Raw genomic sequence first — 57,671 nt, forward strand, 5'->3', positions numbered from 1 at the left:
TCGTACGCAAGATGCCAGTGCGACCAAACCGCAAGCGGCGCAATAATTTAATCGGTGTAGTCGTTAACACTGGTTATTTTTAACATCTATTTAGTTGCACAAAGTGGATTTAACCTATGCGCATTAAACGGCGATTTAAAGCGGACGCGGAGCTCGACATTACCTCCTTTATGAATCTGATGATCATATTGGTGCCGGTATTGCTAATGGGCATGGTGCTCGCGCGCACAACGGTGCTCGATCTGAAGTTGCCAGACATGGCCGACTCCAGTATTCCCCAAACCGAAGAGCCTCCGCAGCAATTGGAATTAATTATTCGCGCGGATAAATTTGAAGTGAATTATCCGGCGGGTATTAAATTAAAGTGGGTAGAGAAGACATCTGACGGCGAATACGATTTCAAATTGCTCGCCGGTGTATTGCAAGAGACCAAACGTTTGCTGGAAGACAAAGGCATCCAGAAAAAAGATATTTATATCCTCTCCGAAAAAGATACGGATTACCAAACCCTGGTCACCACTATGGATACCGTGCGCTCATTCAAAGCGGTGGTGGCAGCGAATCTAGTGGATGCGGAATTGTTTCCGGAAATTTCATTGGGTGATGCGCCGCCTCCCGGCGCATCGACTGGTGCGGTGGCGAGTCCGGCAGGAGGTGCGCAATGAAGCAATCGCTGCGTGCCAAACGTATGGCCAAGCATCATCGCCGTTTGAATCAGGTTCCAAGTCTTAACCTGGTATCGCTAATGGATATCTTCACCATCCTGGTATTTTTCCTGTTGGTAAATTCCGGCGATGTAGAAGTGTTGCAGACTGACAAAAGCATCAAATTACCTGCGTCTTTTTCCGAGCAAGTGCCGGAAAATAATTTGGTGGTATTGGTGAGTGCAACGGATGTCATTGTCGGTGGGCGATCTGTAGGTAGTGTTGCCGACCTTGTTGCAGCAACCGGAAATAATTTTGCACCCCTGGAGCAGGAGCTAAAATATCTCGCACAAAAAGCGGGACCGCTGAAAGTGGAAGATCAGTTGACTGGTCGCCCGGTAACGATTATGGCGGATCAAAAAGTTCCCTACCAAATTTTGAAAAAAGTCATGGCCACCTGTGCGGCAGCTGAGTATCGCGATATTTCCCTGGCGGTAACCAAAAAAGAACTGCCCGCGAATGGGGGAGGTTGATATGGCCAGCCTCACTCTGAATCTGGAGCTGCCCTGGAGTTCATCAATCGATGACGATAGGCGCTTCAATAAAATTTTATCGATCAGTTTTGTGGTGTTATTGCTTGCCAGTATTGCCGTAACCATTATCAGTGTCCCGGAAATGGAGCGCACGGAAAAAGAAAAATTGCCGCCGCAATTGGCGCGCGTGGTGTTGGAGAAGCAAGAGCTGCCACCGCCCAAACCTGTGGAGCCGCCCAAACCAGAAGAAAAAAAGCCTGAGCCAACACCGGAAGAAAAACCTGTAGAAAAACCGCCCGAAGTAAAGCCGGTTGAGAAACCGAAAGAGCCGGTCAAGGCGCCGCCCAAAGCAAGCTTGGAAAAAGCGCGCGAACAAGCCGAGAACAGCGGGGTTATGCAGTTCAAAGATGACCTCGCCGAAATGCGCGAAATGATGCAAACCTCGGCGGTAGAGACAGCGGCAACGACGGTGACGAATAGTACCGGCGAAGCGGCTCAGGTTGATAGGGCGATGATCACTAGCGGGGCCAAGGTAGCGAGTGGTGGCATCAACACCGCTGCCCTGAGCCGCGATACTGGTGGTGTTGCCTTGTCTGGCCGTGAAACAACCAAGGTGAAAAGTGGCTTGGCAGACGGCACTAAAAAAGCCGGCCAGGCTACTGCCGGTAATAGCAATGGAGCGGGCGGCGCAGCGCGCAGTGAAGAAGAAATCCGCAAAATTATGGAGCAACACAAGGGCGCTATTTATTCGATCTACAACCGCGCCCTACGTCAGAACGCCGCGCTTGAAGGTAAGATGGTGGTGAAGATAGTGATCGACCCCAACGGTAAAATTGTTGAGGCCAGTCTGGTGTCCAGTGAACTGGGTGATAAGGATCTGGAGATGAAGATACTGCAGCGCATCAAACTGATCACTTTCCCAGCCTCCAATGTGGCGCGTACGACCCTTAACCAGACATTCGACTTCCTACCACAGTGATACCTGCCTCACAAAACCCCCGATTCGTCGGGGGTTGTTCTTTATAATCCGCATAAATTTCACCGGCATCAATAATTTTGTACGGAAGGCACATAAATGATTGAAACCGGTTACATATTTATGGATAATGAATGTCGCTAAGGCCTTTTTATTCATGGTTATTTGTTGGTAATCGGTTACAGTTTTATGCTTTTGAGCAATAGACTGTTACACAAGATTGCTGGCAGTTGTTAGTGATGAATTGCTAAGCCGTAGCCCGCTGTTGTGTTTTTTTCACCCCGGTTCGCCGGGGTTTTTTATTTGCGCCCTGTGTAATCCTCCCGCAAAATGCCCCTGCCACATCAGCCGCAATCAATCCGATCATTACTTTTCTCGCCAGGGGCGGCGCTGCGAATTGGGAATCCTTATGACACAAACATTGCGTGCGGCGGCCAGTCGCCTTGAACACTGGATCAGAAACGATGCCCTGCCTCTTTGGTTAGCGCGCGGTATCGAACCTAACACCCAAGCGAACTACGAGCGACTAACACCTTCAGGCGTGCCTGATCTGCAGTCCAGTACCCGCGTGCGTGTACAGGCGCGGCAGGCGTTTTTCTTTGCCGCCGCCTATCATCGCGGCTGGTGCCCGGAAGGTAAAACCGTTGCAAAAAACTTGCTCGCATTTGTCCAAAAAACAGCGTCACATCCAACAGCTGGTGGCGGTTACACACATTTGCTCAATAAAGATTTTGTGGTGGTCGATACCAAACAGGATCTTTACGACCACGCTTTTTTTCTGCTCGCTAACGCATGGTGTTATCGCGCGTTTGGCGAAGAATCTTATCTGCAGGAAGCTGATAAATTAGTTGCCCATTTGGATGCACGTTTTGGTTCTGCAGTCGGTGGATGGATTGAAGGCGATTATGACTACGCCTGTCGCCGCCAAAATCCGCACATGCATTTGTTTGAAGCGTTTCTCGCGCTTTATGATGCGACTCATGATGCAAAATATTTAGCGCGCGTCGGTGAATTGTTTGCACTTTTTCAAGCGCATTTTTTTGATACAGAACACGGTGTGTTGTTTGAATTTTTTGATGACAACTGGGTGCGCTTGCCCAACGCCAAAGGTGACACGGTTGAACCCGGTCATATGATGGAATGGGTGTGGCTGCTCGATTGGTATCATCGCCGGACAGGCCGCCCGGTCGCGCATTACACTAAGGCGCTCTACGCACGCGGATTGGAGATCGGAATGGATAAGTCCGGGTTGTTATTTGATGCGGTGCGCTATACCGGTGAGGTGATTGACCCTAATAAACGCTGCTGGGGTATCACTGAATTAATTAAAGCGAGTTTGGTGCAAATCCGCGAAGGTAATTCAGATGCTGAGGCAATTGCCATCAGAGGAGTGGATGATTTATTTACCTACTATCTCTGCGCATCAACACCGGGTTCTTACGTTGACCAGCGCGGCGCTAATGATGAAGTGGTAGTGGATGTTGCTCCTGCGAGCACGCTTTATCATTTGATTGTGGCAGCGATGGAATTGATTGATCACTTTGAGTTGGCGGCGCAGCAGTAGCATGTAGCCGCTTACCGGATCATTGTGTCAGTAGTTGGAAGTCGTAGCCAATATCACTCAAATGCCGTTGTTCTGTTTCCAAATCTGCCTGGGTAAGTGGATGGTCTTCTATCCATTTTGCAGGCAGTATTAATTTTATTTTTCTGCCGTCGGCTTTGACGGCAATAGTTGGTAACCCGTCTTTAATTTTTCCGCGATGAAAAATTGCGGCCATGCGCAATAAAATCGCAAGCCGAACCAGGTCGCTGTTGTCGAGCGGAAAACTTTTTGCGGGGAAACGTTTGCGATGTGCGAGCACCAAAGCGGCGAGTTGGGTTTGCTCGGCACGAGAGCAACCAGCGAGATCGACGTTTTGTACTATATACGCCGAGTGTTTGTGATAGTCGTTGTGCGCTATATCCAAACCGACTTGATATAAACGTGCGGCCCAGCCGAGCAGTTTACTTGCATCCTCTGCGGTGAGCTGCCAATTGGGGGCGACTTGGCTTAACAGGTTGAGCGCCGTTTTTTCCACGGCGCGAGCCTTGTCCATATTCACATGAAAGCGCGCTGCGAGCGCATCGACGCTCGCCTGGCGAATATCGTGATTTTCCAAACGGCCTTTTTGGTCAAACAACAGGCCTTCGCGCAATGCCCAATCGGCCGCGACCATTTGTTTGAGTTCAAGCGCCTCAAACAGCGCGCTCAGCACCATAACGCCACCGAGGAATACCGGTTGGCGATCTTCCGAGAGGCCGGCAATTTGCGCATCCACTTTGCCGTGGTTTAAATAAATTGCAATAATTTTTTCGAGTGAATCGAGCGTGATAGTGCCATCGCTCCAGCCGTTGGCCTGACAGACTTTGGCAACCGCTTTGATACTACCCGACGCACCTATTACCTGCTGCCAACCGGCTTGTAAAAATTCATCTTTTACCGGTTCCAATTCCTGTAGACAGGCGATCAAGGCTTTGGTGATCAACTTTTCGTTGACCTTGCCGTCCATAAAGAATTTTTTGGTGATGGCAATGCAGCCCATGTTCAAACTTTCTTTCAGGCGCGGTTGCATGCCCTTGCCCAAAATCACTTCGGTACTGCCGCCACCGATATCCATCACGATGCGATTGCGATCATCCGGCGCTATGTCATTGGCGACACCGAGATAAATCAAGCGCGCCTCTTCGTCGCCGGAAATAATTTCTACCGGATGGCCGAGGCGTTTCTCGGCTTCCGCAAGAAATTGGCTAGAATCCTTAACGCTTCGCAGAGTTTTGGTGCCCACAATACGTACGCTGCGCGAAGGATAACCGCGCAGGCATTCGCCAAACCGCTCAAGGCAAGCGAGTGCACGATCGCGCGCATCCTCACTTAGGCTGAGGTCTTCCTGCAGGCCAAAACCAAGGCGCACGGGTTCGCGTAAACGGTCGAGCAAGGTGAGTTGGCCGTTGTCCCAGCGCGCCACAATCATATGGAAACTATTGGAGCCAAGGTCGATGGCGGCGATATGGCTGGTTTGATTGGCATTTTGGGCGGAAAGGTTAAACATGAGCAGTTACTCCCTGCGGTCGGCAGGCTTGATTATGCGAGACTTTGGCGAGATTACAATGACAGATTTCCTTTCGTATCTACACGCAATAAAAAAGGCAACCACCTGCGTGATTGCCTTTGTGTCAACCTGAGTGGCTCGAGCCGCTCAGGTCGCGCACGGCGGCTGAATTAATTCACAACTTCCGGCTTTTCCGCTTGCGCCTGTGCAGCTTGTTGTTGCGCAGCAGTAATTGCCTGCACAAATACCGCATCAAAATTGATCGGCGCGAGCATCAGGGGTGGGAAGCTGCCGCGACCGAGAATGCTGTCAACTGCTTCGCGCGCATAGGGGAATAGAATTTGCGGACACGCGGTGTTGATCAGCTGGGTAACTGCCGGGCCTTCAATACCTGAGATCGCAAACAAGCCGGCTTGTTTTACTTCAACTAAAAATACCGCGCGATCTTCAGTGCGCGCCGTGATAGTGAGCAGCAGTACCACCTCAAACAGACCTTCCTCAACCTGGTTGGCCTGGATGTTTAGATCCTGCTGAATATTTGGCTTATAGGCTTTGGTAAACGCCTCAGGACCCATAGGGGTTTCAAAGGATATATCTTTTAAGTAGATACGTTGGATTGCAAATACCGGGCCGCCCGCAGCTGCTTGGCCAGCATCTTGTTGGTTATTTTCTTCTGACATAGTGAACTCGACTTGACTGGTTTATGAATGATTTGTTTAGCTTTTTTGGTAAAAAATCGGTTTAGTTTTGCGCCAGTAGCGCATCCAATTTTCCGGCTTTGTCCAGCGCCCAAAGATCGGTAAAGCCGCCGACATGTTGCTCGCCGATCCAGATTTGTGGGACAGTCCGCTGGCCGCTTTTGGCCATCATTTCCTGGCGCAATTGCGGTTGGCTGTCGACGCGAATTTCTTCCACTGCAACGCCTTTTTGCGCCAACAACTTCTTGGCATTAACGCAGTAAGGGCAAACTGCGGTGGTATACATCAACACGCGCGCCATAGTTGACTCCAGGAATAACAATAAAAGTAAGCGAAGGATTACTTGCCTTTCACCAGCGGCAAACTTTGCGCCTGCCATTCGGCAATCCCGCCGCCGAGGCGACGCACATCAAAACCTTCTTTACCGAGGAAACGGCCAACAGCACCGGCATGCTGGCCGAGCTTGTCGACGAGGATGATGGTTTTATCTTTGTAACTCGCCACTTCGGTCGATTCTTTGCTGAGCTTGGCGAAGGGGATGTTCAAGGCACCCACGATATGACCTGCTTTAAATTCAGCACTATCACGCAAATCCACCAACACTGCATTGCCGCCATTTACCAGCTTGGTGACTTCGTGCGGAGATACCGGACGACCACTCTTGATACGGTCGCGCCAGACATAGACATAAATCAACACAATCAGGGTGGTGACGAGCAGCCACTCCTGGGAAACAAATGCAAAAAAATCCACGATACTTGCCTTTTGGTAGTTAGCGATGAGGAGGTTTAGACCGCCCGGATTGCGCTAGTTGGACGAAAGTGGGGGCAGGCAAAGTGGATTTCAATGCAGGCTGCGGCAAACTTTATCCAGAGCGGGCGGTAAGGCCGCGAAGTATACACGATGGATAGCGTTGGTCGACGCCGCTTCGGGGCCGGTTTAATCGCCGCAGTAACCGGATTGCACATAGACCTTTTTTGTTCAGACATAGAGTTGAGGCTCCCAACCCGCTAGAATGCCTATCACTCTTGGGCGGCTGCCCAAACCATCACCTAGCGGTTGACTACTTTGGTTGCCACAAGCAGCTGCCAGCATCGACCGATTCATGTTAATCCGACATTGGAAATCATTTATGAGCGCGAAAAAACCGGTAGTTCTGTTGATCCTCGACGGCTTTGGTTACTCTGAAAAGACCAAATACAACGCGATTGCCGCGGCCCACAAACCCGTGTTCGACAAACTCTGGGCCAACAACCCAAAAAGCCTGATTGAAACTTCAGGCATGGCGGTAGGGTTGCCCGAAGGCCAAATGGGCAATAGCGAAGTGGGGCATATGACCCTCGGTGCTGGACGCGTGGTCTACCAAAACTTTACGCGCATCAATAAAGCGATTAGCGATGGCGATTTTTTTACCAATCCGGTTTACGTCAAGGCTATCGATAGCGCTATCGCCAACGGCAAAGCCGTGCATATTCTCGGCCTGCTTTCTGAAGGCGGTGTACACAGTCACGAAGACCACATCTATGCAATGATGAAAATGGCAGTGCAGCGCGGTGCAAAAGACGTTTACCTGCACGCGTTTTTGGATGGCCGCGATACGGCGCCACGCAGCGCGGAAAAATCCCTCCAGCGCGCCCAGGATATTTTTAACGAATTAGGTGCTGGCCGCGTTGCCTCGATTGTCGGCCGCTACTTTGCACTCGACCGCGACAACCGTTGGGATCGAGTAAAAGCCGCCTACGATGTGATGGTTACCGGCGACGCTGAATATGATGCGCTCACCGCTGTTGACGGTTTAAAAGCAGCTTATGAACGCGGTGAAAACGACGAGTTTGTGAAAGCGACAGTGATCTGTGCCGAAGACGAAGAAGTCGCCACCATTAACGATGGCGACTCAGTGATTTTTATGAACTTCCGCCCCGACCGCGCGCGCGAAATTACCAATGCGCTGATCGAAGAAAACTTCACCGGGTTTGAGCGCGAAATGAATCCAGAAATCGCACACTTTGTACAAACTACTGAATACGCCTCCAGCATAAATGCGCCTATCGCGTTTCCGCCGGAAGATTTAACCAATTCATTTGGTGATTACATTTCGCAACTGGGCAAAACCCAATTGCGTATCGCAGAAACTGAAAAATACGCGCATGTGACTTTCTTTTTCAACAGCGGTAATGAAGTAGTTTATCCCGGTGAAGATCGTATTTTGGTTCCCTCTCCACAAGTCGCCACCTACGATTTGCAACCGGAAATGAACGCACCGATTGTGACTGACAAATTGGTTGAAGCGATTGAATCAGGCAAATACGACGCAATCATTTGCAACTATGCCAACTGCGATATGGTGGGCCACTCCGGTATTATGGAGGCAGCGATTAAAGCCGTTGAAGCAGTGGATATTTGTGTGGGCCGCGTATTGGCAGCGGTAGAAAAAGTGGGCGGCGAAGCCTTGATTACTGCCGACCACGGCAACGTAGAAGAAATGTTCGATGAAGAAACCGGGCAACCGCACACCCAGCATTCCACTTTACCGGTTCCATTTATTTTCTGCAGCTCGCGCAAAGGCACCATTGCACCGGGTGGCTCACTCGCTGATGTAGCGCCCACCATGTTGCATTTGATGGGTTTGCCACAACCAGCAGAAATGACTGGCAGAAATTTAATTACACTCGGTTAATTCCGGTCGAGGTGGGACTCTGGTTCAACCTCGGCGCTTACTCCCGAAAAATTCCCTACTAAGATAACTAAAAAACATGAAGCGTTTTTTTGTATTTTCCAAAACTATTACGCTTAACAGTCTGCTCTGTGCGGCCCTTTTTTTTGCCGGTCATGCCTACGCCGATGAAAAGGCCGAAATGGTAAAGCTGCAAAAAGAAATTGAAGCGCTGCAAAAAGAATTAAAGCAAGTGCAAGGCACTCGCTCGGATTTACAAAAAAATCTGGAAAAATCCGAAACCCAAATTAATGAGCTGCAAAAAAAAGCCAGCGATATTAATAAACAGCTCAATGAACAAAATAAAGAGTTGGATAAATTAAAAAACGAACGCAGTCAACTGGAACAAGCGCGTAAAAATCAACAGACACAAATCGCTGAACAGATGCGTGCGGCGCACAAACTCGGAGAGCAGAGTGAAGTCAAGGTATTGCTGAATCAGGAATCGCCCGACCAGTTGTCGCGCATCATGAAATACCACAGCTATTTTATGGAAGCGCACACTGCCAAAATGCAAACCTATCTTGATACCATCACCCGCATTGACGCGCTCACACCAGAGATAGAAAAAAAAACACTTGAGTTAGGCGTTATGCAAACCGAGCTGGACGCCCAGCGCGCGCAACTCAAAACCATTCACGGTGAGCGCCAGCAGGCGCTTGCCAAAGTGAACAGCCAACTCAAAAACAAAAGTCAGGAACTCAAGCAGCTCAGCGAAGATCGCCGTCGCCTACAAGCCTTGCTGGAACGCGTGGCCAAAAGTGTCGCCACCACTGGTGCAATCAATTCCCCCGGTTATGTGCCTTTACCCAAGGGCGGCGAAAAATTCTCGCTGCGCAAAGGCCGCTTGCCCTGGCCAACCCAAGGCAGCATGATCCATCGTTTCGGCAGTGCACGGATTGCCGGGCAGATGAGCTGGAGCGGTGCTTATATCTCTGCTCCTATGGGCAATTCCGTTATTGCGGTTCATCATGGCCGCGTGGTGTTTGCTGATTATTTTGGCGGTCACGGATTGCTGGTGATTGTGGATCACGGTGAAGGCTATTTAAGCCTCTACGCACACAACCAGAATTTATTGAAAAAAGCTGGCGAACCTGTGCACGCTGGAGAGGCTATTGCTAATGTCGGCAACTCAGGTGGGCAGGCAAGCGCCGGGCTCTATTTTGAAATTCGCCACAATGGCAAACCTATAGATCCAGGCGGCTGGTTAGCGCGCGGTTAAGCGCGCGCAACACAGGAATTATTTTTGGTAACACCTGTCATTTTTTTATGGTTTAGCTTAGTGTGCGCCCGCTAAGCCGCTCTATTGGCGGCTCGGGTTTACTGTTTATATTTCAGCTGTTGCGGTCATCGGAGACGCTATGTTTCGCGCTGCTTTTACATTCCGGCTTAAAGCACCTGTTTTCACCCGGCTAGCCGCCCCAGGCATACTGCTTAGCCTGTTTATATCGCCCGTCTTTTTAGCTGCCCCCGTCCTAGCTGACGACAAGCCTGTTGCTACCGACGCTGGCCTTTTACCGCTGGAAGAGCTGCGTACCTTTACGCGTGTTTACGACCATGTCCGCAACGGTTATGTCGATGAAATCGATGATGCCAAGCTGCTTGAGTATGCCATCAAAGGCATGATCTCTGAACTCGACCCCCACTCTGCCTATCTCGATAAAGAGGCCTTCGCTGATCTGCAAGCTAGCACCTCAGGCGAATTTGGTGGGATCGGATTAGAGGTCAGCATCGACGAAGGTTTTGTCAAAGTCATTACGCCCATTGATGACAGCCCTTCCGCCAAAGCGGGGATTCTCTCAGGCGATGTGGTGATCCGTATCGACGACAAACCCGTCAAAGGTATGGATTTGAATAAAGCCGTGAACTTAATGCGCGGCCCCAAAAATAGCCCGATCAAAATTACCGTGATGCGCGAGGGCGTTGATCAGCCGCTCGATTTTGAGTTGATGCGCGATATCATCAAGGTGCAGAGCGTGCGCACGCGCATTCTGGAGCAGGATTATTTCTACATTCGCCTGGCCCAGTTTCAACTGGATACTGGCAAAGATGTCGCCAAAAAATTGCGCGAGCAATTAAAGAAAAACCCGGACACCAAAGGCATTATTCTCGATTTGCGCAATAACCCCGGCGGCGTTTTGCAGGCATCAGTAGAAGTAGTGGATGCATTCCTCGATGGCGGACAGGTCGTCTATACCCAAGGTCGCCTCGACAATAGCAATATTGGCTACAACGCCGAAGCAGGCGACATCACTAATAACTTACCACTCGTCGTGTTGATCAATGATGGCTCGGCTTCCGCCTCGGAAATCGTCGCCGGCGCCCTGCAAGACCATAAGCGTGCAGTGATTATGGGTACACGGAGCTTTGGTAAAGGCTCGGTGCAATCAGTCATCCCAATCAGTAACGATCGCGCCATCAAACTCACCACCGCGCTCTATTACACCCCCAATGGCCGTTCGATCCAGGCGCAGGGCATTGAGCCGGATGTAGATGTAGAACGCGTAGAAATTACCGCTATCCAAAAAGGCTTGGGTACTACCGAAGCAGACCTCGCGCGCCATCTCGGCAACACCAAAGGCGGCGAGGAGAGCACGAGTAAGGATCGCGCCAACAAGCGCATCAGCAGTGCGGAATTGCTCAAAGAGGACAATCAGCTACACGAGGCATTGAACCTGCTCAAAGGGCTGAATATTTTTATCCAAAACACCCCGCTCGCTGCTGCTCCGGCTGCAGCAGAGGTGGCTCCCATTGCGCCCGATATAGTTGTCCAGCCAGAGCTGCCCCCCGAAGGCGATAGCGAATAAATCCACGTGCTGACGGTCATGGCCAAGTGCTTCGCTTCCGGTTCACTATGGCTGGCTGTGCTAGCACTTTCACTGAGCCAGCCGGTATTTGCGCAAGGCAGTCTGGCTATCATTATCGATGATATTGGCTACAGCCTCGCACTCGGTAAGCGCACGGCCGATTTACAGGGCGACTTCACCCTCGCCGTTTTACCTTTCACCCCTCACGGTATTGAACTTGCGCAGCGCGGCCATCAGCGCGGCAAAGAAATTATGCTGCATGCCCCCATGAGCAATCGCCGTAACTATCCTTTGGGGCCTGGCGGTTTGGTAAGCGGTATGCAGCGCGCCGAATTCCTCACCGTGTTACGCCAAAATCTCGCCAACATCCCGCATGTTCAGGGTGTCAACAACCACATGGGCAGCCAGTTGACCGAGCAGGCCGAACCTATGCGATGGTTAATGGCAGAGCTCAAGCTGCGAGGCTTATATTTTGTCGATAGCCGTACCAGTCCGCAGACCAAGGCGCTGACAATGGCCGAAAAAATCCAACTCCCCAGTCGCAAACGCGATGTATTCCTCGATGACGAACCTACCCGCAGCAATATTCGATACCAGTTGCTGCGCGCACTCGAACTGGCACAGCAACAGGGTTCAGCTATCGCCATAGGCCACCCCTACCCGGAAACCCTCACCGAACTGGAACAACTGCAACCACTTCTGAACCAATATAAGGTGCAACTGGTCAAAGCATCACAATTGATGTTGCTCAGTGGCAAATATCAACAATTGGGGGAGCAAAGCAATACAACCTGTATTGCGCCCCCGATCAATCTTTGGCCGCAGATATGGGTGCCCATTGACCCATTTTCTCTTGATCTAGTCTTAATGCCCTGAAAAATGGCGCATGAATTTTAAAATACAAACTTTTGGTTATTAAAAGCCAACTTTGCAAGACCAACTAAATCTAGCCGGCATTTATAAATGATGTCTATAATCAGCGAGGGTGATAATTGATCAACCCGTGAGGGATTCGATTTTCAGGAACTTTAGCGAGGGGGCTTATATGGCTACATTCAACAGAGCGGGCGAACAGGGTTCAGTACCTTCACGCCATGGTCGCTACTTACAGAAAGATGGCTACTGGTACTACACCACCCGTGAAGGAGTGGATATAGGTCCATTTGATAGCCGCGACGATGCTGAAACTGGCGTCGGTGAATTTATCGACTTTATTCAAGCATCTGAACCGAAAGTGTCGGACATGCTGAAACAGTATCGCGCGGCCTAAAGTACGCTTTAGGCCGGGCACGAAAAAGGGCGCTCCGTGAGCGCCCTTTTTCGTTTTTCAAAAATCTATTCTGTCATTACAAACGCACCTCAATCCCCCGGGCGCGCATAAATTCTTTGGCTTGCGGCACAGTGTATTCGCGGAAGTGAAAGATACTCGCTGCCAGCACCGCATCGGCGCGCCCTTCGGTCACCCCATCCACCAAATGCTGCAGATTGCCCACGCCACCAGAGGCGATGACGGGTACCGGCACTGCATCGCTGATCGCACGGGTGACACCCAGGTCATAGCCTTTTTTAGTGCCATCACCATCCATACTGGTCAGCAGGATTTCGCCAGCGCCAAATTCAGCCATTTTGATCGCCCACTCCACAGCATTAATCCCGGTCGGTTTGCGTCCTCCGTGGGTGAAAATCTCCCAGCGTGCCGCTTCGCCTGCAAGGCTCACTTTTTTGGCATCAATGGCCACCACTATGCACTGGGCGCCAAAGCGGTCAGATGCTGCTTTAACAAAATCGGGATTAAATACCGCAGCAGAGTTGATACCCACCTTATCGGCCCCGGCGTTGAGCATGGTGCGGATATCGTCCACGGTGCGGATGCCGCCGCCCACCGTAAGCGGGATAAACACTTCGCTGGCGATCTTCTCGACGGTGTGCACAGTCGTCGCCCGCCCTTCGTGGGTGGCAGTGATATCGAGAAAGGTGATCTCATCCGCACCTTCCTGGTTATAGCGCTTGGCGATTTCGACTGGATCGCCCGCATCGCGGATATCCAGAAATTGCACACCTTTGACTACGCGGCCATTATCCACATCAAGGCAGGGAATTATGCGTTTTGCGAGTGCCATAATCAGTTCCGGAATTAATTAGCGTCGCAGTAGGCCTGCGCTTCCGCCATAGTCAGCGTGCCTTCGTAAATCGCGCGGCCGGTGATAGCGCCACAGATGCCTTTGTGGGCTTCGGCTTTAAGCGCGATGATATCGTCCATATTGGTGACACCACCGGAAGCGATGATCGGAATACTGGAAGCCTGCGCCATGGCCACAGTCGCCTGCACATTCACACCCTGCATCATGCCGTCGCGGGCGATGTCGGTGTAGACGATGCTGCTCACGCCATCTTGCTCAAAACGTTTAGCCAATTCACTCGCCTGCACGTTGGATACTTCAGCCCAACCATCGGTGGCAACCCAACCGTCTTTGGCATCCAGGCCGACGATGATATGACCTGGGAATTGCTTGCACATATCGGTCACAAACTGCGGCTCTTTTACCGCTTTGGTGCCGATAATCACGTATTCAACACCCGCATTCAGGTAGTACTCGATAGTTTCCGCGCTGCGGATGCCTCCCCCGATCTGGATCGGCAGCTTGGGGTAAGCTTTGGCGATAGCAGTAACCACACCGCCATTGACCGGCTTGCCTTCAAAGGCACCATTCAAATCGACCAAGTGTAAACGGCGACAACCTTGTTGCACCCATTGTGCAGCCATAGCGACGGGATCATCGGAGAACACGGTGGAATCGTCCATCAAGCCCTGACGTAAGCGCACACATTGGCCGTCTTTTAAATCAATTGCGGGGATAATTAACATCTTCAATCTCACGTAGGGGCACTGCTTGCTGCGCCCTGATAATCGTTGTGTATTTTTGGATAACAAATTGCGTGTTGTTGGGCAGTTTTGAGGCGCTGCTTGCTGCGCCTTAATTACGGCCATCCCAATGTAAAAAATTCTTCAGGAGCTGCAGGCCAGCCGTATGGCTTTTTTCCGGGTGGAATTGCACCGCAAACAGGTTGCCGCGTGTCAGTGCTGCATGAAACTGCACGCCGTAATCGCACGTTGCCGCAACTTGGCTGGCATCATCGGCCAAAATGTAGAAGCTGTGCACGAAATAGAAACGGCTATCTTGCTCGATCCCCACCCAAAGCGGGTGATCGTTATGATGCACCTGATTCCAGCCCATATGCGGTACTTTGAGATGTGCACCAGTGCTATCTGTATGGTTTTCGCCGAAGAAGCGCACTTTTCCCGACAGTATGCCGATGCAATCCACACCACCGTTTTCTTCGCTGTGATCCATCAACGCCTGCATGCCAACACAAATTCCCAGTACCGGCTTGCCGGTAGCGATTTGCTCGCGCAGCAACTTATCAAAGCCGAGGCGTTTGATTTCTGCCATGCAATCGCGAATCGCGCCCACACCAGGGAATACCACCCGGTCAGCAGCAGCTACAACAGCGGGATCGGATGTCACCACGACGTTTTGTTCAGGAGCAACATGGCTTAGGGCGCTAGCCACCGAGTGGAGATTGCCCATGCCGTAATCGATAACGGCAACGGTCTGCTTACCAATAGTCATAAATCAGAGGCTACCTTTGGTGGAGGGCATAATGCCTTCCATACGCGGATCCAGTTCAAGCGCCATACGCAGGGCGCGACCGAAGGCTTTGAACACGGTTTCGATCTGGTGATGGGCATTGTGGCCGCGCAGGTTGTCCACATGCAGGGTGACACCGGCGTGGTTGACGAAGCCCTGGAAAAACTCCCAGAACAATTCCACATCAAACTGGCCGACACGCTTTTGTGTAAATGGAATCTGCATAACCAGACCGGGGCGGCCGGAAAAATCGATCACCACCCGCGACAAGGCCTCATCGAGTGGTACATAGGCGTGACCATAACGGCGAATGCCCTTTTTATCACCGATGGCTTTGGCAATCGCCTGGCCGATGGTGATGCCGATATCCTCGACTGAGTGGTGGTCATCGATATGAGTATCGCCATCGCAGGTCACGTCCAGATCGATCATGCCGTGGCGCGCGATCTGGTCCATCATGTGCTCCAGAAAGGGCACACCGGTATTGAACACGCCTTTACCAGCGCCATCGAGATTGAGGCTGACACTGATTTTGGTTTCCAGAGTGTTGCGATCCACTGTAGCAATTCGTGGATTGGGGGCTATACGATCAGACATGCCGAACTCCATCAAACCGGACAATTACCGGCGAAACATAATAAAGCGCGAATTATATAGACTTGGGGCGCCGAATTCACGGAAAGCAGCTCTAACAGGCTAATTGTTAAGTTGCCGTACAGATTATTTCGCCCAAAATCCCACAAACTTGCGTTACAAACCGGTTCAATCGCAGTATGTTGCGCACCGTTTTTAAACCCTCGTCAATTTATGATGGATCACCACTATGACTAATCTGCTGTTAAAAACCTGCCTACTTGGCGCCAGTCTGCTCGCCGCAACCAGCTTTGCGGCAGGGCCGTACAACAATAATCCGAATAACGCTGACTACACCGGCTGGAGCTGGTCGGGTCATGTGGATCATGTAAATATCGATAAAGAAGCTGCAGCCAAATTTGAAGCGCGTGTTGAAGAGACTGCCACTGCTGTGGGCGGTGCAGCCGAGTATTATTCCAGTAGGAGCGAAAATACGCTTTCATTGGGAGTCAGTTTTTTGTTTTACCGTGACAATGCAGCCTTCAGTCAATATGTGAGGGATAATTGGTACGGTGATGAAGGCTATGAAGAGTCAGATGCGAACGCCTTAATGCTGTTCGCTGAATACGGTCCCAAGTATCGTTTCGGGCAAGACAATATGAGTTTTTTTACGATTCGGGGTGGCGTTAGCGGCATGTTGGCTTCAGAGCGCAGCATCAGCAACTGTAGTAATTGCTATGAAGAAGACATTGAAATTAATGGTGGAGTGTATGGCGTGGTAGGTATAGGACAAACCCTTGGATCTCTCGATATCAGTCTGCAATTTCAACAATATTTTAGCGGCGATCTTGATAATAGCCTGCGGTTAAAAATTGCAGGCGCTTTCTAAAAAAATGCGGGCTACATTGTTAAGCCCGCACTTTTTTAGAACAAAAGTCTCACTAATTATCGAGTGCCAAAATTAACCCAAGCACTACAGCCACTCTCATTACATGCCTGAACACCCCCGGAGGAGGAAGGGCTGCTATAAGAAGTCGTCGAAGTAGTAGTAACCCGTGCAATGCTTCCCGAAACAGTTGCTCTCCAATTGTAATAAGTTGCACCCTCTGACGCTGGCCAGCCCACAAAATAACCGGGACAGTTAGCGTAAGAAGGGCAACCGGTCGAACCATAGTATGCATATTGTGGTGCGGCTGGGGCTGGTGATGACTTTTTAGTTAACTTCCATCCAGACGCTTCAACAGTATGAATTGTGGTTCGAATTGCACTTACCGTATTTCCAGCATCGTTTAATGAAATATCATACTGGTTTTTATTTCTAAACTTCAGATTTCCATCAACATCCGTTAATTTCCAATAAGCAAATGAGTTATCAGCAGGCATGGCGGCCAACACGATAACACCATTTTTAAGCTGCAGGAATAGTTGGTTCAACCGGCTCTTTATGGTGAAAAACTCACCATTTCTTTCGAAAATCCACTGTGCTGATGCGGACGAACCATCAGAAGCTCCCACAAAAACGCCGTAACCGTCTGTATATATCAAACCGCCACCGGTACTACTCGCCACGTTGTAATAGCCATTTGCTACAAACATTTTATCAGCATAATATTGGATCAATACTCTATCAGCATAATTTCTTGGCCGCATTCCACCAAACTTTGCCATCTCCCACCATTGGTCCAAAATGGTGTAGCTTGATTTGTAGACATCACCAATAAATTTGCGCGCAATATTTTCTGCCGCCGTATTTACCATAGCCCTGCCACTGTACGAATTAGAGCCATCATTCAACGGCATTTGCGATGCATTATCCGGGGTACAATCAGAGGCTTTATACGTACTGGTGTATGAGTAAAGCTTGGGGGTTATACCAAGCTTGGTAAAATCACCTTGCGGAAAATCAGTTTCACACTGACCCGTTTTAATAGAACATACATTCCTGATCGTAAAATGTTCATTCAAGTAATCAAATTCATAAAGTTTTCCTATTGCGCATCCACCAAGTTTGTTACCAACGTTCCAAACAGTTTCTTTTTTATTTCGTTCGAATGCTTCTGCTCCTTTTACCCAATCAATATTATTCATATGCAGAAAAACTTCAGCTAATTCTTCTTGATAATGATTGGTTAGCGCAGGGCCAATTCTCTCCGGCTCGCCTGAAATAGAATAATTGTAAACAGTTAACTGCGACCTAAGCATAATCTCCAACGAGACTATTGCCATGTAGGCCTGCAAGGAATCTATCGTCTCGCCCGCACCAAGAAGGTTAGTGTGAGTTTCAAATAAATTTCGCAATTCAACAGAAGTGTTCCATAGGTTTTGTAGTTCATATAAATTATTTTTCTTTACAGTTTCGGAGTACAACATATAACTTCGGACCCTGAGCTTAAACGCATCCAAACTCGCAAAATCCCTAGTGATAAGTATTTTATTTACTTCCTGAACAACTTTTTCCTGGGATACCTTAATCGCATCCAGAATTTGATTTACAGCAAGCTGCAATTCCGATGGGCCACTTTTATCCCCAAATGCAGCAAGGAATGAACCTCCAGGAATGACCGATGCTAAATAGTTCAGCGCGACCGCTTTCACTTTTTCACCAGCCGATTTTTTCAAAGAATCCAACAGTGACTCTTTTGTTTGATCTGCCCATCCACCATCGGCATTCCATTTACAACCGGCCCACTCAAAAGTGGTCGACAAAGTCCAGTTCTCACATTTGGCAACGGTCTGTTCTCCAAACGAATACGAACTAAAACTTAACAACGATCCTAGAACTAAGGCCGCTTTCACCTTGTTAAAACCCAAATTCATACAATAACTCCTTAATGTGAAAAAATCATAATCCTTAAATCTCCAGGGATTTTAAGGACGATTATAATACTCTATTGAAATCACCTCGCACTAGCGAATAATTCTCGATATGCTGTTCACAGGTGGCACACATTTCATCTCTTAAGCAGGTGGATGGAAAATTTTCACATTGATATAAAAAGTTGGTATTAAGACTCACTTGCGTTTGCTTGGTCATGGTTTACTTTTAAAGCGCGACTTATGAATGTCAGCAGCAACATGCGGGACTGCTAATGTGATTACCTATAACCACTATCAGAGAAATAGATTGACCGACCCCTTGAACCCTATTCGCCAACTGATCCAGCAGGCGCAGGAGCAGGATTCTGCTACTGGAAAACTGTTGGAATTTGTGGAGTGCCGCAAGAAGCGCCTGCACGCCGCAATTAAATTGCCGGAACAGCAAGCCGCTAAGGGCTTGGCGGATTTTGTGGTGCGCTACATTAAACACGTGCCCGATTTTATCGATGCCATCCGCAGCATGGCGCACGAGGCAGGCATTGATAAAGATGTTGAACCGCTGCTAAAAATCGCGAGTGACTATTTTATGTCACCGCCGTCGATTGTCGATCCGCACAGTCAGCTGGAGGCACTGCTCGACGAAGCTTATCTTGCACACCGTTTACTCGAAGAAGTGAATGACCGCTTTATGGCGAAAAGTGGAATTCCTCTCGCACCCATGGATATGACCGTCGCCAATGTGATCGCGCACGAATTAATTGGCGAACCTTTTGCGAATGAACTGGATCAAGCGGTGTTGTTTTCAGCGGAATTATTATTAAACGAACATGGTTTTGAAGGCGCTAATATCTCCAACTATGTCAATGCACATCGCGAGAGAGGCTGGACCGAAGAGCTTGAGAAATGGCCTTGTTTGGTTGAAGATCTATCGATCAGTGTTGAGTTTGATACAGAGAACAGCACGCGTCATTAATCAATTAATCCACACAGCTATTTAAAACAAAAAGGCGAATTGTTTTTTCACAATTCGCCTTTTCTATTTGCACAGATTTCTCTGCAGTTATGTGCCGGAGTTGTTAACTTTTTTCAACGGGATCATTTTCTGCATTGAGTGTCATATCGTTGTAGCGCTCTATATCCAACATGTTTTCACTTTTTGCGACTATGACAGCAACCACCGCATCGCCCGCCACATTGACACCAGTGCGCACCATATCCAATAGGCGATCTACACCGATTATCAACGCAATACCTTCTACCGGCAAACCGACGGATTGCAACACCATTGTCAAGGTCACCAGCCCCACACCGGGAACACCGGCAGTGCCAATGGAGGCGAGGGTCGCGGTGAGAATTACCATTAAATAACCGGCGATACCTATATCAATATTGTAGGCCTGCGCGATGAACACTGTTGCCACACCCTGCATGATCGCAGTGCCATCCATATTCACAGTGGCGCCCAGCGGAATTGAAAAACTCGCGACTTTATTGTCCACACCTAAATCATGCTCAACGGTACGCAGAGTGATAGGGATAGTGGCATTACTGGATGCAGTACTAAATGCAAACAGCATGACTTTTTGCATTTTTTTAAACAATACAACAGGGCTTAACCCCGAGAGTGTCTTGATCAACAGACCGTAAAAACCAATGCCGTGTAGAAACAAAACAAATAATACGGTAAAAAAATATTTGGCCAAATCGAGTATCGCACCCACGCCCAATGACGAAAACAATTTTACCAACAGACAGAACACGCCATAGGGAGCCAACTGCATCAACATCATGACCATTCTTAAAATGACATCATTCAAATTATTGAATAACTGCATGATATTACTGCCCGCCTCACCACCTGTACGCGAGATAGCCAGCCCAAATAAAATCGAAAAGATAATGATCTGCAACATGTTCGCCTCAACCATGGATTGCAGCGGATTGCTGGGCACTATATCGATCAGGGTTTCTTTAATAGAAGGAATTTCAGGCGCAGTAAAACTGCTGGCAGTGGCCATATCAACATTCTCACCCGGCTGCACAAATACAGCACAGCTAATGGCGAGCGCTACGGCGATAGATGTACAACAAAAGTATAAACCTAGCGTCTTGGTTGCCAGCGCGCCCATACGACTTTGCCCACCGAGCGCTGCCGCACCGCACACCAAAGAAACAAATACCAACGGCACCACTAATAATTTCAGTGACGCAATAAAAATCTGTCCGATGATATCGAACACACCATCAATCACATAGGTTTGCAACCATTGGCCAACCGCACTGGCAGGCACCTGATTTTCATCCGCGCCTAAAACCAGATTGAAAATTACACCGACAACGAGCCCCAGCACCATGCCGAGTAAAATTTTATTGGTTAGCGTCATGCGGGAAACCTCTTGGAATTATTGTGTGGCCGGAGTGAGCAAGGGATGCGGCAGGCGCCTGCCGCAAGGGGACAAAAATCTTATTCGTTGACCGCGTCTTTCAGGCCCTTGCCCGGTTTAAAGGTCACGGTTTTGCTGGCGGCGATTTGGATGGTCGCACCGGTTTGTGGATTGCGGCCTTCGCGCGCCGCGCGGGCGCTCACATTAAATGTGCCAAATCCGAGCAGGGCAACCGATTCGCCGCGGCTCAACGCATTGGTGATCTGCTCGATAAAGGCAGAGACCACCAGGTCAGCCTTGTTGACGCCGAGGTCGGTATTATTCGCCAGTGCTACTACTATGTCGGTCTTATGCATGATTTCTCTCCTGGGTTTTTAGCGATAAGTCAGGGGGAGTTTACCTGCAATAACTTGTTTGCGGCAGACTTGCGCTGGCTTTTTCCGCATAGGGTTCCCATACACAATGCCGTACCCGGTAGAACGCAAGCTGATAAACTGCCGCCCCATTCATCCCCTTCGCCCTGTTTTTTCGCATCGATAAAGGAGTCAGGTTTTGCCCCAGTCTTCACCGTCGTGGCAGCCATTAGCGCGCATCGCCAAATGCCAACGCCCAAGCCTGGCCATGCAAGATTGGCTTACGGATAGCGGCTCCCTGACTGCTCGCCTGATCGCCCAAAGCAGCGGTCAATTCAAGGTGCAACTGGTGCGGCAGATTATCGGGCTACCGTGTCTGAATGAATGTCATGCGCTGGGGATGAAACGGCCGGCACTGGCGCTGATCCGTGAGGTGATCCTGTGCGGCAATGGTGAACCCTGGGTATTTGCGCGCAGTATCTTGCCACTCGCCAGCCTGACCGGCCGGTTGCGCCATTTGCGCAAGCAGGGCACGCGCCCGCTGGGCGCGTTTTTGTTCAGTCAGCCACAGTTAACACGCAGTGCCATTGCAGTGGCGCGGATTAGCCGCGATCATGCCTATGTCCCCGGCGATTTGGTTGGCGACCAATTACTCTGGGGGCGTCGCTCGATGTTTTACTTGCAGCAGAAGCCGCTGCTGGTGAGCGAAGTATTTTTACCGGCCTTTGCCGCCCAGCTCACGCTGCACCTGCCCCGATAACCTTAATAAAACGGCGTTTTGGCTATGACAAATCCCGACGATGTAAAACCACCCGCTGCTGCGCCCAAAAAACCGGCGACGAAAAAGGTTGCACCGACAGATGCCGGCGGCACCAGCACCAAACCTAAAACAGCGGCAAAACCGGCGACAAAGAAAGCCGCCAAACCTGCTGCCAGCGAAGCAGCAGCTAAGGCACCCGCAGCTACAGTGACTAAACCCGCTCAAGGCAAACCAGTCGCGGCCAAAATAACGCTCAAAAAAGCAACCAGTGCAGCAACCACCAAACCTGCGGTGCGCAAACCCAAAGTTACCGTCCCGGATCCAGCACTGATCGCACCGTCAGTAGATCCTGTTGGCCCTACATCACCTGACACTGGTGATCAGCCAACAACACCAGCCACGGACTGGGCGAATGTCCATGCTGCAAAAATCCTCAAACGTGCAGCGAAAAATAGCGGAAAGGCTGGCTTTATCGCCCAACTCAAGCACAAAGCAGGCAGTTACTGGCGCTTGACGCGCATGGATCGCCCGATTGGCACACTGCTGTTGCTCTGGCCCACACTATGGAGTTTATGGATCGCCGCCAAAGGCGTGCCCAGCATTAAAAATCTGGTGATTTTTGTGTTGGGGGTGATAGTGATGCGCGCCGCCGGCTGCGTCATCAACGACTTCGCTGACCGCAAGATCGACGGCAAGGTGCTGCGCACTAAAGATCGGCCACTGGCTACGGGTGCGGTATCCAGCCGTGAGGCGATTGGGTTGTTTATCACACTCTGCCTGATAGCCTTTGCGCTGGTGCTGTTTACCGACCCGCTAACCATTAAGTTGTCGGTCGGCGGCCTCATCCTCGCCTTCTGCTACCCATTTATGAAGCGCCATACCCATTTACCGCAAGTGGTACTGGGTGCCGCCTTTGCTTGGGGCATACCCATGGCCTATGCGGCAGAGGCAGGGGAATTGCATCAGGGAATGTGGCTGATTTACTTGTCGGTCGTACTTTGGACCGTCGCCTACGACACTTTTTACGCCATGGTAGACCGCGATGACGACCTGAAAATCGGCGTCAAATCCACCGCCATCCTTTTTGGCGAGCAAGACCGCTTGATGACCGGCGTATTGCAAATCATGGCGCTCTATTCGCTGGTGCTGGTCGGCAACCGCTTTGAGCTCGGCAGCTTTTACTATCTCGGTCTGGCGGTAGCGGCCGGTTTATTTATCTACCAACAGTGGCTGATCCGCTTTCGCGTGCGCGAAGCCTGCTTTAAAGCGTTCCTCAATAATAACTGGGTGGGTGTAGCAGTCTTTGCCGGGATTGTTATGGACTATAGTTTTCGCTAGGAGCCAAATATCCTGCAACCTGTCATAAATGTGTAACACTGAACTTATTTAATAAGCTGCAACAATAGCTTCACAAACCTGTGAGGCACACCGTGGTTTTTTCAGGCAGAACACTTATGACTGGTCGCAAAATACTGATCGTTGACGATGAATCCGCAATTCGCGATATGCTGCGGGTGGCGCTGGAAATGGCTGAGTATCAAGTCATGGAAGCGAGCAACGCACAGGATGCGCACAGCATCATTATCGATGAAAAACCCGACCTGATCCTGCTCGATTGGATGATGCCCGGTACCAGTGGTATCGAATTGGCGCGCCGCTTGAAGCGCGATGAAGTGACCTCCAACACCCCGATCATCATGCTCACCGCCAAGGGTGAGGAAGATAACAAGATCCAAGGGCTGGAAGTGGGCGCTGATGATTACATCACCAAACCCTTCTCGCCACGTGAGTTGGTAGCGCGCTTGAAAGCGGTATTGCGCCGCGCCGATCCGCAAATCAACTCGGCGCCGATTACCGTGCAGGGCTTGTGCCTCGATCCGGCCAGTCACCGCGTGACGATTAATAATCAATCGGTAGATATGGGTCCGACCGAATATCGCCTGCTGGAGTTTTTTCTCACCCATCAGGAAAGGGCTTATACTCGCAGCCAGTTGCTGGATCACGTCTGGGGCGGCAATGTGTATGTGGAGGAGCGCACGGTGGATGTGCATATCCGCCGCTTGCGCAAAGCGCTGACTATCGACGGCCACGAAGATTTGATCCAGACAGTGCGCGGTACAGGCTATCGTTTTTCTACCCGTATTGAAGCCTGATAACACTATTCGTGAGTAGTCCTAGCCGACGAGTGCTGCGAGACCGTCTGCTGCATGGATGCAGCAGTCGAGCCTACAGGGATGTATTTACGGCGCGTCGCGCAGTGCTCGTCGGCTAGGGCTACGGATTTAGAATCGAGAGGCCCCCTTGTTAAAAGGTTTTAGCGCTGAACTCCAGCGTATTTTGATTATTCTCGCCATCTGCAGCTTGATTGGCTTCTTTAGCGATAACTATGCGCTCTGGATGCTGATCGGCTGTGCGATTTATATCTTGATGATGCTCTGGCAAATGCGTCGCCTCAACCAGTGGCTGTTGCGTCAGGAAACCGATCACCCTCCCGAGGCGAGCGGTATCTGGGGGCAGATTTTCGACAATATCTACCAGTTGCAGCGCGACCAGCGGGGCGAGAAAGACAACCTGCAGGCTGTGATCAACCGCATCCAGGAAATCAGTTCAGCGTTGAAAGACGGCTTGATCATCCTCGACGCGCGCGGCCATCTGGATTTCTGGAACCCTGCAGCACACCGCATGCTGGCGTTGCATACCAAAGACCAGGGGCAATCGGTAATCAACTTTATCCGCCACCCCAAGTTCGTCAGCTATTTTGAAGAGGGTAATTTCGAGGAACCGCTGGAGCTACCCTCGCCTCGCTTTCCCTCCAAACACCTGCAGTTCCAAATCACACCCTTCGGCAAGCAGGAGCGGCTGATCGTGGTGCGCGATGTGACCCAGCTGCACAATCTGGAAAAGATGCGGCAAGACTTTGTCGCCAACGTATCCCACGAATTACGCACACCGCTGACGGTAATCAATGGCTATGTGGAGACCCTTGCGGATAACAACAGCACCCCCAGCTGGGATAAACCCCTGCAGCAGATGCAACAGCAAGCCAAACGCATGTCACTGCTGATCAATGATTTGCTGGTGCTGTCCAAGCTGGAGACGACCGAAGCGGGGCACAACCACAAACCGATTAATATTGAGCAGCTGCTAACCATCGTCAAAAGTGAAGCGGAAGTGCTGAGCAAGGACAAAGAGCAGCAGCTGACGCTGATCTGCAACAACACCACCAAACCCTTGTTGTTATTGGGCAATGAGAAAGAGCTGCACAGCGCCTTCTCCAATTTGGTCATCAACGCGATCAAATACACACCCAATGAGGGCAAGGTAAGTGTGCTGCTCTGGCAAGACCAAAAACACTTCTATGTATCGGTCAGCGATAACGGACCGGGCATCGAAGCTATGCATATCCCGCGTTTGACCGAGCGCTTTTATCGCGTCGATGCCAGTCGCAACAGCAGCACCGGAGGTACCGGTTTGGGCTTGGCGATTGTCAAACATGTACTGATGCGTCATGAGGCGGAGTTGAAAATTACCAGCGAGCCGGGCAAGGGCAGTATGTTTATCTGTGTGTTCCCGCTGCCTCATTGAGAAATCGAGTCTAACGTTGTCATTCGGGATAAAAAGCACATGAATTTGACGTCAAAATAATATTCGAACTTTTTATTTCGTTTTCATCTGAAAATTTTCCAAAAATCAAACCTGCATCGCAAAATATTACCCTCCAAACTGAAAGTCGGACTCGCCAATACAACGTTGTCATTTTAGACTCGATACCCATGGAATGATCTTGGCGCCACGCCAAATCACTTTGCATGTATGGATAACGAGCATCACTCCAAGGTGCCGCACCGGCATCTAACCAACAATAAGTTTCCCGGAGATTGAAAGTGAAAAAGACAATGAAAGCGTGCGGTATTTCCGCTGTAGTAATGGGTTCGCTCTTGCTTGCCAGCCAAGCGTTTGCACACGGTTATGTATCTTCACCAAAAAGCCGTGCTTTTTTCTGTACCAGTGCACAAGGCGGCGCCAGCTCACCTGCGTGTGTTGCTGCTTCTGCAGGCGGTAATGCCAGCCAATATGAACCACAATCTATCGGTATCGGTGGCGCTAACGACAATCACCAGGCTCTGATTCCCGATGGCAAGCTGTGTAGCGCTAATATGGCCAGTAACAACGGCCTTAACCTGGCTCGCAACGACTGGAATGCAACCACTGTAACTGCTGGTCCTCTGGCTTTCGTATGGACTAACACTGCACCACATAAGACTTCTTACTTTCGTTACTACATTACCAAAGAAGGTTTTAACCCTGGTGCGGCACCATTGAAGTGGTCTGATCTGGAACAAATCCACGAGTCAGCGCCAGCGGGCCAAGAGGCAACCTCTACTCACATGGTCAACCTGCCACCACGTACCGGTCGCCATATTGTGTACAGCATCTGGCAACGCGACCCATTGAGAGATGCACCTGAAGGTTTTTACCAATGTATTGATGTTGTTTACGGCAATCCAACAAATAGCTCTTCTTCCGTTGCATTATCTTCAGTGAGATCTAGCAGCGTATCGTCGGTAGCATCCTCTTCAAGTGTTTCCAACAATACCTGTGCCGGTTTGCCAACCTGGAATGCCAGTACCGCTTACCAAGCTCCACAACAAGTGCAACACAACAACAGACGCTACTCTGCCAACTACTGGACTCAAGGTAATGATCCGGCACTGACTTCAGGCCAATACAACTACTGGTTGGATCTGGGTGCCTGTACTGGCAGCACTTCATCAACGCCATCTAGCGTTGCTCCTAGCTCATCAAGCAAGTCAAGCACTGCAGTTAGCAGCAGCCGCTCGAGCGTTGCCTCTTCAGTATCTACCGGTAACTGCACCTCTCCTGCCTACGTAAACGGCGCAAGCTATGCGACTGGCGCTAAAGTAGTAAGTGGTGGCAGCGAATATCAATGTACTGTTGGCGGCTGGTGCTCACAAGGCGGTGCCTATGCACCTGGTACCGGCTGGGCGTGGACCAATGCCTGGTCTCTGGTTCGCGCTTGTAACTAATTAAACAGGATTACCCTGGCTCCCCTGCAAGTTAGCCAGGTGTAAAAAATGTTTGAGATACAAAAAAACGGCAGTCCCTCGGGATTGCCGTTTTTTATTTGGCGCTGCTTTCTATCTATCGCCGTTGGTTATCGCAGTTGAATTTCTATTTCGGTCGCCTTATCGACAACCACTTTTGCTTCATCAAAAGACGGCGGTCCATAGCTGCCGCCGTTGTTGGAAAAGCCATAAAGTTCAGTGGGAATTCCATTAGCGCCAATATCAATCTGGTTGTTTTCGTTTTCATCCTGAAACAGTTTTATCGCGTAATTGCCTGCGGGCAAATCGGCAAAATCCAATAACATGGTTGTCCCTGAGACTTTTACCTGTTTCGCGGCCACCCAATTGCTATTGGCAGTGTAGTGCTCCTCTTTGTCATAAACCGCCACTAACAAGTTACCCTTGACCGATTTGATATTAATCACATTCAAAGTCAGCTCATGGGCAAAGGTTGGCAGGGCAATAATCGCGGACACAACGGCGAATACACCTGTGTTAATACGCATAGGGATCTCCTTACTCAAATAATTCGGGCCGATTCCCGAAAGAAGCTCCAGCATAAATAGCGTGAGCACAGAACTCAGGTGTCATTACTCACATTTAAGCGCTGACAAAGCTCATGAATTGCGAATGACAAATGTCTATCGCAAGATACAGGGGTGTTTTGCATGATGTACCGACCTGCACGCCGCACACCGTCTTAACAGCAATCAATGCGAGAACAGCCTGAGAAGATACTTTGAGGAGCTAACATGAGTGGACTAGTTACTAATTGGCTGATGGCCTTTTTACATCATCTTGCTGCATTCGCTTTATTTACTGCGCTCGCGTATGAATTTATTCTGTTGCGGCAACCTTTTAGTTTGCAGACCGCGCAATCACTACTGAAGACAGACCAAATTTATGGCATCTCTGCAGTAACTATCCTGGTTATCGGATTCGGCCGGGCGCTGCATTTTGAAAAGGGCGATGCCTATTACTTTCACAGCTTGCCGTTTATTGTAAAAATTTCGCTGTTTGCACTGGTAGGTATTTTATCGATTTATCCCACAGTGAAATTTTTATCCTGGCGCAGCTCCTTGAAGCAACAGCAATTACCACAGGTAAGTGCAACTACGCTCAATATTATTCGCCGCCTGATTCATCTCGAACTGGCCGCCGTCATTGCCATCATGCTCTGCGCTGCGATGATGGCAAAAGGCATTGGATATTTTGGTTAGGCATCCAACTGAAATTGCAAACGCGCGAGCTGCTGATACAAATCACTACTCGCCAACAATTCTGTGTGCGTACCACTCGCGACAATTTTCCCCTGTTGCAACACCAGAATGCGATCCGCATTAATAACGGTCGATAGGCGATGCGCAATCATAATGGTGGTGCGGTTTTTCATCAGCACTTCCAGTGCTTGTTGCACCGCTTGTTCGCTATTGGAATCGAGCGCGCTGGTCGCTTCATCCAATAATAAAATCGGTCGGTCCGCGAGAATTGCGCGCGCAATTGCAATACGCTGTTTTTGTCCGCCCGATAAGCGCACGCCGCGTTCACCGAGATAGGCATCCAAGCCTTCCGGTAATTGCTCGATAAACTCCATCGCAAACGCCGCTTTGCAGGCGGCGATAACGTCAGCATCGCTAGCAGCCGGGCGCGCATAGCGAACATTGTCGCGCACGCTCGCGGCAAAAATAACCGGGTCTTGTGGCACCAGTGCGATGCGCTCGCGCACTTGTTGGATATCCGCATTTTTTAAATCAACACCATCCAACAAAACTTCACCGGCCAGAGGATCATAGAAGCGCTGCAACAATTGGAACACTGTCGTTTTGCCCGCACCCGATGGCCCCACCAACGCAATTTTTTCGCCCGGATTAACGCGCAAATCAAAACCATCAAATACCGGTGAATCCAGACGAGTCGGGTAAGCAAAATGTACTGCGCGCATCTCCACCAAACCAAGCGCAGGTGTGGGTAATAATTCCGGGACTTCACGCATGGGCAATGCCGATGGTGTCGCCAGTAATTCAACCAATCGCTCAGTCGCACCGGCGGCGCGCTGCATATCGCCGATCACTTCCGAAATCGTACCCATGGCGCTCGCGACTATCACGGCGTAAAAAATAAACGCCGACAACTCACCGCCACTAATACTACCGGCCAACACATCGTGACCGCCGACCCACAAAATCATCGCCACCGCACTGAATACTAACGTGATAACAGCAGCAACTAAAAGCGCGCGCTGGCGAATACGTTTAATACCTGTACCAAATGTTTGTTCCACCCGCTGGTTAAACGATTCAACCGCTGCATCTTCATGCCCATAGGCCTGCACCGTGCGAATCTCATGGATAACCTCATCGGTATAGGCACCCACATCAGCCACACTGTCCTGACTGGCACGCGCGAGTTTGCGCAAGCGGCGGCCGAACACGATGATCGGCACTAACACAAAGGGAATAGCCACCAACACCAATGCCATCAACTTTAAACTGGTGACCGCTAACATCACCAAGCCACCTAATAACAGCAGGGCATTGCGCAGCGCCATGGATACGCTGGAGCCGATTACAGTCTCTAACTGGGTGGTATCGTTGGTGAGGCGGGAAAGTACATCGCCGGTGCGGTTTTGCTCAAAGAAAACTGGCGAGAGGGTTAATAAATGTGAGAATACCCGGCGGCGCAAATCGGCAGTGATGCGCTCCCCCAACCAGGAGACAAGGTAGAATCGGCTGTAAGTCGCCACTGACATCACCAGAATAACTCCCAATAACCCCAAGAGTGCATAGTTGAGCAACTCCGGGCTACCAGCAACAAAACCCTTATCGATTACCTGCTTTAAACCCTGGCCAATCAACAGCACGCAGGCGGCGGCAACGACCAATGCAATCAGGGCGAATAGGATTCGTAAGTGATAGGGGCGCAAAAGATCGAGCAAAATCTGGCGGCGCGATAAAGGCGCATGCGCGGGTATGGATGCAGACATAATGATTCCCATGGGATGAGCAAGCTCAGGGAACAATTGGGGAGCGGCAGTTAAATACAAGGGTAGAGCGCCTGACTGGTGACCTTTGTCAGGGCTGAGGCTAAACGACAGGCAATAAAAAAGGCGAAATCCGTAGATTTCGCCTTTTTAGCTGTTACATCAGCGGCTCTCGCCGCTAATAAACTATCTAATATTAGATAACTTCTAATTAGATAGCTTGGATGTTTTCAGCTTGTGGGCCTTTTTGGCCTTGGGTCACGGTGAAGCTAACTTTTTGGCCTTCGGCCAAGGTTTTGAAACCTGAACCAGAAATAGCGCTGAAGTGAGCAAACACGTCTGGACCAGATTCTTGTTCGATGAAACCGAAACCTTTAGCTTCGTTGAACCATTTTACAGTGCCAGTAGTAGTTTTAGACATAGTGTTACCTATTAATACAAAAGTAAGTTTACCCCGAGGGGCGTTTGTGCTGGAAATGTGGGAATTACTTATGTAAACAGGACGAAATACTATACTGGAACTTCGAAATGTGGTGCATAAATATTAGACGTACTTTCAAGCTGAGGCTCAGTTTACACGCCTTTATATCAATGTCAATCAATTGGGTTTGCTGATGCGCCAGAGTCTGCGAGTATAATTACTCTCTCATATTGTCCCGCCGAGAATTACGTATGTTATTCATGCGCCAAACCCTGTCGATCCTGTGTCTTCTATTCTCCCTGCTTGCTATGAATACCTACGCGCAAACCGGGAATTTTAATTTGGAAGATTGGCCACAAACACCAGCTGCACTCAAGCCTATGTATGTAAAAGCGATTATGGAGCAGGCGGGAGTACATCAAGTCAGTTTTACTCATCCTGCGAAATTTTATATCTCCGAATTGGATAAGTTTGCGGCATTCGCACAAGAAAAAAATTATCGCCCTTATCTAAAAACTTCCGTTGCACAAAACCTTGCCTCTATCGCCGTTATCCATTGCGACTGGAATAACGGTGTTCCACCATGGGAATTTGCGCAGAAATATTTGGGTGATAAACAATTAGAACTTTTACAGCCACTTTATGGCGATGCTATAACCAAACTGCAAAATAATTGCGGTCATCCCTCCAATTCCCAATGATCGAATTTTTAGTGCAATTGCATTTGCTCTATCCCATCGTTTAATTGCCGTCGGGCGCGTAGCATTAACATCACTAGTTAATGCGACCTGATTATGACTAAAGAATCCCATCCGTTTTTAATTGTGCTGCTCGCGGCGGTGATTGCCACTACACCGTTGGCGGTGGATATGTATTTGCCCGCGATGCCCGATATTGCACACGACCTAAATGCCCATATTGGCGGTGTGCAGCAATCGCTCAGTATTTTTCTCGCTGCCTACGGTGTGGGTATGCTGTTGTTTGGCCCACTTGCCGATTCACTCGGGCGCAGACCCTTGGCGATTTTTGGCCTGACCGGTTTTACCCTCTGCAGTATCGCGCTAGCGTTTGTCGATAACATCAACCACTTTTTATTCTTGCGTGCACTGCAAGCATTTTGCGGCGCTGCGGCGACGGTGGTAGTGCCCGGTCTGGTGCGGCATTTGTATCAGGAGCACACCGCTAAAGGCATGTCCTATTTATCGATGATAATGATGCTCGCGCCCCTGCTCGCACCGAGCATAGGTAGCGCAATATTGTGGGTGAGCGAGTGGCGCAGTATTTTTGTAGTACTGGCAATTTATGGTGCATTGATCTTTGCATTGGTGTGGAAGTGGTTGCCAGAAATTGGCAAGCCTGTTAACGATCAACCCAAAGCGGCAGGAAATTTTTTTAGCGGTTACAAAATTGTATTTTCCAACTCACTCGCACGACCGCTGATTGTGAGCATGATGTTTGGCTCTTTTGCTTTTTTTTGTTTTATCACTGCCGTATCCTTTATCTATATCAATTATTTTGGCGTGAGCGAACAAGTATTCAGTGTGTTGTTCGGTGCAAATGTCATCTGTTTGATTTTTGCAAACTTTATTAATAGCCGTTTGGTGACACGTCTTGGCTCGCTACGGATGCTGCGTACCGGCGTTGTGCTTGCTCTTGTCAGCGCTCTCTTGCTCTGCGTTTTTAATTTTCTGGGATTGAATATCTGGTTCAGTGTATTCAGTATTGCACCACTGATGGCAGGCCTTACGTTGATATCGACCAATACTGATGCACTGGTATTAATGAAATTCCCGCACAACTCAGGCACCGCAACAGCAGTAATGGGAACCTTGCGTTTTGGTAGTGGTGCCTTTGCTGGACCATTGCTTGCCTTTTTCTATACAGGTAATGCCATTCCGTTTTCACTGCTGATGCTAACCGGTGTAATAGGCGTTATTATCTGCCAGCTGTGGTTTGCCTATAGCGACAAACAGATTGCAGCAATTAAAAATAGCGTAGAATAGTGGATTCAATTCCTGCGGGATAAAACTATGACCGAACAAAAAAATAATCCGCTCCACGGCCTTACATTGGAAACCATTGTAAGGCGTCTCGCCGACCACTACGGCTGGGAAGCACTGGGTAAACAGATTAGTATTCGCTGTTTTCAAGCTGACCCGAGTGTGAAATCAAGTTTGAAATTTTTGCGCAAAACGCCTTGGGCGCGCGAAAAAGTGGAACAGCTTTATTTAAATACCCAATTCCCCAATCAGTAATCCAGCATTATTGCTCCAGACAAATGACTACCGCCGCGTGATAAGCCTTCCAGTAAACCGGAATGACATAAGAGCGCATTTGTGACGGCAGATGGATCTGGTTGGGAGCACCTTCGATCATCACCGGTACCGAAATCATAAACTCGTGGCCAAAGCGGCTGCGGGCGTTGCCTGAAATGGTATTGGCTACTTCGCCCACCAAATCAAAAATATGTTCGTTGCTGGTATCCAACTCGCCAATGCTGAGCAATAAATGCTTGAGCAAAATGCGTGGTGCAGTGAAATACACACAGCCACGATAGGGGCCGGAAATACCAATAATCCCGGTCACATCATAAGCAGCAGGATTATTATTTTCGACCAGATAAGGTGTACCGACTTTTACATCTTTGTCATTCGTGTGATGAAAATAGCGCACTACGCCATCGATAAATACTTGCAAAGTTTCTTGTGACATGGGTCGGCCTTAATCTTCTGTGAGTTCGGTGAGCGCTTCCAGCAGTTGATCATCCGTAAAGGGTTTGCATAAAAAGCCGCGCGCACCTTTTTTCAGTGCATCAATTCCTGTGGCTTTATCCGATAAAGCAGAAATCACTAAAATTCGTAATCCGGAATCCATTGCCATCAATTGCTGGATGCAGGCAATTCCATCCATTTCCGGCATGGTCAAATCCATAGTGACCACTTGCGGGCGTGTCTGTTTAAATAATTCGAGTGCTTCAGCGCCGTTGGCTGCAGCGGCAACTACACGAAATTTATCCGAGTCATTACAGCGTTCAATTTTGCGGCGGATGATATTGGAATCATCCACAATCATCAGTGACAGCATGGTATTTTCCTTATCGATATCAGGCGGCAATTTCTTCGCTGCTATTGGTGTGCACTATCGGCAGAGTGATGACAAAACGACAGTGGCGCCCGCTGCGGCTGGACACACTGATTTTGCCACGCTGTGCGAGCACATGATTCATGACGGCTTCCATACCCACACCGCGACCGGCATCTTTGTTGACCTCTGCAGCGGTGCTAAACCCATCATGAAAAATCAAACCAAGCAAATGTTTATTAGTCCATGATTCAATTTCGTCTTCCGGCCATTTTCCTGAGCTGAGCGCTTTGGAGCGAATCGCGTCATAGTCAAGACCCTGACCATCATCCATCACGGTCAATTCCATTTCGGTTTCAGATACTTTAGCAAGGCGTAAATCGATACGACCAACGATGGGTTTTTCACTGAGTTCTCTATCGCGCGGTGTTTCAATTCCATGCACAACTGCATTGCGGAGCAGTTGGATACAAATATCTTTTAGCTTTTTTTGATACTCGCTATCCAAATCAATCTCGCTGAGACCACTGGCGACCAACTTGACCATCTTGCCATTGCGCATTGCAATGTTTTGCACAAAATCCTCAAGCTGCTCCCAGCCATCGCTGCGGCGGCTACCAGTAACTTGTTTATTGTTCACCGGGCGCGGGCTGTTGCTACTCACTACTGCAAACTGGCCGAGTTTTTCGGTGAGGTGTTCAACTTGCTGGGTGTAGCTGATCAAACTTTCAAGTTGCACCGTTAAGCCGAGATAATCATTGCCACTCAAATCGCGCTTGTCGCGCAGCAGCGCAAGAGTGTCTTCCATCTTGTGGGCGGCAGTTTCAAAAAAGTCCAGTTTGAGCGATGCAGCCTCACCTTTGAAGTTGTGGATTTCACGAAAGATGCTGGTGGCTTTATCGCGCACTGCCTGGGAGGTTTTGGCGGGTTGGCGTAAAATATTATTCACGCGGTTGAAACAATTGAAGCTATTGGCGATAAACTCTTTCAACAAACCCGGATGGGTATGCAACAGCCCGGTGATCATTTCCAGTTGTGATTCATTGTGTTTGCGGCTTTCATTGAGTGCGCGTTCCAATTTGACCTGTTCGGTAATGTCCAGCACCGTAACCAATACATGGGAAATTTTCTGCGCTCCATCGTCATCTTTTTGGTAGGCGCGCGCAAAGCTGAATTGCAAATGCTTGGTGAGGAAGCCGCCATTGCTCTGCGCGATGTTCACTTCAACCAAACTGAGCGGGTTTAGATCACCGATCAATTTTTCTTTCACTTTTGGGTCAAACAATAACTCAATAAATCCACGCGCGGTTTCCGCGTCTTTTTCGCTGACAATATTTTCCAGCAATGCCTGGAACGATTTTCCCGCAAACTCCTGTGGCCCCAGTACATCAACCAAGCGTGCCGAATGCTGCTCACCCAGAATTAAATCTTTATCAATCAAAAACAGACCTTCGTTAACCGTTTCCAGAATTTCCGTAGTCTCGCGGCGAGCTTTTTCAATGACTTTATCGCTATCACGCAATTGCCGCACAAAGTGAAACATAATAAACAGGAAGTTGATAATCGCGAGGCTGATGCCCACTGTTTGAATTATCCGCAAGCGCGTCGCCTTGGACGCTGCCACCTGTTCAAGGCTGACCGTCAAATCATTCATGGAGCTGAGCATCGCCAAATTATGCGTGCGCGCCATAGTCACTGCAGCAACTAAAGAAGATTCATAGGGAAGATTGTTCTGTACGTCGGTCGTTAACTGTTCGACGGCACTTTTATAAGGCTGCCACAGCAAGAGAGTATTTTGCAGTGAGTCTTTACCCAAACGATTGGTAACTGGCTCCAGTGTTACCACCTCTTTACCGGCACCGCGCACCACGCCGCCATTGATAAAACCGTTGAGTGTTTCATCAAACAACCCTTTACTCAATTGCAGTTCATCAAATGCTGTTTTGAAACCTGCAGGGTCATCGCGCGATGCATCCAATACAAATAATGTTTTCGCCATACGTTGCGACAACATACGTTGACGGCCAGCCAGGTTCACACCTACTGCATCATCGGCAATTTCAAAGGAGACATAAAAATTGAAGAGCAATACAGATGCGTCAAGCAACAAAAATAACGCAACGGAGATAATAATGCCTTTGTATTTTCCAAAATCAAATCGCGGCTTGTGTTGACTATCGATATTCTGCGACATCTGGTTCACCTATCACCATTAAATGAGTGCAGTTGCATACAACTGCAAGGCGTTCCATTTTGCCCCGACAACTCCAACGTTCAGTGCCATCTTTCACTGTGTAGGAGCCTTAGCGAAACTTATGCCAAGTAATTTTTTAATGGTGAGATTGCGTCCAGGCAAAGAATTGGAGCGGATCAGACAGGTAGCGGAGGTAGTGGCCGCCCTTTTTTGGCGCTTAAATTTGTTTGTGCTACAAAAAGCATCCAAGTTGCAATCAGCTGGCGATACCTAATTGGTGCAGCTGTGAAGTGGTATGCGCACATTTGGCGCCTCGATGGGTTGGGTTACTGATCTTGAAGCTGCATCGCCCACATCTGCGCATATTTCCCCTGCTGCGCCAACAATTCAGCGTGTGTGCCCTGCTCAACAACGGCGCCGGCATCCAACACAATAATCTGGTCAGCATCTACCACCGTCGATAACCTGTGAGCAATCACGAGGGTGGTGTGGCCGCTGGCCACTTCATGCATAGCCGCAAGAATCGCCGCCTCGGAATTGGAATCCAGTGCGCTGGTGGCTTCATCAAAAATTAAAATTGGCGAGCCTTTTAATAATACCCGCGCAATCGCGATGCGCTGTTTTTCACCTCCTGATACTTTTAATCCCCGCTCGCCGACCAAGGTTTTATCGCCCTGCGGCAAACTGTTTATAAAGTTTTCCAGATGCGCCATTTTAATTGCGCGGTCAATCTGTTCTTCGCTCGCCTGCGGATTACCATAGGCAATATTCTCGCGGATGCTGGTATTAAACAGCACTGTATCTTGAGGCACTATGGCGATGGCACGGCGTAAACTCTCCAGCGTGACATGGCGAATATCTTGCCCGTCGATCTCGATGCTGCCGGAGTTGATATCGTAAAAGCGGTAAAGCAAACGCGAGAGGGTACTTTTACCCGCGCCAGAGGAGCCAACAATCGCCACCTTGGTGCCCGCCGGAATCTGCAAATTAAAGTGTTTGAGAATCGGGCGCTCGGCGTGATAACCAAAATCCACTTGCTGGAAATGGATTGCTCCTTTGCTGACTTGCAGTGGCTGCGCTTCAGCGCTATTGCTAATGGACGGACTACGTTTTAACAGCGCCAGCATATTTTCCAGATCGGTCAGGGAGCGGCGGATTTCGCGGTAGACAAAACCGAGGAAGTTGAGCGGGATAAATAATTGGATCATATAGGCGTTGATCATCGCCAAATCACCTAGCGTCATTTCCTTGTCGATCACACTCTGCGCGGCCATCCACATCATCGCAGTCATCGCCAGCGCGATAATCAATGCCTGCCCGGAGTTGAGTGCCAGCAGCGACATGCGATTTTTTAATTTCGCTGTTTCCCAGTTAGCGAGAAATTTATCGTAGGTTTCGGCTTCGAATTGTTCGTTGTTAAAATATTTTACCGTTTCATAGTTGAGCAGTGAATCAATCGCGCGGGTGCTGGTGGATGAATCAGCCTGATTCGCCTCGCGCACAAATTTATTGCGCCACTCGGTCGTGTAAATCGTAAACACTACATAAATCGCAACAGCAACCAAGGTTATGACCGCGTACCAAATCGAAAAGGCTGCGGCAAAAATAATCGCCACCATTAAGATTTCAAATAAGGTAGGAACAATATTGAACATCAAAAAACGCATCAAAAAACTGATGCCATTGGTCCCGCGCTCTATATCGCGGCTGATACCGCCGGTCGCGCGGTCAAGATGAAATGCCAGTTCGAGCGAGTGCAAATGGTTGAACACGCGCAAACCGATTTTACGCATGGCATGTTCAGTGACGCGGCTGAATAATGCATCGCGCACCTCACCAAAAAAAACGCTACCAAAACGCAGCGCACCGTAAAACAGTATAAAAAAAGCAGGCAGCGCCAATTCCGGGGCGATGCTGCGATCTACGCCATCAATAATATGTTTAAGTGCCCAAGGCATCACCAGGGTTGCGCCCTTGGCGGCGAGCAGCGCCACCACAGCAAGAATCACCCGCCCTTTAAAGTCCCACAGATAGGGCAGCAAATAGGCCATGCTCTGGCGCAAATTCACTTTGGCATCAGTGCGTGCTTCTTGATTGGGATGGGCGGACAAACCGGACGAATGCATGCCGTGCATAAAATATTCTTCAGTGAGGAAGGATCAGTGGAGTGGCTCAGGAGTTGGGGGCAGGCAAGCGGATTACAACCTGCAATCCACCGAATGGACTCTCATGCAAGCCCAGCTCGCCTTTGCAGTGTTCCACTATATCGCGCACTATGCCCAAGCCCAAACCGTGACCTTGTATCTGTTCGTCAATACGCGCGCCGCGATTTAATACCTGGGTGCGCAGCTCCGGTGCTATGCCGGGACCATCATCATCAATGGTCAGAATAAAATGATTGTTGTCCTGGGTGATATTGAGCGCGACTTTTTGCTGCGCCCATTTACAGGCGTTATCGAGCAGATTGCCGAGCAATTCCAGCATATCCTGCCGATCCCAAGGCAAGCGCAAGTTATCCGCGGCTGACCAGGTAATTGTTAAATTGCGGCCGTGAATTTGTGCGAGCGTTCCCACTAAATCTGGCAGCTCTGTCGCGCAGACAAAATAAGCGCCAGGCAAGGCCTCACCGGCAAGGCGCGCGCGCCCCAACTCGCGGCTGATGCGCTCTTGCATATGCGTAAGTTGGTTGCGCAAATTATCGCGCAGTTCTTGGTGGCTATTTAATTCCTGGCGATTAGCGAGACTGAATAAAATCGCAAGCGGTGTTTTTAATGCGTGGCCGAGATTACCCAGTGCATTGCGCGAGCGGGTGAGATTATCTTCGGTGTGGTGTAACAGGTGATTGATTTGTTGCACCAATGGCTGTAATTCCTGCGGCACTTGTGCATCCAGTTGCGCACGCTGCCCTTGTTGCAACTGTGCAATCTGCGTGCGCACTTGCTCTAACGGTTGCAGCGCGCGCGCAACTAAATAGCGCTGCAACAACACCAATAGTAGTAATGCGCCCAAGCCAATACCGCCACCAATCCATTGTACGCGGCGAAAGCTATCGAGCATGGGTGTGTAATCCTGCGCGACTACAATCAAAATATTTTTACCAAAGCGGCGATAATCGGCGCGTACAATTAATAATTGCTGCGCCTGCGGGCCATCAACCAGTTCCTGCATCAAGCCTTGTTGTGCAGGTTCTGGCAGTGAAAAATCCCACGACGAGCGCGAGCGCCACTGCTGCTCATCCAAATCAATACAAAAATAATGGCCCGAGAAAGGGCGATGATAAGCGGCGGAAACATGCTGCTGGTTCAGCTCAATGCCATTGGCACCACGCGCCAGTGCCGCGACTAATAATTCCGCCTCATCCTGTAAATGATTTTCCAGATAGCGACGCAGGCCTTGGTCAAATAACCACAGGCTCATCTGCGCGAGCACTAGCCCCACCAGAATCAGCACCGCAATTAAACTGATGCTCAGCCGCTGCTGGATGGAATTCAGCGCGCGCATCATGGACTATCGATACCAATAAAACGATAGCCCTGGCCGCGCTTGGTTTCGATGGCGCTTTTACCCAGTTTGCTGCGCAAGTGATTAACATGTACTTCAATTACATTGGAGTCGCGTTCACTTTCGCCGTCGTAAAGGTGGTCGTTGAGTTGGCTTTTGGAAATGATTTTTCCACAGTGCAACATAAAATAACGCAGCAAACTAAATTCGGCGGCGGTTAATTCAATTTGTTCGCCCTGTTTAATCACGGTTTGATGGGCTTCATCTAGTTGCAATCCCGCCACATCCAATTGCGGTTGATTGACTTGGCCGTGGGCGCGACGCAAGAGCGCCTGGATGCGTAATTGCAGTTCTTCCGGATGAAAAGGTTTAGTGAGGTAATCATCGGCACCGGCTTTTAAACCATCGATGCGCTCTGCCCAGTGGTCGCGCGCGGTAAGAATTAATACCGGGCGATTCATTCCCGTTGCACGCCACTCGCGCAAAATTTCCAAGCCGGATTTGCCGGGCAAACCTAAATCCAACAAAATTAAATCATAAGGTTCACTGGCGCCCTGGTAGAGCGCATCGCGGCCATCGGCCAGCCAATCCACTGCATAACCGGCACGCTGTAAATCGGCGGTGAGTTCGTCAGCGAGGGCAACGTTATCTTCAACAATTAATAAACGCATTAATCGTCTTCCTCGTCTTTTAATAATTTTCCTGTGTGCGCATCAAATTCGAGTTCGCGCACTACGCCGTCGCGCGTCGCGAGTTCCACTTCATAAATATAAATATCGTCGTCTTCTTCCAATTCTAGTTCGAGCAAACTGGCATGCGGGTGACGCTGTGCCACTAGTTCCAGTAATTTTTCCAATGGGATAATGCGTCCCTGCTCGCGCAGGCGCAGGGCTTCGTCTTGCGAAAGGTCGCGCGCGCTGACCCCAAGGGTGAGCGCGGCGAGAAAAACATACAGTGCGATACGCGTAATGGTTTGCATCAAATGCTATTCATGAATAGATCGATAAAAGGGGGATTTAATCATCCTGATGGTTTTTGAGAATCTGGCCGTTAGTCGCATCCAACTCCAGATCCCACTCAACACCCTGTGCATCAACTACTTCCAGTTGATAAACATAGCGGCCCCATTCGTTTTCCAGCTCAGTTTCGCGGATTACACCACCGGGATGTTGCGCCAGTGCCAGTTCGTTGAGTTTCTCAAACGATTGGATAGTACCAGAATCACGCAGTTTCAGCGCCTCATCCGGCCCAAGGTCACGCGCTTGTGCGCTAACGGCAAGGCTAATAAGGCTGGCGATTAATAAGTATTTATGGGTAGTTTTCATGGTAAAGCTCCTGCAGCGGTGAATGAATAAAGTGTGTTTCAACGCTGATCAGATTAAATAGGTCCGCTTAAACCAAACTTAATTTACCCCCGAGCTATTTAACAGGGCTGTGAGATAAGTGCATTGACGCCTAAATCTAGCTTGTAGATACTGCGTGGGGTGCTATGCAATGGCCATAGCACCACTTTTACTCTGCAAGCCCTAGGGCTACGAATACCCGGTAGTGATAAAGACCTGATGCATCGTACACAGGGGGCAGGGAATTCAGGCTGTTTGATTTACAGGTGCAACTTTTCACTGGGTTGTAACCATAAATGAACGTGGAAATAAATATTAATTTTGAATGGAACCCAGGATGAATCATTTTTTACGCTATGTTATGGCTAGGCTGCTTTTTTTATTTTGCCTTATTACCCTTCCCGTTCAAGCCAGTATTTCATTAAGCGAATATGGCGCATTACCCAGTGTTGGTATGGTCGCCATTTCGCCCAACGGGGATTTGGTGGCTTTTCGCAAAGTAACTGGCGATCAAGATGCTGTCTATGTTGTATCCATAAAAGACAAAAAGCTGGTTTTTGCACTGGATGTTTCCAAAATACAACCGGGAGGCATTTACTTTTTTAATGATGAGCAACTGTTTTTGCGTGTATCGCAATACACCAGAGTTAAAGGCTTTAGAGGCAAATTTGACCTAAGCACAGCGTTTGTTTTGAATATCAAGGATAAGAAAATTCGTCAGCTGTTAACTCCGGGGGATAAAATTCTGGCCGGGCAAAGTGGATTGGGCCATGTGGTGGGTATTACTCCCGACGGCCAGTATGCACTTATGCCTGCTTATTCCCAAATTGATAACCATTTTCCAAAACCCAATTATTCGTTATACAAGGTGAGCCTTAAACGGAACCATATAAAGCCCGAGCAGGGCGGGAGTTACCATACAGATGATTTTTTTGTAAACCGCGAAGGCAAGGCGATCGTTCAGGAGGAATACGATGAGCGCAATAATGAGCATAAAGTGCTCGCGCTCAATAACGGTAAGTGGATAGAAATTTTCAAAGAAATAACTGCCGTAAAAAATAGATCCTTTGTCGGACTGACAGCAGATTATCAATCACTGGTAATGTTAACCGATGATGAAAAAACTGGCCGTACCAGCTATTACACTATGAGCCTGAAAGATGGTGCCATCACTGGACCTTTGTTGGGGCGTGATGATGCTGATATTGAAAGCGTCATAACCGATATGCAGCGTGTGGTCTACGGTGTTCGTTATTCCGGTTTTACACCTTCGTATCATTTTTTTGATGCCAAAGTCGATGCAAAAATAAAAGCTATTCAAAAAGACTTTCCCGATCAGGCAGTGTGGTTAATTGATTGGACTCCCGATTGGCAAAAGGTGGTGGTGCGCGTTGAGGGGTCAGACTACCCGGAAGATTATTTTTTGTTTGACAGCGCTAATCAGGCCAGCTTTTTAACATCAGGACGCCCTGCATTTAAACCGGAAGATATTCACTTGATTGGCAAGTCCATTTATACAGCGCGCGATGGTTTAAAAATTCCTACCTTGCTCACCATTCCGCGCAGCAAGGCAGGCTCACTTAAAAATTTACCGGCAGTGATTTATCCACATGGCGGCCCGGCATCTTACGACACTGTTGGTTTTGATTATTTTGCACAGGCACTTGCCGCACAGGGTTATTTGGTGATCCAGCCTCAATTTCGCGGTTCAACCGGTTTTGGTACGGCACACTATACTGCCGGGCATGGCGAGTGGGGCAAGAAGATGCAGGACGACTTGACCGATGCAGTGAATTTTTTTACCAGCAAAGGTATGGTTGATCCCAAACGTGTTTGTATTGTTGGAGCAAGTTACGGTGGTTACGCCGCCTTGGCGGGTGGTGCATTTACACCAGAGTTGTACAAGTGCGTAGTCTCGATCAATGGTATTGGCGATCTCAATGCCATGCTCGCATGGGATAAAAATCAGCACGGCAGCAGCAGTGAAGTAGCTGATTACATGGCGATGCAATTTGCCAATGGCGATGTGGACAAAAAAGCCTTGGAGAAAATGTCACCAGAAACCTATGCCGGCAATTTTACTGCACCGGTACTGTTAGTTTATTCCGCTGATGACAAACGTGTTCCACCCAAACAATCCGAACAAATGTTAAAGGCACTAAAAAAACAACAAAAACCGGCAACTGCGCTTGAACTTAAAGGTGAAAACCATCACTTGCTCGAAGGCGAAACCCGCACCCAAGCGCTAGAGGCAACGGTGAATTTTGTTCGCCAACACTTGCAATAATCCAATCGCCATAAGCGCACCCTAAACCGGTGCGCTTTTTTTATACGCTGAATCTTTTAACAATCCCGCACAAAATTTCACAACTCTCCCGCCGCGATATTTCTATACTCGCGCCCCATCAGGGTTGTGCTCGTCCGTAGCAAGCCGCAACCCGCCTTACTGATGCGGTATCCTTTATGAATAGCTCCCTCGCGGCACAGCGTCCACTCAAAGTCGTGCATTTTGTCACCGGGGGTTTTACCGGTTCCACCAAAGTCGCCATCGACCTGATTCGCGCGGTGAAAAATAATCCCGCCTTTTCTTCTATGTTGGTGCTGCGCAAAAAATCGTCCACCGATCAAGCGCGCGTCAACCAACTTCAGGCTGAAGGTATTTCACTCAAACTGGTTGCAGGTTGGTCGCACCTGGCAACCATTGTCGAATTAGTGCGCATCTGCCGAGAGTACCAACCGGATATTCTCGTCACCCACGGTTTTAGTGAACATCTCTGGGGTAGATATGCGGGTTTGATCGCGCGGGTTCCGCATTTAATTCATGTCGAACACAATTCACGCGAGCGCTATACGCCACTGCGTTTATTACAAGCGCGCTGGCTTGCGCATTACACCGATAAAATTATTGGCTGCTCTGAGGGTGTGCGGTCGCGTTTGCTGGAATTGGGTTTTCCCGCACACAAAATTATGGCGATCAATAACGGTATCCAGTTATCAGATTACGCTAACGCCGATGCAGTTCCACTCACTGAACGCATTCCCGGCATTATCATGCCCGCGCGATTTGCCAAACAAAAAGACCATGAGACATTAATCCGTGCAGTTGCGCTCTTGCGCGATAAAAATATTATCGCGCCGGTATTGTTTGCCGGTGCGGGCAACAAACGCCATATCGCCAAAGCCAAAAAATTGGTAGATGAGTTGCAACTCAATGGACAGATTCACTTTGCCGGTCACTGCGGCAACTTGCCTTTTTTATTGATGCGCCACCAAATTTGCGTGCTGAGCACACGCTACGAAGGCATGCCACTCGCGCTGGCTGAAGGCATGGCGGCTGGTTGTGCGGTGATAGGTTCTGCCGTGATTGGTGTGCAGGAAATGATTATCCACGGTAGCGATGGCCTATTGGTAAAAGCCCAATGCGCTTACGCCATGGCCGATGCGATAGAGATTCTGTTACACAATTCAACCTACGCACAAATTTTGGCACAGCAAGGGCGCCAGCGCGCACTCGCTGAATTCTCTCTCGATCGTATGGCACAGGCTTACGAACAGCTATTTTCGGATTTGCAACAAACTGCTCTTCCGGCGCTGCCCGAACAATTGCTGCTGGAAAATTAATTCACTATAAATAGAACCCTGATCGTAAAGGTGTAATTGATTGTGATCCACACGCCCAAACCTTGGCTCAGTATTTTAATTCCGGTGTACAACGTTGAAGCTTATCTGCGCGAATGCCTTGAGTCGGTGGTACAGCAAATAGCACCCGGTGTGGAAATTATTGTGCTTGATGATTGTTCTACCGATAGCTCACATCAATTGCTAAAAGAATTCGCTGAAGATTCTATCGTTCCTATAACGATTCTGCGCCACGAATACAATCGCGGTTTAAGCGCAGCGCGCAATACTCTGCTCGACAACGCACGTGGAGATTACGTCTGGTTTCTGGATTCCGATGATGCATTGCATCCGGGTGCGATTGCCGAACTCCAGCAGATCACCCGCCAGTATTTACCGGATTTAGTGCTGTGCGATTTCCGCGTCTGGCGCGAGCAGCAACGCTGGAAGCATTTATGGCGCGGCGAAAATCACACTGCGACTTTTGCTGGATCAAAACAAAAATTACTCACCGATCCGCTGAAATTATTTGAAGGAATTTACAAAGAGCGCAATTTGCATATCTGGTCAAAAATTTCCAAGCGCTCACTCTGGGGAAGTGATTTGCGTTTCCCGGAAGGGCGGGTAATGGAAGATATGGTGGTCACACCACGCCTCGCGCTGCGCGTACAAACCTATTTTTACCAACCGAGTGTATGGGTCGCCTATCGCCAGCGCGAGGGCAGTATTTTATCCAGTTCCAACCAGAAAAAAATTGACGATATGTCGATTGCTTGTGCTGGCGTGTTAGAGCTTTGGTTAAAACACTATCCACAATTATCGCGTCGTGCGCGCTTTTACTTCAGTTATTTTTGTGTGAAAACCCATATTTGCGTCGCGCGCGATATGCGCAGTTTGCATAAGAATCCCAGCCCGGATTTAAGCGTTTATCGCGCGCGTTTTTTTGACCATATCGGTTGGGGCAAGCGCGAACTCTTCACGGAATATATCAAGCGCGGCTGGTTGTTGCGCCTGAAGCGTTTTGTGCAAGAGTACTGAGGCCAATCACCAATCGTTTTTCCGGTAAATGGCTATGGGTGTTATCATGCGCACAACCCCAGCCCAGACCCCGAGCGCCGATGAAAATACCCAAACGCTTACAGCCATTAGTTGACGATGGCTTGATCGATGAAGTCCTGTTCCAGTTGATGAGCGGCAAAGAGGCGCAAGTCTTTGTGGTGCGCGCCAACGATGAAATCCGCTGCGCCAAAGTCTATAAAGAAGCGAATAAACGCAGCTTTAAACAGGCCGTGCAGTATCAAGAAGGCCGCACTGTGCGCAACTCGCGCCGCGCCCGCGCCATGTCCAAAGGTACTCGCTACGGTCAAAAAGAAGCGGAAGATGCCTGGTTGAATGCCGAGGTAGACGCTCTTTATCGCCTCGCCGAAGCCGGTGTGCGCGTACCCACCCCCTATTGGTTTTTGGAAGGTGTGCTGGTAATGGAGCTGGTTGTCGATGAAGACGGCGACCCGGCGCCACGCCTGGATGATGTCGCCTTTGACCCGGACACCGCCCGCGAATACCACGCGCAGATGATGATGGAAATCGTGCGCATGCTCTGCGCCGGTTTAGTCCACGGTGACTTATCGGAATTCAACGTACTGGTTGATCACAGCGGCCCGGTGGTGATCGACTTACCGCAAGCCGTGAATGCTGCAGGCAACAACAACGCCAAAATGATGCTCACGCGCGATGTGAATAATATGCGCGACTATTTCGGCCAATATGCGCCAGATTTATTAGTCACCCATTACGCCGAAGAAATTTGGGATCTATTTGAACACGGCAACCTGCACCCGAACGTAAAACTCACCGGCGAATTCGCCGAAAGCAACGTCGATGCCGATATCGCCACCATGATGCGCATCATCGAACACGCCAAAGCCGAAGAGGAAGACCGCAAAGAGCGCGAACGCATGGCGCGGGACGGGGAGTTTTAAGAACACACCTCAACCACACTGGCGATAATCGTATCGCCAGTGTTCCGCAAGATTTACAACATCATCCCACCCGACACCTCAATACGCTGCGCATTGATCCAGCGATTGCTCTCGGATAAAAGCGACGCAATCATCGGCCCTATATCGTCCGGAACACCTACACGCCCCAAGGCTGTCATTGCAGCGACTTGCTGGTTGAGCTCATTGTTGTCGCGCACCCGGCCGCCGCCAAAATCGGTTTCGATTGCGCCGGGTGCAACAACGTTCACTGCAATTCCGCGCGCGCCCAATTCTTTTGCCATGTAGCGGCTCAACACTTCTATGCCACCTTTCATCGCCGCATAAGCCGCGTAACCCGGATAACAAAAACGAGCAAGACCGGTGGAAATATTCACAATGCGGCCGCCATCTTTAATCAGCGGCAACAATTTTTGCGTGAGAAAAAAAGTGCCTTTCAAATGGATATTCATCAGCAGATCAAACTGTTCTTCGGTAGTTTCTGCAAAGCTCGCGTGAATACCTATGCCCGCGTTATTGATTAAAAAATCGAAACTGTCTCGCTGCCATTTTGACGATAAAAGCGCGCCTAACTGATCAGCAAAGGCCGCAAAGTTTTTGCTATTGCCCACGTCCAATTGCAGTGTGGCCGCTTGCACGCCCAATGCCTGCACTTCAGCCACTACCGCTTCTGCTTCGTCCTGCTTACTGTTGTAGGTGAAGATGACATCGACACCTTGTTTAGCCAGTGCCAATACGGTGTTTTTGCCCAAACCACGGCTGCCGCCGGTAACCAATGCAATCTTGTTCATATCTGCCTCGTAGCCTTATAAATCGTTTCAAAAGGGAAATCTGTTGACGAGGCCAGTCTATTGCCCGGATATTTTTCGATAAACACGCAAATACCGATTAGACTGTTTGGATAATCCGAACAATTGATAGGACTTATGAATCGATTAGATGCCATGCTAAGTTTTGTGCGGGTGGCCGAACTCGCCAGTTTTACCAAAGCGGCCGATAGTCTCGGCCTGCCCAAAGCGAGTGTCTCCACCTCGATACAGCAGTTGGAAAGCCTGCTGAATACACGCCTGTTGCACCGCACCACGCGCAAGGTGCAACTGACGCAAGACGGCCAGGTGTATTACGAGCGCTGCAAAGATTTATTGGCCGATATGGACGAACTGGAAGGGTTGTTCCAGCAAGGCGCAAGTAATTTAACCGGGCGCCTGCGCGTAGATATGCCCAGCAATATGGCCAAGATGCGGGTGATTCCGCGCCTGCCTGAATTACTGGCGCAACACCCGCAACTGCAGGTGGAAATCAGCAGCACAGATCGGCGCGTGGATGTTATCCGCGAGGGATTTGATTGTGTGGTTCGCGTGGGCAAACTCAGCGACTCATCGCTGATCGCGCGGCCACTCGGAAAATTGGAATTGCTCAACTGTGTCAGCCCTGACTACATCGCACAGTTTGGTACACCGCAAACATTGGATGATTTAGCTAATCACCAACTGGTTCACTATGTCACCACGCTTGGCAGCAAATCGCCCGGATTCGAATACACTGACCAAGGCGAAGTAAAATTTATTGCGATGATGGGCAACATTACGGTGAATAATTCCGATGCTTACAGCGCTGCCTGTATCGCAGGATTCGGTATCGCGCAAATCCCACGTATAGGTGCACAGGATTATTTGGCACAGGGGAAATTGGTCGAAGTATTAAAAAATTATCGCGCGGAGTCCATGCCGGCTTCACTTATTTATCCCAATCGCCGCAACCTCTCGCGCCGTGTGCAGGTATTTATGGATTGGATCGCAACGCTCATGACCGATTATGTGGATATACAATAATGACGGTAAATGTCTGCCCCAAATGCCGTTACCAACGGCAAACAATTGATCATAATATCCACCCGGATATCTGCCCCAGTTGCGGCATTGTGTACAGCAAATTTATTGCAAAACACTCGCCAGAAAATCCAGTGCATGATTCTGAACCTGAAGCAGAAACATTTATCGAAAGGAAAGAAGTCATAACCCTGCGCCAACAATTAACTGCCGCTTTTCTTTACGTGCCTGAACGTATTGACGCAGGTGCATTCTGGGCTCGGGTTGCCTGCCTTATCGCTTTCGCCATTTGGGGTGGCTATTTTATTAATGGCGGAGCTGATTGGGAAAAAATCGGCAGCTCCTTTATGCATCTGATCAATTTACCCTTCCATGAATTCGGTCATGTTTTATTTATGCCGTTCGGCGAATTTATGATGATCTTGGGTGGCAGTTTATTTCAGGTACTGTTGCCACTCGCATTAACCTGTGTATTTGTGTTTATACAGCGCGACACCTTTGCCGGCAGTATTACGCTCTGGTGGTGCGGGCAAAGTTTTATCGATGTTTCACCCTATATCGCCGACGCCGAATATCGCGCACTGCCCTTAGTGGGTGGTGGCGGTGAAGAGTCGCACGACTGGGGAAATTTACTGACTATGATGGATGCGTTGGATAACACGCTCGCGATTGCAAATTGCAGTTTTGGAATTGGAGCCATATTGATTATTGTGGCGCTGGTGTGGGGCGGGTGGATTCTTAAACTTCAGCAGAAAAACATTATTCCTATTTAGGATTGATTGAATTGAAGTGGCAATTCAATACTGGCACAACAGCCCCCCGAATTCTGATTGTTCAGGGCCAAGTTACTCAGTGATAATCGGCCATTATGCGCTTCAATAATCTGACGGCATAGTACAAGGCCTACACCAGAGCCCTGCTTTTTGGTGCTGTAGAAAGGCACAAATAAATTATCCGGATTGCTGATACCGCTGCCTTGGTCACAGATGTCCAATTTGAAAAACTGACGGCTAACAGCCCAGCGAATCGTAATGGTGCTGCCGGGATTGTTGGGATTGGCGAGTGCAGTGGCTTCAACCGCATTCTTGATCAGGTTTATCAACACTTGTTCAAACTGCACCGGGTCGAGCTGCAGAATAAAATCGCGCTCGGCTTCTATGGTTATGGGTTGGTGATTAAACAGGGCGACAATTTTTTCAACCAGCGGGCGAATCGATAGCGGTTGTGTTTGCGGTTCAGGTAATTTGGCGAGTTGTTTATAACTATCCACAAATTGGCTCAAGCCCTTGGCGCGCTCGCTAATAATCCCGAGTCCTTCACGCAAATTCCCGATCACATCGGCATACTGTGCATCGCGCTCAAGCAAGCGTTGTAGGGTTTGGCTAATTGAGGCAATGGGTGAAAGTGAGTTGTTGATTTCATGGCTGATGACCCGCACCAGATCTTGCCAGGCTTTGCGTTCTTCGCTGCGCAACAGCGTGCGGATATCGGTAATAAATAACAATTTGTGCTGTTTACCGTCCTCGCGGAATTCTTCCACGTACACATTAAATCGCCCCTGCTGATAACCGAGCGATAATTCCACTACCTGATGGCAGCCGCTGGTAAGCTCTTGCACAAACGCGAGCTGTTGCAACAATTCCCGGTTGGTGAGCGAATTTTTTAACTGCAACAAATTTTCAGCCGCCGGATTTAAAAAGCGAATTTGGTTGTCTTGGTTAAGTGCAATGATCGCAACATCAATATGCTCAATGATCGTGCGCAATAACAACTGGCTTTCAACCGATTCCCAGCGCTGTTGGCTCAGGCGTTTAGCCAAACCGTTAATCGCACCCACCAATTCATCAAGGGCACTGTTGTTTTGGTCAGTGCGGGCGCGCAGGGTGTAATCGCCCTGAATCAAAGCCTCTAATAAATTACTGATGCCGCGAAATTGGTAGGATAGTTTTTGGTAGACAGAATAACAACTGAACAAAATCACCAAGCCGCCGATTAAACCGGTCAACAAAATTAACCATATCGAAATATTGGCGAGTACCATCACCCATAGTAATAACAGCAGCAATGGCAGTGAGGCCAGCAGCACCAGGCGAATTAAATGAGCCTCAAATGGACGCCGTTTATGCATATCAGGTTTTTAATTTTTCCAGTCGGCGATAAAACGCACTGCGGCTAAACCCGAGTGAGTCGGCCGCTTTAACTGCATCGCCATTAAAATAGGCCAGCCGCTGCGCAATAATGTCCATTTCGATTTCTTCCATAACCCGCAAATCCTGCGTTGCAGATTGATTTTGCATTGGAGTTGCCACGAGTGTTTGTTCCGCATTAGCTAAACCAAGATCATGCATATGAATACGCTCACCTTTACACAAAATCTGCGCGCGTTCCATGACATGGCCCAGCTCGCGCACATTGCCCGGCCATGGATAAGCTTTCAGTGCAGCTTCCGCCTCCGGTGCTATAGCCAGCGGCGCGCGCGCATACTTTGTTGCGGCCTTGGCGAGAAATGCAGTGGCCAGCGGAATAATATCCTCAACGCGTTTGCGCAGGGGCGGGATTTCTATTTCAACGGTATTGATACGATAGAGCAAATCTTTGCGGAATTTCCCTTCGCTGACTGCTGCGTTTAAATCGCAATTGGTGGCAGTGATTAAACGGAAATTGGTGTGTTGGGTTTTACTGGAACCGACTTTTTCAAATTGTTTTTCTTCCAATACCCGCAACAATTTTCCCTGCTGTGAATAGGGCGTGTTGGCGATTTCATCGAGAAATAAAGTACCTTCATCGGCCAATTCAAAACGGCCAATGCGGGTGGTTTTGGCATCGGTAAATGAACCTTTTACATGGCCAAACATTTCGCTTTCAAACAGCGATTCAGTTACCGCGCCCATATTTACCGAAATCAGCGCTGCATCACTGCGCCCGGAGAGTTGATGCAGGTAGCGTGCAAACAAACTTTTACCAGTGCCATTTTCACCGGTGAAGATAACACTGGCATCGCTGCCTGCCACATGCTGGATAGTATTCAGCACATTCATGGTGAGTGCAGACCTGGCCACTATCGCACCATTGAGATTGGCCTCTTCACGCAGCAATTGATTTTGTTGCAACAATTTTTGCGTTTGTTTTTCGGCATCGGCCAATTTGCTTTGGTTATTGATAATGGTCAGCAGCCGATCATTTCCCCAGGGCTTCTGGATAAAATCATTGGCACCTTTTTTTATAGCACTGACCGCGACTTCAATCGTGCCCCAACCGGTCATTACTACAATTGGTACCAGCTCATCCAGCGCGCGAATGGCGCAGATCAGTTTCAACCCTTCATCGCCCGAGGTGGTATCAGCTGAGTAATTTAAATCCATCAAAATACAGCGAATGTCTTCGTGGCTAAGCACCGCCAGCGCCTGCTCCGGTGAGCTGGTCGCAATAGGTGCAAAACCTTCCGAGCGCAACAACATAGTTAATGCGGAAAGAATGCCCTCGTCATCATCGACTACCAGAATTGTTTTTTTCATTGGGTTCCCGGTTTTTTAACAAGGGTTGTATTAGTGCGCTTTTATACCCGCTTCAAAGCGTTTGGTAAATTCGGGATTTTTCTTATAGTCTTCAGCTTGAATTTGTTTAACCAGCTGCGCGTATTTATCATTATTGCCATTGGCTTTGTAAGCTTGTGCCAGACTCCAGCTTGACCAAAAATAATGCTGATCATGCGGGTTGTTGTTTTTCTGTTTATATTCTTCCATTAATTCAATGCTGCGCCGGATATGCTGCTTTTCAGCCAATAGAATTTCCCCTAGCTGCAACAGGCTGTCGTTAACATACCATTTGTTTTCCAATGTTGTAGGTTTGTTGCGCAGCGACTCATACAAGGGCATGGCATGCGCCAGCTGTTTTTTGTCCCGATAAAAACGCGCCAGCTCATATTGATTGCGTGCCGATTGAAATTGTTGTTGGCTTAACTTATCTGCCAATGCCATAGCGGCATCAGATTTTCCCTCTTTCTCTAATAGAAATACACGATAGATATTGGCATCTTCGGGTGAGAGTTTATCCAGACGCGCCAGCAATTCATCGCCCTTTTTACTGGAGCCGCCGGCAAAACCGGGCGCTTCAAAATAAAAGCGCATGGCGGACACCAGAGCATGGGTATTTTCAGGGAATTGATTTACCGCCGCCTCATATTGCGCAATACATTTTTTCGCTAAACCCAACGCCGAAAACATAGACGACTGCTGCGCCTGATTGCAATAAATATCGCCGGATAAAACTATTTCTTCTGCCGTATTTGGCTCTTGGGTGAGAGCCGCTTCAATATGTTCAACTGCTATTTCAATTTTGCCCGTGTCTACCGCAATTCTACTCAAGTAAATCAGTGAATCATTTTTTTGCACCGGATTGGCTAGCTGTTGGCTGAAATAATCTTCTGCCTCCTGATAGCGCCCCTGTGTGAAAGCGACTACGCCGGGATTTTCTGTTGCGCCCGTGGCGCTGTCATTAGCTTGTACATACTTGGTGCCTGAGATGCTTAGCACCACTAACAGTAGATGCGCCGACATTAAGCGACAAAAACTTTGAAATACATCTTGTTGTTTCATTGTGACGTTATTCCTTTGCTGTGATAGTAAAAACGCGGCTACTGGGACATTTCTTTGCCTGATTGATTCACCTGCACACAAAAATATTTACCTTATTCATAACGCAATGCATCACTTGGCTCTAATTGCAGCGCGCGTTGGGTGGGAACATAAGTCGCCGTTATCACTACACCGGCAACAACACTCACCATAATTGTTGTAACCAGGATTAAATCTGCTGCAGCGATACCGATTACATGTGCCATGGCAAACGCCATGGCACAACCTGCAGCAGCACCCGGTATGCCGCCCCACAATAATTGTTTGCCGCCCGTCCATAAAAATTGCCGTGTGATTTGTTCGTCCTGCGCGCCCAGTGCGCGTTTTACGCCAATCTCTTGCGTGCGCTGGCTAATGGTGTTGGACATAACACCGTAAATTCCCGTTGCCGCAAGAACCACTGCCGCCAATCCAAAGATCATAAAAATCGTGCTGATAAAACGTATAGGCGCGCCATTGCGTTTCTTTTTGGTGGCGTAGTCTTCAATCTGGAACAGCGGCAATTCGGGGTCAATTGCGGCCACGGCATTGCGCAGTGTGCGCACAGCGCTGGCGCGATCGGTTTTCATTTCTACGGCGATAGTGAAATCACTTTTTGGTGTCTGGCTAAATGGCCGGAATACCGTCGGCATTTTTCCCGATGCGTTATTGGCATCGCCATAGAGTGTGTGATTCACCACACCAATAATAGTTAGCCATTGGTCAGCATGCCCGACGGCATCCACTACCCGCAGGCGTTTACCGAGCGCGGAATCATTGGGAAAATGTGCGGCAGCAAAACTGTCGGTGACAATGACTGATTTTTTTTCCAGGCCTTCATCGCTGTTATCAAAATAGCGCCCCGCTTTTAATTCCACACCGAGCTTGGCAAGTGTACCGGGCGTAACCATAATGTAATTTACTTTTGGATAGGCATTATTCTGCACCTGCGAATATTCTTTTCCCTCCAGTGCGATGCGCGGAGTCCAACCCCAGTCGGCGGGAAACATAGACGCAATCATCACTTTGCCAATGCCAGGGCTGTTTTCCAATTGCGCTACCAAGGCATTAATAAATTGGATTTTTTGCTCAGGTGTTTGGTACTGAACCTCTCTAAGCAAGGTGCGCGCCGTGAGCAGGTTATCGCTCTTCACACCAAAATCGGCGAAGGTAGCGCGGTAGGCACCCACCACCATAGTGGCTGCGGCAATCAATATCGTCATGGATAAAAAAATTTCACTGATCACCAATATCCGGTTGAGGCGGCCCGATTTTTTCCCTAGTGCACCGCGCGTTCCATCGCGCAATACTGCATTAAAATCGGCGCCGGAATTTTTCCACGCCGGCAATAATCCGGTGGCTAGAATGGTCGCCAGCACAAAACCGAAAAATATTTTTAGCGTGAAAGCATCTATCCCAAAGTGCCACCAAAATGCGGGCTTATCGGTAAAAAACGTCTCTACTGTTGCAGCGGCCACTTCCAACCCCCAAGCCATCACCAGCAAACCGATCAAGCCACCGAGGCTGCAGATAATGGCGCTCTCCCACAACATTTGGCTGATTAACCGCCCGCGCGGTGCGCCCAGTGCAACGCGAATGGCCGTTTCTTTATTGCGCTCTATCGCACGCGAATACAACAGGTTGCCCACATTAATGGAGGCCAACAGCAAAATTAAGATGGCCGCAATTTGCATGGAGTAAACCACTTCAATCCCATCGCGCTCGGCGCCGCGTTGGAATGCATTGATAAAAACGCCCAGGCCTTTATTGGTTTCGGGGTGGCGCACCGCAATGCGCTGCATAATCATATCCAGCTGGCGATTAATATCGTCCTGCGAAACATTTTTTTGCAGCAGTGCAATTGCATTCAGTTTATCGCCTTTACCGCGCGCAATTGCATTGGGGTCAAGGCGCAGTGGCAGCCAAAGATCAGTGTTATCAGGAAACCAATAACCCTGCGGCATCACAGCAATTACTTTGTGGGTTTTACCGTCGATACGCAGTGTTTGGTCAATAATATTTTCATCGCCGCCAAACTGCGTGCGCCAGACTTCATAGCCTATTACCACTACATCTTCCGCACCTTGCTGATTATCCTGCGTATTAAACTCGCGCCCGAACAGTGGCGCAGTGCGCGACAATTGAAAAATACTGGGGTCGGTTTTTGCCGCGCGATAACGCCGTGCACCATCGCGCCCGATTGCGTTGACATTCATTTCTTTGTAAGCGCCAAATAATTCCACGCCCTTTAAATTGGATGCGATCTCGGCGTAATCGTGCAGGTCAACACCATCACTGGACTCAACACCATCCTGGGTGATGTGAAAGCGCACCAACCGATCGCTGTCTTTAAAGGGCAGGTCTTTAAATAACATGGTGTTGAACATGGAAAATAAAAACACACTTAAACCCACACCCACCGCCATCACCAATGTGGTTAATAACGTGAAGCCTGGTTTTTTTGCCAATAGCCGCAGTGCATATTGGATATCCTTAATCATTGTCATGATCAGACCTGCCCGCGTTTTACAGTTTTGTCGGACACCACACGTCCATCGAGCACATCAATTTTGCGCTGGCTGCGCTCGGCCGAGCGCGGGTCGTGGGTGACCATACAAATGGTCGCTCCTTCCGCGTGTAATTTATCGAGCAGATCCATCACTGCCTCGGCATTTTTGGTATCCAGGTTTCCGGTGGGTTCGTCGGCCAACAAAATAGAAGGGCGCCCGGCGATAGCGCGCGCAACCGCGACGCGCTGTTGTTGCCCGCCCGATAATTGCGCGGGATAGTGTTTGCTGCGGTGCGCCATATCCACTTTTGCCAGCGCCTCTTTCACCAATTGTTTGCGCTGGGTTTTATTCAGATCGCTGCGATAGGTAAGTGGCAGCTCTACATTTTCTTCTACATCCAAATCGCTGATTAAATTAAACGATTGGAAAATAAAACCAATTTCCTGATTGCGGATACGTGCCCGCTCGCGCTTGGGAATATTGGATACATCCTGGTTGGCAAGTTTATATTTTCCGCTGCTCGCGGTATCCAATAACCCCAGCAGCGACAGCAGTGTCGATTTACCGCAACCGGAAGGCCCGGAGATAGACACGTACTCGCCTTTATTAATGGTCAGCGAAATATCGCTCAGCGCATGGGTTGCCACTGCTTCAGTCAAAAATATTTTTTGCAGGTTTTCCAAAGTGATCAAGGTGTTATTCATGGCTGGTGCCCGCCGGTAAATTTGAAGGAATTGAAAGAGGATCAGTATTGCCTTTTGACGTCTGCTTATGGTTGTTACTCTGGCCGGATACCAGCCATTTGCGCCGCAGCTTACGCGCCATGGGTTTTTCAATCAGATAGGTGCTGATAATGCCCAGTGCAATAGCGCCCACCAATGCCCAGAAAAATTGATGCTGGCCCGCCTCGGGATTAAACATAATAAAGGCGCCGCACATCATCAACACAAAATTTTGCCAGATAAAAATGGAAAAGCCGGTCTTTCCGAGAAAGCCCGTACCGGGCAAGGAAAACAACCGCGCAGCAATTCCCCTTCCGCGCGCTAGATCGACAATAATGACCATATAGAGCGGCATCATCAGCCCGTGGCGCAAGAAAAATTTAAACGGCTCCTCAATCTGTTGGGCGCATGCAAAAATGACCACGGCCAGTAATGCCAGGTCACCCCATGCGAACCAGCCCCCTGAAGCAGGAGCACTCGCATTAGCGGCGCGCGAAAAATTAAATACTCTGGTCAACAAAATACCGGCAATAAAATGCGCTAACCAAAATAGCGGAGTAGAACCAATAAAAATTTTCCAAAATTGCGGCGCCTCGGTGCCAGCGGGAAAATACAACGCGTAAATACCGGTAGGTAGTAGCGAAATAAACGGCAATGCACACAAGAGTTGAATGGATGCACGACGCGATAATGTTGCCAACCGGGGTAACAGAAATGGCATAACGGCGTAGAGAAATACCAGTGCCGAAATCGTCCAGGATGGCCACGACCAAATGGGCACAAAATCCGGATACCATGCCTGTGTCAAGGTCAGTGTCGTAAGGCCGCTGGCCACCAATAACCACGGGCTAGTACCTAGCGATAGTTGATAGGCCGTTGTCATAAGCAAGGTAATCAACATCAGTATTAAATGAATGGGATAAATGCGGGTCGCGCGCGCCAACCAAAATGTTTTTTTGGGAATACTCAATTGCCCGTCCTCGCCCCAATACAAATAAGCAAGGATAAATCCCGAGAGCAAAAAGAAAAAACTGGTCGACATCCAGCCATTGGCTATGGCAGTAAATAGCGGCGCGGGTAAATCATTCATACCGCGCAGCAAGTTTTCCATACCCGGTTCTTTTTTCATATCAAACAGAACCCAGAGATGAAAACAAAAAATATGGAGGATCGCTACAAAGCGTATACCTGTGAGCGCAGGCAGATGGCGCCCGTGCTGTTTCGGACGAATATCAAGGGGGTTGCTGGTCATATTTAACTTCCTTTAAATAAATGGAACCGGTTTTTATCGATTAATTAATACGCAATTTTTCGTAACTGCTGAAGCGGGTGGGATCAGAAATAATAATGTTATCGCCCGGCAAGAGGCCTTCAATAATTTCAATATGGTTTGCAGACCCCTGCCCGAGGCGTACGGCAACCCGCTCAAAAAAATGACCGTCGTTGCTTAATTTATAGAGCAGGGTTTTGCTTTGGCTTTGCACAAAGAGCGGGCGCGCAACGTAAAGGGTATCGGCAATTTCAGTAATTTTTATTTCGCCATCGACACTCAAATCAGGTCGTGCGTCATCGGGCAGGGCTTGCGTCAAAACCACATCCACTTGCACGTTGCCATTGATAACCGCTGGGTCAACGCGCGCAACCTGGCCTTCAATTTTATTGTTGCGGGTATCGATAATAACGCGCTGCCCCAGCGCTACTTCGCGAATATTTAGCTCGGGGATTTGCAGCTCGGCAATCAGCGAATCTTGCTGCGCCAGCTTGGCAATATTATCGCC

The 57,671-nt window shown here is 49.2% G+C and carries 57 protein-coding genes (2 of these 57 cut by a window edge); 27 read left to right on the forward strand and 30 right to left on the reverse strand.

Annotated features, from left to right (window positions below; genetic code table 11):
• The 5 genes from B4E62_RS10775 to B4E62_RS10795 all read left to right on the forward strand — a co-directional run.
• Window positions 1–46: the 3' portion of a MotA/TolQ/ExbB proton channel family protein gene (locus B4E62_RS10775; RefSeq protein ID WP_331352074.1), read on the forward strand. Its footprint begins 635 nt before the window's first position; 46 of the gene's 681 nt are visible here — the last part of the coding sequence; its start codon lies beyond the left edge, outside the window; the stop codon is at window positions 44–46.
• A gap of 70 nt (window positions 47–116) precedes the next feature.
• Window positions 117–665: an ExbD/TolR family protein gene (locus tag B4E62_RS10780; protein WP_310074501.1), complete on the forward strand. Its 549-nt coding sequence runs from the start codon at window positions 117–119 to the stop codon at window positions 663–665.
• Window positions 662–1,177, forward strand: a complete 516-nt coding sequence (locus tag B4E62_RS10785) for a biopolymer transporter ExbD (RefSeq protein WP_310074500.1) — start codon at window positions 662–664, stop codon at window positions 1,175–1,177. Before B4E62_RS10780 ends, B4E62_RS10785 begins: the two co-directional genes overlap by 4 nt.
• A 1-nt stretch (window position 1,178) precedes the next feature.
• Complete coding sequence (locus B4E62_RS10790) at window positions 1,179–2,156, forward strand: AgmX/PglI C-terminal domain-containing protein (RefSeq protein ID WP_331352075.1); 978 nt, start codon at window positions 1,179–1,181, stop codon at window positions 2,154–2,156.
• Between the two features lie 406 nt (window positions 2,157–2,562).
• The gene (locus B4E62_RS10795; RefSeq protein ID WP_331352076.1) at window positions 2,563–3,717 is read left to right on the forward strand and encodes an AGE family epimerase/isomerase; all 1,155 of its coding nucleotides are present in this window, start codon (window positions 2,563–2,565) and stop codon (window positions 3,715–3,717) included.
• Window positions 3,718–3,736: 19 nt separating this feature from the next.
• On the opposite strand, the gene B4E62_RS10800 is transcribed toward B4E62_RS10795, so the two are convergent.
• From B4E62_RS10800 to B4E62_RS10815, 4 genes are all read right to left on the reverse strand, one after another.
• Window positions 3,737–5,242, reverse strand: a complete 1,506-nt coding sequence (locus B4E62_RS10800; RefSeq protein ID WP_331352077.1) for a Ppx/GppA phosphatase family protein — start codon at window positions 5,240–5,242, stop codon at window positions 3,737–3,739.
• A 170-nt stretch (window positions 5,243–5,412) separates the two neighbouring features.
• Window positions 5,413–5,922 carry a protein-export chaperone SecB gene (secB, locus tag B4E62_RS10805; RefSeq protein WP_310074492.1) on the reverse strand — a complete coding sequence of 170 codons (510 nt, stop codon included), beginning with the start codon at window positions 5,920–5,922 and terminating at the stop codon, window positions 5,413–5,415.
• A 61-nt stretch (window positions 5,923–5,983) separates the two neighbouring features.
• Window positions 5,984–6,241 (reverse strand): glutaredoxin 3, encoded by a 258-nt coding sequence (grxC, locus tag B4E62_RS10810; protein WP_310074490.1) that lies wholly within the window; start codon window positions 6,239–6,241, stop codon window positions 5,984–5,986.
• A gap of 38 nt (window positions 6,242–6,279) precedes the next feature.
• Complete coding sequence (locus tag B4E62_RS10815; RefSeq protein WP_310074488.1) at window positions 6,280–6,693, reverse strand: rhodanese-like domain-containing protein; 414 nt, start codon at window positions 6,691–6,693, stop codon at window positions 6,280–6,282.
• A 379-nt stretch (window positions 6,694–7,072) separates the two neighbouring features.
• Between B4E62_RS10815 and gpmI the strand changes: the two genes are divergently transcribed.
• The 5 genes from gpmI to B4E62_RS10840 all read left to right on the forward strand — a co-directional run bounded on the left by gpmI (window position 7,073) and on the right by B4E62_RS10840 (window position 12,730).
• Complete coding sequence (gene gpmI, locus B4E62_RS10820) at window positions 7,073–8,617, forward strand: 2,3-bisphosphoglycerate-independent phosphoglycerate mutase (RefSeq protein ID WP_310074486.1); 1,545 nt, start codon at window positions 7,073–7,075, stop codon at window positions 8,615–8,617.
• Window positions 8,618–8,693: 76 nt separating this feature from the next.
• Window positions 8,694–9,875 (forward strand): murein hydrolase activator EnvC family protein, encoded by a 1,182-nt coding sequence (locus tag B4E62_RS10825; RefSeq protein WP_310074483.1) that lies wholly within the window; start codon window positions 8,694–8,696, stop codon window positions 9,873–9,875.
• Between the two features lie 139 nt (window positions 9,876–10,014).
• Complete coding sequence (locus B4E62_RS10830; protein ID WP_310074481.1) at window positions 10,015–11,460, forward strand: S41 family peptidase; 1,446 nt, start codon at window positions 10,015–10,017, stop codon at window positions 11,458–11,460.
• 18 nt (window positions 11,461–11,478) lie between these two features.
• Window positions 11,479–12,336: a divergent polysaccharide deacetylase family protein gene (locus tag B4E62_RS10835; RefSeq protein ID WP_331352078.1), complete on the forward strand. Its 858-nt coding sequence runs from the start codon at window positions 11,479–11,481 to the stop codon at window positions 12,334–12,336.
• A 169-nt stretch (window positions 12,337–12,505) separates the two neighbouring features.
• Window positions 12,506–12,730: a DUF6316 family protein gene (locus B4E62_RS10840; protein ID WP_310074477.1), complete on the forward strand. Its 225-nt coding sequence runs from the start codon at window positions 12,506–12,508 to the stop codon at window positions 12,728–12,730.
• Window positions 12,731–12,806: 76 nt separating this feature from the next.
• Here the strand turns inward: B4E62_RS10840 and hisF are convergent, their stop codons facing one another.
• From hisF to hisB, 4 genes are all read right to left on the reverse strand, one after another.
• Window positions 12,807–13,580 (reverse strand): imidazole glycerol phosphate synthase subunit HisF, encoded by a 774-nt coding sequence (gene hisF / locus B4E62_RS10845; protein ID WP_310074475.1) that lies wholly within the window; start codon window positions 13,578–13,580, stop codon window positions 12,807–12,809.
• A gap of 14 nt (window positions 13,581–13,594) precedes the next feature.
• Entirely contained in the window at window positions 13,595–14,326 is a 732-nt protein-coding gene (gene hisA, locus B4E62_RS10850; protein WP_310074473.1) for a 1-(5-phosphoribosyl)-5-[(5-phosphoribosylamino)methylideneamino]imidazole-4-carboxamide isomerase, read from the reverse strand.
• 109 nt (window positions 14,327–14,435) lie between these two features.
• The gene (gene hisH / locus B4E62_RS10855) at window positions 14,436–15,092 is read right to left on the reverse strand and encodes an imidazole glycerol phosphate synthase subunit HisH (RefSeq protein ID WP_310074471.1); all 657 of its coding nucleotides are present in this window, start codon (window positions 15,090–15,092) and stop codon (window positions 14,436–14,438) included.
• A 3-nt stretch (window positions 15,093–15,095) separates the two neighbouring features.
• Window positions 15,096–15,707, reverse strand: a complete 612-nt coding sequence (gene hisB / locus B4E62_RS10860) for an imidazoleglycerol-phosphate dehydratase HisB (RefSeq protein ID WP_331352079.1) — start codon at window positions 15,705–15,707, stop codon at window positions 15,096–15,098.
• Between the two features lie 226 nt (window positions 15,708–15,933).
• Between hisB and B4E62_RS10865 the strand changes: the two genes are divergently transcribed.
• Window positions 15,934–16,572 carry a hypothetical protein gene (locus B4E62_RS10865; protein ID WP_331352080.1) on the forward strand — a complete coding sequence of 213 codons (639 nt, stop codon included), beginning with the start codon at window positions 15,934–15,936 and terminating at the stop codon, window positions 16,570–16,572.
• Between the two features lie 56 nt (window positions 16,573–16,628).
• On the opposite strand, the gene B4E62_RS10870 is transcribed toward B4E62_RS10865, so the two are convergent.
• Window positions 16,629–18,500 carry a hypothetical protein gene (locus B4E62_RS10870; protein WP_310074466.1) on the reverse strand — a complete coding sequence of 624 codons (1,872 nt, stop codon included), beginning with the start codon at window positions 18,498–18,500 and terminating at the stop codon, window positions 16,629–16,631.
• Between the two features lie 307 nt (window positions 18,501–18,807).
• On the opposite strand from B4E62_RS10870, the gene B4E62_RS10875 reads away from it, so the two are divergent.
• Complete coding sequence (locus B4E62_RS10875) at window positions 18,808–19,473, forward strand: hypothetical protein (protein WP_331352081.1); 666 nt, start codon at window positions 18,808–18,810, stop codon at window positions 19,471–19,473.
• A gap of 103 nt (window positions 19,474–19,576) precedes the next feature.
• Here B4E62_RS10875 and B4E62_RS10880 read toward each other — a convergent pair whose 3' ends face one another.
• Entirely contained in the window at window positions 19,577–20,884 is a 1,308-nt protein-coding gene (locus tag B4E62_RS10880; protein ID WP_310074462.1) for a dicarboxylate/amino acid:cation symporter, read from the reverse strand.
• An 80-nt stretch (window positions 20,885–20,964) separates the two neighbouring features.
• A complete protein-coding gene (locus B4E62_RS10885) occupies window positions 20,965–21,240 on the reverse strand; it encodes an HU family DNA-binding protein (RefSeq protein ID WP_310074460.1) in 276 nt (91 codons plus the stop codon).
• A gap of 196 nt (window positions 21,241–21,436) precedes the next feature.
• Between B4E62_RS10885 and B4E62_RS10890 the strand changes: the two genes are divergently transcribed.
• The 5 genes from B4E62_RS10890 to B4E62_RS10910 all read left to right on the forward strand — a co-directional run bounded on the left by B4E62_RS10890 (window position 21,437) and on the right by B4E62_RS10910 (window position 27,045).
• Window positions 21,437–21,997, forward strand: a complete 561-nt coding sequence (locus B4E62_RS10890) for a chorismate--pyruvate lyase family protein (RefSeq protein ID WP_310074457.1) — start codon at window positions 21,437–21,439, stop codon at window positions 21,995–21,997.
• Window positions 21,998–22,468: 471 nt separating this feature from the next.
• The gene (gene ubiA / locus B4E62_RS10895; protein WP_331352200.1) at window positions 22,469–23,335 is read left to right on the forward strand and encodes a 4-hydroxybenzoate octaprenyltransferase; all 867 of its coding nucleotides are present in this window, start codon (window positions 22,469–22,471) and stop codon (window positions 23,333–23,335) included.
• Window positions 23,336–23,451: 116 nt separating this feature from the next.
• Entirely contained in the window at window positions 23,452–24,150 is a 699-nt protein-coding gene (gene phoB, locus B4E62_RS10900; protein WP_331352082.1) for a phosphate regulon transcriptional regulator PhoB, read from the forward strand.
• Between the two features lie 148 nt (window positions 24,151–24,298).
• A complete protein-coding gene (gene phoR, locus B4E62_RS10905) occupies window positions 24,299–25,582 on the forward strand; it encodes a phosphate regulon sensor histidine kinase PhoR (protein ID WP_310074454.1) in 1,284 nt (427 codons plus the stop codon).
• A gap of 299 nt (window positions 25,583–25,881) precedes the next feature.
• Window positions 25,882–27,045: a lytic polysaccharide monooxygenase auxiliary activity family 9 protein gene (locus B4E62_RS10910; RefSeq protein ID WP_310074452.1), complete on the forward strand. Its 1,164-nt coding sequence runs from the start codon at window positions 25,882–25,884 to the stop codon at window positions 27,043–27,045.
• 128 nt (window positions 27,046–27,173) lie between these two features.
• On the opposite strand, the gene B4E62_RS10915 is transcribed toward B4E62_RS10910, so the two are convergent.
• The gene (locus B4E62_RS10915; protein ID WP_331352083.1) at window positions 27,174–27,590 is read right to left on the reverse strand and encodes a DUF2141 domain-containing protein; all 417 of its coding nucleotides are present in this window, start codon (window positions 27,588–27,590) and stop codon (window positions 27,174–27,176) included.
• Between the two features lie 246 nt (window positions 27,591–27,836).
• Between B4E62_RS10915 and B4E62_RS10920 the strand changes: the two genes are divergently transcribed.
• Entirely contained in the window at window positions 27,837–28,304 is a 468-nt protein-coding gene (locus B4E62_RS10920) for a DUF2214 family protein (protein ID WP_331352084.1), read from the forward strand.
• Here the strand turns inward: B4E62_RS10920 and B4E62_RS10925 are convergent.
• Window positions 28,301–30,067 carry an ABC transporter transmembrane domain-containing protein gene (locus B4E62_RS10925; protein WP_331352085.1) on the reverse strand — a complete coding sequence of 589 codons (1,767 nt, stop codon included), beginning with the start codon at window positions 30,065–30,067 and terminating at the stop codon, window positions 28,301–28,303. The two genes, B4E62_RS10920 and B4E62_RS10925, sit on opposite strands and share 4 nt — an antisense overlap.
• A gap of 208 nt (window positions 30,068–30,275) precedes the next feature.
• Window positions 30,276–30,485, reverse strand: a complete 210-nt coding sequence (locus B4E62_RS10930; protein ID WP_062057542.1) for a cold-shock protein — start codon at window positions 30,483–30,485, stop codon at window positions 30,276–30,278.
• Window positions 30,486–30,736: 251 nt separating this feature from the next.
• Between B4E62_RS10930 and B4E62_RS10935 the strand changes: the two genes are divergently transcribed.
• From B4E62_RS10935 to B4E62_RS10945, 3 genes are all read left to right on the forward strand, one after another.
• Window positions 30,737–31,186, forward strand: coding sequence for a hypothetical protein (locus B4E62_RS10935; protein WP_331352086.1), 450 nt, complete (start codon window positions 30,737–30,739; stop codon window positions 31,184–31,186).
• Between the two features lie 93 nt (window positions 31,187–31,279).
• Window positions 31,280–32,488 carry a Bcr/CflA family multidrug efflux MFS transporter gene (locus B4E62_RS10940; protein ID WP_331352087.1) on the forward strand — a complete coding sequence of 403 codons (1,209 nt, stop codon included), beginning with the start codon at window positions 31,280–31,282 and terminating at the stop codon, window positions 32,486–32,488.
• A gap of 27 nt (window positions 32,489–32,515) precedes the next feature.
• The gene (locus B4E62_RS10945) at window positions 32,516–32,740 is read left to right on the forward strand and encodes a VF530 family protein (protein WP_331352088.1); all 225 of its coding nucleotides are present in this window, start codon (window positions 32,516–32,518) and stop codon (window positions 32,738–32,740) included.
• 7 nt (window positions 32,741–32,747) lie between these two features.
• Here the strand turns inward: B4E62_RS10945 and B4E62_RS10950 are convergent, their stop codons facing one another.
• From B4E62_RS10950 to B4E62_RS10985, 8 genes are all read right to left on the reverse strand, one after another.
• Window positions 32,748–33,197, reverse strand: a complete 450-nt coding sequence (locus B4E62_RS10950; RefSeq protein WP_310074439.1) for a chemotaxis protein CheX — start codon at window positions 33,195–33,197, stop codon at window positions 32,748–32,750.
• Between the two features lie 9 nt (window positions 33,198–33,206).
• The gene (locus B4E62_RS10955; protein ID WP_331352089.1) at window positions 33,207–33,569 is read right to left on the reverse strand and encodes a response regulator; all 363 of its coding nucleotides are present in this window, start codon (window positions 33,567–33,569) and stop codon (window positions 33,207–33,209) included.
• 19 nt (window positions 33,570–33,588) lie between these two features.
• Window positions 33,589–35,760, reverse strand: coding sequence for an ATP-binding protein (locus tag B4E62_RS10960; RefSeq protein ID WP_331352090.1), 2,172 nt, complete (start codon window positions 35,758–35,760; stop codon window positions 33,589–33,591).
• 326 nt (window positions 35,761–36,086) lie between these two features.
• Entirely contained in the window at window positions 36,087–37,895 is a 1,809-nt protein-coding gene (locus tag B4E62_RS10965) for an ABCB family ABC transporter ATP-binding protein/permease (RefSeq protein ID WP_414633262.1), read from the reverse strand.
• Window positions 37,896–37,932: 37 nt separating this feature from the next.
• Window positions 37,933–39,264 (reverse strand): sensor histidine kinase, encoded by a 1,332-nt coding sequence (locus B4E62_RS10970; protein WP_310074432.1) that lies wholly within the window; start codon window positions 39,262–39,264, stop codon window positions 37,933–37,935.
• The gene (locus B4E62_RS10975; RefSeq protein WP_310074430.1) at window positions 39,261–39,932 is read right to left on the reverse strand and encodes a response regulator transcription factor; all 672 of its coding nucleotides are present in this window, start codon (window positions 39,930–39,932) and stop codon (window positions 39,261–39,263) included. Before B4E62_RS10975 ends, B4E62_RS10970 begins: the two co-directional genes overlap by 4 nt.
• Window positions 39,932–40,240, reverse strand: coding sequence for a PepSY domain-containing protein (locus B4E62_RS10980; protein ID WP_310074428.1), 309 nt, complete (start codon window positions 40,238–40,240; stop codon window positions 39,932–39,934). The genes B4E62_RS10975 and B4E62_RS10980 overlap by 1 nt, the downstream gene beginning before the upstream one ends.
• Window positions 40,241–40,277: 37 nt before the next feature.
• On the reverse strand, window positions 40,278–40,586 hold the full coding sequence (locus tag B4E62_RS10985) for a PepSY domain-containing protein (RefSeq protein ID WP_310074424.1): 309 nt from the start codon (window positions 40,584–40,586) through the stop codon (window positions 40,278–40,280).
• Between the two features lie 355 nt (window positions 40,587–40,941).
• Here B4E62_RS10985 and B4E62_RS10990 point away from each other — a divergent pair, with 355 nt between their 5' ends.
• The 4 genes from B4E62_RS10990 to B4E62_RS11005 all read left to right on the forward strand — a co-directional run bounded on the left by B4E62_RS10990 (window position 40,942) and on the right by B4E62_RS11005 (window position 46,201).
• Window positions 40,942–42,891, forward strand: a complete 1,950-nt coding sequence (locus tag B4E62_RS10990) for an alpha/beta hydrolase family protein (RefSeq protein WP_331352091.1) — start codon at window positions 40,942–40,944, stop codon at window positions 42,889–42,891.
• Between the two features lie 176 nt (window positions 42,892–43,067).
• On the forward strand, window positions 43,068–44,225 hold the full coding sequence (locus tag B4E62_RS10995; RefSeq protein WP_310074418.1) for a glycosyltransferase: 1,158 nt from the start codon (window positions 43,068–43,070) through the stop codon (window positions 44,223–44,225).
• A gap of 42 nt (window positions 44,226–44,267) precedes the next feature.
• Window positions 44,268–45,260 (forward strand): glycosyltransferase family 2 protein, encoded by a 993-nt coding sequence (locus tag B4E62_RS11000; protein ID WP_331352092.1) that lies wholly within the window; start codon window positions 44,268–44,270, stop codon window positions 45,258–45,260.
• A gap of 80 nt (window positions 45,261–45,340) precedes the next feature.
• Window positions 45,341–46,201 carry a PA4780 family RIO1-like protein kinase gene (locus B4E62_RS11005; protein ID WP_331352093.1) on the forward strand — a complete coding sequence of 287 codons (861 nt, stop codon included), beginning with the start codon at window positions 45,341–45,343 and terminating at the stop codon, window positions 46,199–46,201.
• Window positions 46,202–46,254: 53 nt separating this feature from the next.
• Here B4E62_RS11005 and B4E62_RS11010 read toward each other — a convergent pair whose 3' ends face one another.
• Window positions 46,255–47,010, reverse strand: a complete 756-nt coding sequence (locus B4E62_RS11010) for an SDR family NAD(P)-dependent oxidoreductase (protein WP_331352094.1) — start codon at window positions 47,008–47,010, stop codon at window positions 46,255–46,257.
• A gap of 135 nt (window positions 47,011–47,145) precedes the next feature.
• On the opposite strand from B4E62_RS11010, the gene B4E62_RS11015 reads away from it, so the two are divergent.
• Complete coding sequence (locus tag B4E62_RS11015; RefSeq protein WP_331352095.1) at window positions 47,146–48,051, forward strand: LysR family transcriptional regulator; 906 nt, start codon at window positions 47,146–47,148, stop codon at window positions 48,049–48,051.
• Entirely contained in the window at window positions 48,051–48,821 is a 771-nt protein-coding gene (locus B4E62_RS11020) for a hypothetical protein (RefSeq protein ID WP_331352096.1), read from the forward strand. Before B4E62_RS11015 ends, B4E62_RS11020 begins: the two co-directional genes overlap by 1 nt.
• Here the strand turns inward: B4E62_RS11020 and B4E62_RS11025 are convergent.
• The 7 genes from B4E62_RS11025 to B4E62_RS11055 form a co-directional block, all read right to left on the reverse strand.
• The gene (locus B4E62_RS11025) at window positions 48,818–50,176 is read right to left on the reverse strand and encodes a sensor histidine kinase (protein ID WP_331352097.1); all 1,359 of its coding nucleotides are present in this window, start codon (window positions 50,174–50,176) and stop codon (window positions 48,818–48,820) included. The genes B4E62_RS11020 and B4E62_RS11025 overlap by 4 nt on opposite strands.
• Before the next feature lies 1 nt (window position 50,177).
• Window positions 50,178–51,563: a sigma-54 dependent transcriptional regulator gene (locus tag B4E62_RS11030; RefSeq protein WP_331352098.1), complete on the reverse strand. Its 1,386-nt coding sequence runs from the start codon at window positions 51,561–51,563 to the stop codon at window positions 50,178–50,180.
• Between the two features lie 30 nt (window positions 51,564–51,593).
• Window positions 51,594–52,643, reverse strand: a complete 1,050-nt coding sequence (locus B4E62_RS11035; RefSeq protein WP_331352099.1) for a hypothetical protein — start codon at window positions 52,641–52,643, stop codon at window positions 51,594–51,596.
• Between the two features lie 92 nt (window positions 52,644–52,735).
• Window positions 52,736–55,168, reverse strand: a complete 2,433-nt coding sequence (locus B4E62_RS11040) for an ADOP family duplicated permease (protein WP_331352100.1) — start codon at window positions 55,166–55,168, stop codon at window positions 52,736–52,738.
• Window positions 55,169–55,170: 2 nt separating this feature from the next.
• On the reverse strand, window positions 55,171–55,875 hold the full coding sequence (locus B4E62_RS11045; protein ID WP_331352101.1) for an ABC transporter ATP-binding protein: 705 nt from the start codon (window positions 55,873–55,875) through the stop codon (window positions 55,171–55,173).
• A complete protein-coding gene (locus B4E62_RS11050; RefSeq protein WP_331352102.1) occupies window positions 55,868–57,145 on the reverse strand; it encodes an acyltransferase in 1,278 nt (425 codons plus the stop codon). Before B4E62_RS11050 ends, B4E62_RS11045 begins: the two co-directional genes overlap by 8 nt.
• Window positions 57,146–57,185: 40 nt before the next feature.
• Window positions 57,186–57,671, reverse strand: the end of a protein-coding gene (locus B4E62_RS11055) for an efflux RND transporter periplasmic adaptor subunit (RefSeq protein WP_331352103.1). The gene runs 765 nt beyond the window's last position; only the last 486 of its 1,251 coding nucleotides appear in the window; its start codon lies off the right edge, out of view; it ends in the stop codon at window positions 57,186–57,188.

Source organism: Cellvibrio sp. UBA7671 (genome assembly GCA_002483145.1).
GTDB classification, from domain to species: Bacteria; Pseudomonadota; Gammaproteobacteria; order Pseudomonadales; family Cellvibrionaceae; genus Cellvibrio; species Cellvibrio fibrivorans.

Bases quoted from the DNA above. Each gene is read 5' to 3' on its own strand.
- B4E62_RS11030 (WP_331352098.1), bottom strand. From the start codon at position 51,563: ATGAAAAAAACAATTCTGGTAGTCGATGATGACGAGGGCATTCTTTCC.
- B4E62_RS10835 (WP_331352078.1), top strand. From the start codon at position 11,479: ATGGCCAAGTGCTTCGCTTCCGGTTCACTATGGCTGGCTGTGCTAGCA.
- B4E62_RS10940 (WP_331352087.1), top strand. From the start codon at position 31,280: ATGACTAAAGAATCCCATCCGTTTTTAATTGTGCTGCTCGCGGCGGTG.
- hisB (WP_331352079.1), bottom strand. From the start codon at position 15,707: ATGTCTGATCGTATAGCCCCCAATCCACGAATTGCTACAGTGGATCGC.
- B4E62_RS10980 (WP_310074428.1), bottom strand. From the start codon at position 40,240: ATGCAAACCATTACGCGTATCGCACTGTATGTTTTTCTCGCCGCGCTC.
- hisA (WP_310074473.1), bottom strand. From the start codon at position 14,326: ATGTTAATTATCCCCGCAATTGATTTAAAAGACGGCCAATGTGTGCGC.
- B4E62_RS11020 (WP_331352096.1), top strand. From the start codon at position 48,051: ATGACGGTAAATGTCTGCCCCAAATGCCGTTACCAACGGCAAACAATT.
- B4E62_RS10840 (WP_310074477.1), top strand. From the start codon at position 12,506: ATGGCTACATTCAACAGAGCGGGCGAACAGGGTTCAGTACCTTCACGC.
- B4E62_RS10955 (WP_331352089.1), bottom strand. From the start codon at position 33,569: ATGCTGTCACTGATGATTGTGGATGATTCCAATATCATCCGCCGCAAA.
- B4E62_RS10830 (WP_310074481.1), top strand. From the start codon at position 10,015: ATGTTTCGCGCTGCTTTTACATTCCGGCTTAAAGCACCTGTTTTCACC.
- B4E62_RS11050 (WP_331352102.1), bottom strand. From the start codon at position 57,145: ATGACCAGCAACCCCCTTGATATTCGTCCGAAACAGCACGGGCGCCAT.
- B4E62_RS10795 (WP_331352076.1), top strand. From the start codon at position 2,563: ATGACACAAACATTGCGTGCGGCGGCCAGTCGCCTTGAACACTGGATC.
- secB (WP_310074492.1), bottom strand. From the start codon at position 5,922: ATGTCAGAAGAAAATAACCAACAAGATGCTGGCCAAGCAGCTGCGGGC.
- B4E62_RS11015 (WP_331352095.1), top strand. From the start codon at position 47,146: ATGAATCGATTAGATGCCATGCTAAGTTTTGTGCGGGTGGCCGAACTC.
- B4E62_RS10870 (WP_310074466.1), bottom strand. From the start codon at position 18,500: ATGAATTTGGGTTTTAACAAGGTGAAAGCGGCCTTAGTTCTAGGATCG.
- B4E62_RS11045 (WP_331352101.1), bottom strand. From the start codon at position 55,875: ATGAATAACACCTTGATCACTTTGGAAAACCTGCAAAAAATATTTTTG.
- B4E62_RS10975 (WP_310074430.1), bottom strand. From the start codon at position 39,932: ATGCGTTTATTAATTGTTGAAGATAACGTTGCCCTCGCTGACGAACTC.
- hisH (WP_310074471.1), bottom strand. From the start codon at position 15,092: ATGACTATTGGTAAGCAGACCGTTGCCGTTATCGATTACGGCATGGGC.
- B4E62_RS10990 (WP_331352091.1), top strand. From the start codon at position 40,942: ATGAATCATTTTTTACGCTATGTTATGGCTAGGCTGCTTTTTTTATTT.
- B4E62_RS10925 (WP_331352085.1), bottom strand. From the start codon at position 30,067: ATGTCTGCATCCATACCCGCGCATGCGCCTTTATCGCGCCGCCAGATT.
- B4E62_RS10985 (WP_310074424.1), bottom strand. From the start codon at position 40,586: ATGAAAACTACCCATAAATACTTATTAATCGCCAGCCTTATTAGCCTT.
- B4E62_RS10880 (WP_310074462.1), bottom strand. From the start codon at position 20,884: ATGACGCTAACCAATAAAATTTTACTCGGCATGGTGCTGGGGCTCGTT.
- B4E62_RS10865 (WP_331352080.1), top strand. From the start codon at position 15,934: ATGACTAATCTGCTGTTAAAAACCTGCCTACTTGGCGCCAGTCTGCTC.
- B4E62_RS10935 (WP_331352086.1), top strand. From the start codon at position 30,737: ATGTTATTCATGCGCCAAACCCTGTCGATCCTGTGTCTTCTATTCTCC.
- B4E62_RS10780 (WP_310074501.1), top strand. From the start codon at position 117: ATGCGCATTAAACGGCGATTTAAAGCGGACGCGGAGCTCGACATTACC.
- B4E62_RS11040 (WP_331352100.1), bottom strand. From the start codon at position 55,168: ATGACAATGATTAAGGATATCCAATATGCACTGCGGCTATTGGCAAAA.
- B4E62_RS10960 (WP_331352090.1), bottom strand. From the start codon at position 35,760: ATGTCGCAGAATATCGATAGTCAACACAAGCCGCGATTTGATTTTGGA.
- B4E62_RS11035 (WP_331352099.1), bottom strand. From the start codon at position 52,643: ATGAAACAACAAGATGTATTTCAAAGTTTTTGTCGCTTAATGTCGGCG.
- B4E62_RS10920 (WP_331352084.1), top strand. From the start codon at position 27,837: ATGAGTGGACTAGTTACTAATTGGCTGATGGCCTTTTTACATCATCTT.
- grxC (WP_310074490.1), bottom strand. From the start codon at position 6,241: ATGGCGCGCGTGTTGATGTATACCACCGCAGTTTGCCCTTACTGCGTT.
- phoB (WP_331352082.1), top strand. From the start codon at position 23,452: ATGACTGGTCGCAAAATACTGATCGTTGACGATGAATCCGCAATTCGC.
- B4E62_RS10995 (WP_310074418.1), top strand. From the start codon at position 43,068: ATGAATAGCTCCCTCGCGGCACAGCGTCCACTCAAAGTCGTGCATTTT.
- gpmI (WP_310074486.1), top strand. From the start codon at position 7,073: ATGAGCGCGAAAAAACCGGTAGTTCTGTTGATCCTCGACGGCTTTGGT.
- B4E62_RS10945 (WP_331352088.1), top strand. From the start codon at position 32,516: ATGACCGAACAAAAAAATAATCCGCTCCACGGCCTTACATTGGAAACC.
- B4E62_RS10965 (WP_414633262.1), bottom strand. From the start codon at position 37,895: ATGCACGGCATGCATTCGTCCGGTTTGTCCGCCCATCCCAATCAAGAA.
- B4E62_RS11025 (WP_331352097.1), bottom strand. From the start codon at position 50,176: ATGCATAAACGGCGTCCATTTGAGGCTCATTTAATTCGCCTGGTGCTG.
- B4E62_RS10885 (WP_310074460.1), bottom strand. From the start codon at position 21,240: ATGCATAAGACCGACATAGTAGTAGCACTGGCGAATAATACCGACCTC.
- B4E62_RS10790 (WP_331352075.1), top strand. From the start codon at position 1,179: ATGGCCAGCCTCACTCTGAATCTGGAGCTGCCCTGGAGTTCATCAATC.
- B4E62_RS11010 (WP_331352094.1), bottom strand. From the start codon at position 47,010: ATGAACAAGATTGCATTGGTTACCGGCGGCAGCCGTGGTTTGGGCAAA.
- hisF (WP_310074475.1), bottom strand. From the start codon at position 13,580: ATGGCACTCGCAAAACGCATAATTCCCTGCCTTGATGTGGATAATGGC.
- B4E62_RS10785 (WP_310074500.1), top strand. From the start codon at position 662: ATGAAGCAATCGCTGCGTGCCAAACGTATGGCCAAGCATCATCGCCGT.
- B4E62_RS10825 (WP_310074483.1), top strand. From the start codon at position 8,694: ATGAAGCGTTTTTTTGTATTTTCCAAAACTATTACGCTTAACAGTCTG.
- B4E62_RS10950 (WP_310074439.1), bottom strand. From the start codon at position 33,197: ATGTCACAAGAAACTTTGCAAGTATTTATCGATGGCGTAGTGCGCTAT.
- B4E62_RS11005 (WP_331352093.1), top strand. From the start codon at position 45,341: ATGAAAATACCCAAACGCTTACAGCCATTAGTTGACGATGGCTTGATC.
- B4E62_RS10800 (WP_331352077.1), bottom strand. From the start codon at position 5,242: ATGTTTAACCTTTCCGCCCAAAATGCCAATCAAACCAGCCATATCGCC.
- B4E62_RS10970 (WP_310074432.1), bottom strand. From the start codon at position 39,264: ATGATGCGCGCGCTGAATTCCATCCAGCAGCGGCTGAGCATCAGTTTA.
- B4E62_RS10930 (WP_062057542.1), bottom strand. From the start codon at position 30,485: ATGTCTAAAACTACTACTGGCACTGTAAAATGGTTCAACGAAGCTAAA.
- B4E62_RS10915 (WP_331352083.1), bottom strand. From the start codon at position 27,590: ATGCGTATTAACACAGGTGTATTCGCCGTTGTGTCCGCGATTATTGCC.